The sequence below is a fragment of the Streptomyces sp. NPDC028419 genome, assembly GCF_055565515.1.
On sequence record NZ_JBVHUE010000010.1, the window covers coordinates 184,545 to 237,271 of the forward strand.

The 52,727-nt window shown below is 71.5% G+C and carries 48 protein-coding genes, 2 tRNA genes, 2 pseudogenes and 1 riboswitch (1 of these 53 only partly in view); of the genes and pseudogenes, 32 read left to right on the forward strand and 20 right to left on the reverse strand.

Annotated elements, in window-relative coordinates; all coding sequences use genetic code 11:
* From ACZ4UB_RS14645 to ACZ4UB_RS14655, 3 genes are all read left to right on the forward strand, one after another.
* On the forward strand, positions 1-249 hold the 3' portion of the coding sequence (locus ACZ4UB_RS14645) for a WhiB family transcriptional regulator (RefSeq protein WP_330332501.1). It extends 123 nt beyond the left edge of the window; 249 of the gene's 372 nt are visible here — the last part of the coding sequence; its start codon lies beyond the left edge, outside the window; the stop codon is at positions 247-249.
* Positions 246-575, forward strand: coding sequence for a hypothetical protein (locus ACZ4UB_RS14650; RefSeq protein ID WP_468070417.1), 330 nt, complete (start codon positions 246-248; stop codon positions 573-575). The genes ACZ4UB_RS14645 and ACZ4UB_RS14650 overlap by 4 nt, the downstream gene beginning before the upstream one ends.
* Before the next feature lie 112 nt (positions 576-687).
* On the forward strand, positions 688-894 hold the full coding sequence (locus ACZ4UB_RS14655) for a hypothetical protein (RefSeq protein ID WP_468070418.1): 207 nt from the start codon (positions 688-690) through the stop codon (positions 892-894).
* Between the two features lie 16 nt (positions 895-910).
* Here ACZ4UB_RS14655 and ACZ4UB_RS14660 read toward each other — a convergent pair whose 3' ends face one another.
* Both ACZ4UB_RS14660 and ACZ4UB_RS14665 read right to left on the reverse strand, forming a co-directional pair.
* Positions 911-2,239, reverse strand: coding sequence for an ABC1 kinase family protein (locus ACZ4UB_RS14660; protein ID WP_468070419.1), 1,329 nt, complete (start codon positions 2,237-2,239; stop codon positions 911-913).
* Positions 2,240-2,280: 41 nt separating this feature from the next.
* On the reverse strand, positions 2,281-3,414 hold the full coding sequence (locus ACZ4UB_RS14665; RefSeq protein WP_468070420.1) for a TOMM precursor leader peptide-binding protein: 1,134 nt from the start codon (positions 3,412-3,414) through the stop codon (positions 2,281-2,283).
* A gap of 180 nt (positions 3,415-3,594) precedes the next feature.
* On the opposite strand from ACZ4UB_RS14665, the gene ACZ4UB_RS14670 reads away from it, so the two are divergent.
* The 4 genes from ACZ4UB_RS14670 (at position 3,595) to ACZ4UB_RS14685 (ending at position 7,490) form a co-directional block, all read left to right on the forward strand.
* Positions 3,595-4,191: a M48 metallopeptidase family protein gene (locus ACZ4UB_RS14670; protein WP_354382362.1), complete on the forward strand. Its 597-nt coding sequence runs from the start codon at positions 3,595-3,597 to the stop codon at positions 4,189-4,191.
* Positions 4,192-4,327: 136 nt separating this feature from the next.
* A complete protein-coding gene (locus ACZ4UB_RS14675; RefSeq protein WP_468070421.1) occupies positions 4,328-6,007 on the forward strand; it encodes a TerD family protein in 1,680 nt (559 codons plus the stop codon).
* A 29-nt stretch (positions 6,008-6,036) separates the two neighbouring features.
* Positions 6,037-6,717: an AIM24 family protein gene (locus ACZ4UB_RS14680; protein WP_351043374.1), complete on the forward strand. Its 681-nt coding sequence runs from the start codon at positions 6,037-6,039 to the stop codon at positions 6,715-6,717.
* Positions 6,718-6,734: 17 nt separating this feature from the next.
* On the forward strand, positions 6,735-7,490 hold the full coding sequence (locus ACZ4UB_RS14685; RefSeq protein ID WP_468070422.1) for an AIM24 family protein: 756 nt from the start codon (positions 6,735-6,737) through the stop codon (positions 7,488-7,490).
* Positions 7,491-7,583: 93 nt separating this feature from the next.
* Here the strand turns inward: ACZ4UB_RS14685 and ACZ4UB_RS14690 are convergent, their stop codons facing one another.
* Positions 7,584-8,117: an NUDIX hydrolase gene (locus ACZ4UB_RS14690; RefSeq protein WP_354382365.1), complete on the reverse strand. Its 534-nt coding sequence runs from the start codon at positions 8,115-8,117 to the stop codon at positions 7,584-7,586.
* Positions 8,114-9,520, reverse strand: coding sequence for a zinc-dependent metalloprotease (locus ACZ4UB_RS14695; protein ID WP_354382366.1), 1,407 nt, complete (start codon positions 9,518-9,520; stop codon positions 8,114-8,116). Before ACZ4UB_RS14695 ends, ACZ4UB_RS14690 begins: the two co-directional genes overlap by 4 nt.
* A 192-nt stretch (positions 9,521-9,712) precedes the next feature.
* On the opposite strand from ACZ4UB_RS14695, the gene ACZ4UB_RS14700 reads away from it, so the two are divergent.
* The 4 genes from ACZ4UB_RS14700 to ACZ4UB_RS14715 all read left to right on the forward strand — a co-directional run bounded on the left by ACZ4UB_RS14700 (position 9,713) and on the right by ACZ4UB_RS14715 (position 13,222).
* Positions 9,713-10,867: an SDR family oxidoreductase gene (locus tag ACZ4UB_RS14700; RefSeq protein WP_354382367.1), complete on the forward strand. Its 1,155-nt coding sequence runs from the start codon at positions 9,713-9,715 to the stop codon at positions 10,865-10,867.
* Positions 10,868-11,264: 397 nt separating this feature from the next.
* Positions 11,265-11,726 (forward strand): molybdenum cofactor biosynthesis protein MoaE, encoded by a 462-nt coding sequence (locus ACZ4UB_RS14705; RefSeq protein WP_354382368.1) that lies wholly within the window; start codon positions 11,265-11,267, stop codon positions 11,724-11,726.
* Between the two features lie 128 nt (positions 11,727-11,854).
* Entirely contained in the window at positions 11,855-12,046 is a 192-nt protein-coding gene (locus tag ACZ4UB_RS14710) for a hypothetical protein (protein WP_354382369.1), read from the forward strand.
* An 87-nt stretch (positions 12,047-12,133) separates the two neighbouring features.
* A complete protein-coding gene (locus tag ACZ4UB_RS14715; RefSeq protein ID WP_468070423.1) occupies positions 12,134-13,222 on the forward strand; it encodes a YlbL family protein in 1,089 nt (362 codons plus the stop codon).
* 30 nt (positions 13,223-13,252) lie between these two features.
* On the opposite strand, the gene ACZ4UB_RS14720 is transcribed toward ACZ4UB_RS14715, so the two are convergent.
* On the reverse strand, positions 13,253-13,822 hold the full coding sequence (locus ACZ4UB_RS14720) for a PPA1309 family protein (protein ID WP_467960844.1): 570 nt from the start codon (positions 13,820-13,822) through the stop codon (positions 13,253-13,255).
* A gap of 149 nt (positions 13,823-13,971) precedes the next feature.
* Between ACZ4UB_RS14720 and ACZ4UB_RS14725 the strand changes: the two genes are divergently transcribed.
* The 4 genes from ACZ4UB_RS14725 to ACZ4UB_RS14740 all read left to right on the forward strand — a co-directional run bounded on the left by ACZ4UB_RS14725 (position 13,972) and on the right by ACZ4UB_RS14740 (position 19,263).
* The gene (locus ACZ4UB_RS14725; protein WP_468070445.1) at positions 13,972-16,854 is read left to right on the forward strand and encodes a UPF0182 family membrane protein; all 2,883 of its coding nucleotides are present in this window, start codon (positions 13,972-13,974) and stop codon (positions 16,852-16,854) included.
* A 60-nt stretch (positions 16,855-16,914) separates the two neighbouring features.
* A tRNA-Met gene (locus tag ACZ4UB_RS14730) sits at positions 16,915-16,988 on the forward strand.
* 257 nt (positions 16,989-17,245) lie between these two features.
* On the forward strand, positions 17,246-19,114 hold the full coding sequence (locus ACZ4UB_RS14735) for a tetratricopeptide repeat protein (RefSeq protein WP_468070424.1): 1,869 nt from the start codon (positions 17,246-17,248) through the stop codon (positions 19,112-19,114).
* Positions 19,115-19,189: 75 nt separating this feature from the next.
* Positions 19,190-19,263: transfer RNA gene (locus tag ACZ4UB_RS14740), tRNA-Met, on the forward strand.
* Between the two features lie 150 nt (positions 19,264-19,413).
* Here the strand turns inward: ACZ4UB_RS14740 and ACZ4UB_RS14745 are convergent.
* A complete protein-coding gene (locus ACZ4UB_RS14745) occupies positions 19,414-19,833 on the reverse strand; it encodes a Fur family transcriptional regulator (protein WP_354382373.1) in 420 nt (139 codons plus the stop codon).
* Positions 19,834-19,963: 130 nt separating this feature from the next.
* Between ACZ4UB_RS14745 and ACZ4UB_RS14750 the strand changes: the two genes are divergently transcribed.
* Positions 19,964-21,433 carry a catalase gene (locus tag ACZ4UB_RS14750; RefSeq protein WP_354382374.1) on the forward strand — a complete coding sequence of 490 codons (1,470 nt, stop codon included), beginning with the start codon at positions 19,964-19,966 and terminating at the stop codon, positions 21,431-21,433.
* A gap of 83 nt (positions 21,434-21,516) precedes the next feature.
* On the opposite strand, the gene ACZ4UB_RS14755 is transcribed toward ACZ4UB_RS14750, so the two are convergent.
* Together ACZ4UB_RS14755 and hisN are read right to left on the reverse strand one after the other, a co-directional pair.
* Positions 21,517-21,927, reverse strand: coding sequence for a CBS domain-containing protein (locus tag ACZ4UB_RS14755; protein ID WP_468070446.1), 411 nt, complete (start codon positions 21,925-21,927; stop codon positions 21,517-21,519).
* 109 nt (positions 21,928-22,036) lie between these two features.
* Positions 22,037-22,840, reverse strand: coding sequence for a histidinol-phosphatase (hisN, locus tag ACZ4UB_RS14760; protein ID WP_354382375.1), 804 nt, complete (start codon positions 22,838-22,840; stop codon positions 22,037-22,039).
* Positions 22,841-22,971: 131 nt separating this feature from the next.
* On the opposite strand from hisN, the gene ACZ4UB_RS14765 reads away from it, so the two are divergent.
* Complete coding sequence (locus ACZ4UB_RS14765) at positions 22,972-23,541, forward strand: TetR/AcrR family transcriptional regulator (protein WP_468070425.1); 570 nt, start codon at positions 22,972-22,974, stop codon at positions 23,539-23,541.
* On the opposite strand, the gene ACZ4UB_RS14770 is transcribed toward ACZ4UB_RS14765, so the two are convergent.
* From ACZ4UB_RS14770 to ACZ4UB_RS14785, 4 genes are all read right to left on the reverse strand, one after another.
* On the reverse strand, positions 23,507-23,830 hold the full coding sequence (locus ACZ4UB_RS14770) for a DMT family transporter (protein WP_399260092.1): 324 nt from the start codon (positions 23,828-23,830) through the stop codon (positions 23,507-23,509). The two genes, ACZ4UB_RS14765 and ACZ4UB_RS14770, sit on opposite strands and share 35 nt — an antisense overlap.
* A gap of 128 nt (positions 23,831-23,958) precedes the next feature.
* Complete coding sequence (gene rsgA, locus ACZ4UB_RS14775) at positions 23,959-24,969, reverse strand: ribosome small subunit-dependent GTPase A (RefSeq protein WP_468070426.1); 1,011 nt, start codon at positions 24,967-24,969, stop codon at positions 23,959-23,961.
* Positions 24,970-24,977: 8 nt separating this feature from the next.
* Positions 24,978-26,324 (reverse strand): 3-phosphoshikimate 1-carboxyvinyltransferase, encoded by a 1,347-nt coding sequence (gene aroA, locus ACZ4UB_RS14780; RefSeq protein WP_354382378.1) that lies wholly within the window; start codon positions 26,322-26,324, stop codon positions 24,978-24,980.
* A 45-nt stretch (positions 26,325-26,369) separates the two neighbouring features.
* Positions 26,370-27,092, reverse strand: coding sequence for a M50 family metallopeptidase (locus ACZ4UB_RS14785; RefSeq protein ID WP_468070427.1), 723 nt, complete (start codon positions 27,090-27,092; stop codon positions 26,370-26,372).
* Between the two features lie 53 nt (positions 27,093-27,145).
* On the opposite strand from ACZ4UB_RS14785, the gene ACZ4UB_RS14790 reads away from it, so the two are divergent.
* The 8 genes and pseudogenes from ACZ4UB_RS14790 (at position 27,146) to def (ending at position 34,841) form a co-directional block, all read left to right on the forward strand.
* Positions 27,146-27,961 carry an SOS response-associated peptidase gene (locus ACZ4UB_RS14790; RefSeq protein WP_468070428.1) on the forward strand — a complete coding sequence of 272 codons (816 nt, stop codon included), beginning with the start codon at positions 27,146-27,148 and terminating at the stop codon, positions 27,959-27,961.
* Between the two features lie 37 nt (positions 27,962-27,998).
* Positions 27,999-28,657, forward strand: a pseudogene (locus ACZ4UB_RS14795) (alpha/beta hydrolase family protein).
* A 375-nt stretch (positions 28,658-29,032) separates the two neighbouring features.
* Positions 29,033-29,677 (forward strand): sigma-70 family RNA polymerase sigma factor, encoded by a 645-nt coding sequence (locus ACZ4UB_RS14800; RefSeq protein ID WP_468070447.1) that lies wholly within the window; start codon positions 29,033-29,035, stop codon positions 29,675-29,677.
* Positions 29,674-30,003 carry a mycothiol system anti-sigma-R factor gene (gene rsrA, locus ACZ4UB_RS14805; RefSeq protein WP_399262516.1) on the forward strand — a complete coding sequence of 110 codons (330 nt, stop codon included), beginning with the start codon at positions 29,674-29,676 and terminating at the stop codon, positions 30,001-30,003. The genes ACZ4UB_RS14800 and rsrA overlap by 4 nt, the downstream gene beginning before the upstream one ends.
* A 186-nt stretch (positions 30,004-30,189) precedes the next feature.
* Positions 30,190-31,695 carry an HD-GYP domain-containing protein gene (locus ACZ4UB_RS14810; protein WP_468070429.1) on the forward strand — a complete coding sequence of 502 codons (1,506 nt, stop codon included), beginning with the start codon at positions 30,190-30,192 and terminating at the stop codon, positions 31,693-31,695.
* Positions 31,692-33,059, forward strand: a complete 1,368-nt coding sequence (locus tag ACZ4UB_RS14815) for an HD-GYP domain-containing protein (protein WP_468070430.1) — start codon at positions 31,692-31,694, stop codon at positions 33,057-33,059. The genes ACZ4UB_RS14810 and ACZ4UB_RS14815 overlap by 4 nt, the downstream gene beginning before the upstream one ends.
* A gap of 102 nt (positions 33,060-33,161) precedes the next feature.
* Positions 33,162-34,148 carry a tetratricopeptide repeat protein gene (locus ACZ4UB_RS14820; protein ID WP_354382386.1) on the forward strand — a complete coding sequence of 329 codons (987 nt, stop codon included), beginning with the start codon at positions 33,162-33,164 and terminating at the stop codon, positions 34,146-34,148.
* 57 nt (positions 34,149-34,205) lie between these two features.
* Complete coding sequence (gene def / locus ACZ4UB_RS14825) at positions 34,206-34,841, forward strand: peptide deformylase (protein WP_354382387.1); 636 nt, start codon at positions 34,206-34,208, stop codon at positions 34,839-34,841.
* Between the two features lie 219 nt (positions 34,842-35,060).
* On the opposite strand, the gene ACZ4UB_RS14830 is transcribed toward def, so the two are convergent.
* Positions 35,061-35,183 carry a hypothetical protein gene (locus ACZ4UB_RS14830; protein WP_354382388.1) on the reverse strand — a complete coding sequence of 41 codons (123 nt, stop codon included), beginning with the start codon at positions 35,181-35,183 and terminating at the stop codon, positions 35,061-35,063.
* 236 nt (positions 35,184-35,419) lie between these two features.
* On the opposite strand from ACZ4UB_RS14830, the gene ACZ4UB_RS14835 reads away from it, so the two are divergent.
* Positions 35,420-36,847, forward strand: a complete 1,428-nt coding sequence (locus ACZ4UB_RS14835; protein ID WP_468070431.1) for a recombinase family protein — start codon at positions 35,420-35,422, stop codon at positions 36,845-36,847.
* A 50-nt stretch (positions 36,848-36,897) separates the two neighbouring features.
* Here ACZ4UB_RS14835 and ACZ4UB_RS14840 read toward each other — a convergent pair whose 3' ends face one another.
* From ACZ4UB_RS14840 to ACZ4UB_RS14850, 3 genes are all read right to left on the reverse strand, one after another.
* The gene (locus ACZ4UB_RS14840; protein WP_468070432.1) at positions 36,898-37,914 is read right to left on the reverse strand and encodes a ribonucleotide-diphosphate reductase subunit beta; all 1,017 of its coding nucleotides are present in this window, start codon (positions 37,912-37,914) and stop codon (positions 36,898-36,900) included.
* Positions 37,914-40,316: a ribonucleoside-diphosphate reductase subunit alpha gene (locus ACZ4UB_RS14845; RefSeq protein ID WP_468070433.1), complete on the reverse strand. Its 2,403-nt coding sequence runs from the start codon at positions 40,314-40,316 to the stop codon at positions 37,914-37,916. The genes ACZ4UB_RS14840 and ACZ4UB_RS14845 overlap by 1 nt, the downstream gene beginning before the upstream one ends.
* 166 nt (positions 40,317-40,482) lie before the next feature.
* A riboswitch (cobalamin riboswitch) is annotated at positions 40,483-40,614 on the reverse strand.
* 51 nt (positions 40,615-40,665) lie between these two features.
* Entirely contained in the window at positions 40,666-41,163 is a 498-nt protein-coding gene (locus tag ACZ4UB_RS14850; RefSeq protein ID WP_468070434.1) for a GNAT family N-acetyltransferase, read from the reverse strand.
* A gap of 73 nt (positions 41,164-41,236) precedes the next feature.
* Between ACZ4UB_RS14850 and ACZ4UB_RS14855 the strand changes: the two are divergent.
* Positions 41,237-41,578: pseudogene (locus ACZ4UB_RS14855) on the forward strand (Uma2 family endonuclease); the annotation flags it as partial.
* Positions 41,579-41,629: 51 nt separating this feature from the next.
* Here ACZ4UB_RS14855 and ACZ4UB_RS14860 read toward each other — a convergent pair.
* The 3 genes from ACZ4UB_RS14860 to ACZ4UB_RS14870 all read right to left on the reverse strand — a co-directional run bounded on the left by ACZ4UB_RS14860 (position 41,630) and on the right by ACZ4UB_RS14870 (position 45,055).
* Positions 41,630-41,827, reverse strand: coding sequence for a YbdD/YjiX family protein (locus tag ACZ4UB_RS14860; protein ID WP_354382392.1), 198 nt, complete (start codon positions 41,825-41,827; stop codon positions 41,630-41,632).
* Positions 41,824-44,028, reverse strand: a complete 2,205-nt coding sequence (locus tag ACZ4UB_RS14865; protein ID WP_354382393.1) for a carbon starvation CstA family protein — start codon at positions 44,026-44,028, stop codon at positions 41,824-41,826. Before ACZ4UB_RS14865 ends, ACZ4UB_RS14860 begins: the two co-directional genes overlap by 4 nt.
* 262 nt (positions 44,029-44,290) lie before the next feature.
* On the reverse strand, positions 44,291-45,055 hold the full coding sequence (locus ACZ4UB_RS14870) for a GntR family transcriptional regulator (protein ID WP_354382394.1): 765 nt from the start codon (positions 45,053-45,055) through the stop codon (positions 44,291-44,293).
* 291 nt (positions 45,056-45,346) lie between these two features.
* Between ACZ4UB_RS14870 and ACZ4UB_RS14875 the strand changes: the two genes are divergently transcribed.
* From ACZ4UB_RS14875 to ACZ4UB_RS14890, 4 genes are all read left to right on the forward strand, one after another.
* Complete coding sequence (locus ACZ4UB_RS14875) at positions 45,347-46,636, forward strand: extracellular solute-binding protein (RefSeq protein ID WP_468070435.1); 1,290 nt, start codon at positions 45,347-45,349, stop codon at positions 46,634-46,636.
* A 75-nt stretch (positions 46,637-46,711) separates the two neighbouring features.
* Positions 46,712-47,710, forward strand: a complete 999-nt coding sequence (locus tag ACZ4UB_RS14880) for a carbohydrate ABC transporter permease (RefSeq protein ID WP_467960889.1) — start codon at positions 46,712-46,714, stop codon at positions 47,708-47,710.
* Entirely contained in the window at positions 47,707-48,594 is an 888-nt protein-coding gene (locus ACZ4UB_RS14885) for a carbohydrate ABC transporter permease (RefSeq protein WP_399262553.1), read from the forward strand. The genes ACZ4UB_RS14880 and ACZ4UB_RS14885 overlap by 4 nt, the downstream gene beginning before the upstream one ends.
* A gap of 7 nt (positions 48,595-48,601) precedes the next feature.
* On the forward strand, positions 48,602-50,092 hold the full coding sequence (locus tag ACZ4UB_RS14890) for a glycoside hydrolase family 3 protein (RefSeq protein ID WP_468070436.1): 1,491 nt from the start codon (positions 48,602-48,604) through the stop codon (positions 50,090-50,092).
* A gap of 77 nt (positions 50,093-50,169) precedes the next feature.
* Here the strand turns inward: ACZ4UB_RS14890 and nagB are convergent, their stop codons facing one another.
* Entirely contained in the window at positions 50,170-50,955 is a 786-nt protein-coding gene (gene nagB, locus ACZ4UB_RS14895; RefSeq protein ID WP_468070437.1) for a glucosamine-6-phosphate deaminase, read from the reverse strand.
* A 638-nt stretch (positions 50,956-51,593) separates the two neighbouring features.
* Here nagB and ACZ4UB_RS14900 point away from each other — a divergent pair.
* Entirely contained in the window at positions 51,594-52,640 is a 1,047-nt protein-coding gene (locus tag ACZ4UB_RS14900; RefSeq protein WP_468070438.1) for an SIS domain-containing protein, read from the forward strand.
* The last annotated feature ends 87 nt before the right edge of the window (positions 52,641-52,727 follow it).

Consider the following 52,727-nt stretch of genomic DNA (forward strand, 5'->3'; position numbering starts at 1 on the left):
AACCTCGGCGTACCCGTCGCCTGCCGCACCTACGACCCGGAGGTCTTCTTCGCCGAGTCCCCGGCCGATGTCGAGTACGCCAAGTCGCTCTGCCGCACGTGCCCGCTGGTCGAGGCCTGCCTCGCCGGTGCGGTCGAGCGCCGCGAGCCCTGGGGCGTCTGGGGTGGCGAGCTCTTCGTCCAGGGCGTCGTCGTCGCCCGCAAGCGTCCGCGTGGTCGTCCGCGCAAGAACCCGGTCGTCGCTGCATGAACACCACCGGAACCATCGACCGCCCCCTGACGCGCGATCCCCTGAAGCAGGCCCTCATGACCCCGCAGAACACGAGCGAGCAGCCGTCCGGCTCCGCCACCGAAGACTTCATCACCATGGGCGCGATCACCTCGCGTCAGAACAGGACCCGCGAGATGCAACTCATTCCAGAAGCCCTGGCCCGTGCCCATATGGCCGACCGCATGCGTGAGGCCGACGGCGAACGCCGCGCCCTGCGCGTGGTCGCCGCCCGCCGCATGCAGCGGCGAGCCGAGCGCGTGTCCCTGCGCGCCCGTCGTGCACTGGCCATGGCCGTCATGAACTGACCCAGGCACCGCCTGGAGTGACACCAGCAGACCCCCGGGGGGCCTCTCCGTTCGGAGCGGCCCCCCGGTGCGTTGCGGAACGCCGCGCACCGGGCGGCGGTATCGTCGGGAGGTGGACCAGCCGACTCCCCGCCCCGCGCCCCAGGGACCCGAGGCCCCTCCCGTCACCTGCGCGCGCTGTGGCGCGCGCTCCCCGGAGGGCACGCAGCCCACCTGGACCTGCTCCGTCGAGAACGGCAGCAGACAGTACTTCTGCCACGACTGCGCCCGGGCCAACCTCCGCGCGATCGAGGGCAGGCTCGACTCCTCCTGGTGGTGAGCTGAGGCGCGAGGGATCAGGACTCCGGCAGGAACCCCGGGAGCCAGGCCTCCAGTTCCTCCCGCAGCCGCACCGTCGCACCCAACTGGCACAGCACCCCGATCGTGCTCAGCGTCACGCGGTGGATCAGCAGGTAGGCCGGCGGGAGGTTGATCTGCCGGCCCAACTGGTGCGCGGGGGAGCGCGGGTCGGCGATCCGGGCCGCCTGGCTGCGCATCCACCCCCGGGTGAAGGTGAACTCGTCGACCTTCGCCGGTTCGATGATCGGGCGGAGGTAGTCCAGCACCGCGTCCGGGTCCAGATCGATGGACTCCTTCACGAAGCCCTCGGCGCACAGGTGCCCGTAGACCCCCTCGGCGTCGTCGTCCAGGGTCATCCGCAAGGAGCGGCCCACCGGCTTGGGCAGCCCTCCCGGGAGGCGGTCGACCGTACCGAAGTCCAGCACCCCCAGCCGGAGTCGGCCGTCCGGGCCCTCCATCAAACGGAAGTTGCCCGGATGCGGATCGGCGTGCAGCAGCCCGGTGCGCGCGGGACCGGAGAAGAGGAACCGGGCCAGCAACTGCCCGGCGCGGTCGCGCTCCTCCTGGGTGCCGTCGGCGATGATCTCCGACAGCGGCGTCCCCTCGATCCACTCGGTCACCAGGACCTGGTCGCTCTGGTGCACGACATCCGGCACGACCACATCGGGATCGCCCTCGAAGGCCTCCGCGTGGATCCGCTGGGCCTCCGCCTCCAACTCGTAGTCCAGCTCCTCCGACACCCGGTCGCGCAACTCGGTGATCAGCGGCTTTATCTCCATGCCCGGGATCAGCGGCCCCAACAGCCCCGCGAAGCGGCCGAGCTGCTTGAGGTCCGACAGCAACGCCTCCCCGGCCCCCGGGTACTGCACCTTGACCGCGACCTGTCGCCCGTCGTGCCACACCGCCCGGTGCACCTGACCGATGGACGCGGCCGCCGCGGGCTTGTCCTCGAACTCCGAGAACAACGACCGCCAGTCCTCGCCGAGCCGCTCCGCCAGCACCTGGTGCACCCGCGCGGCGGGCAGCGGCGGGGCGGCCTCCTGGAGCTTGGTCAGCGCGGCCCGGTAGGGCCCGGCGACCTCCTCGGGCAGCGCCGCCTCGAAGACCGACATGGCCTGCCCGAACTTCATCGCACCGCCCTTCAGCTCACCCAGGGTGCGGAAGAGCTGTTCGGCGGTGCGCTGTTGCAGTTCGCGCGCGACGATCTCCGCGGACTTGCCCCCGATCCGCTTCCCCAACCCCCAGGTGGCCCGGCCCGCCATGCCGAGCGGCAGCGCGGCCAGCTTGACGGTACGAGTGACCGCCTTCCGGGGAAGATCAGACATGTGCCCCTCCAGTTCCCAGCCTGCCGCGCCGCACGCGGCGCCTACCCGGCCATTGTGTCCTGTCCCTCTCGGGCGGCGGAGGAGTCCCCCTCCCCGGACCCCGCCGCCCCGCACGCGCACTCCGGATGAGCCCGCACCCGGGCCCGCTCCCAGTGCAGCCCGGGCAGCGCGGCCTCCCAGCGGGCCCCCGTCGACGCGGGCAACTCCCCGTCGAGGAAGGCCAGCGCATGGGCCGCCGCCAGCCCCGCCACCGCGGTGGCCAACCCCAGGTCACAGGCGACCGAGCCACGGCGCCGATGGGCCCCGCGCCACTGCACCAGCATCCGCGCCCACCCCCGGTCCCGCGCCACCCGCGCCCGCTCCATGCACCCCGCGCACCCCGTCGTCCCCGGCAGCACCAGCGGCCCCACCAACCCGGTGCCCTCCAGCACCCCCGCGTACAGATGCGGGATCCCCGCGGCCACCCAGTCCGCGGCGGTGTCCGGATCCGGGGCCCACGCCTGGAGCCCGTCCCGGGGCGCGACCACCACCAGGGCGAGCCCCGGCTCGGGCCCCTCCCGCTCCTGGGCCCGTGGCGCCCGCCCGGGAGCCGACGCCCGCACCAGCGCCCCCGCCGCCTCCGCCCGCAGCCGGCCCACGCTCTCCGGCCCGAGCCCGCCGGGCGCCACGTCCCCCGGCTCCACCCGGCCGCCGTCCAGCACCTCGACCCGGCCCACCCCGGCCCCCGCCAGCACCGCCGCGATCAGCGCGCCCACCCGACCGCTGCCCCGCACCTGCACCCGGACGGTCCGGCGCGCCGCGATCCCCCGCAGATCACCGCCGGGCTCCCGGCGCACCAGGGACAGCGAACCCCGGTCGGGCCCCAGCCGCTCCAGCACCTCCGGGCGACGCAGCAACGACTGGGCCCGCGCTCCGCCCGCCGTGGCGTCGTCGAGCACCCCCGCCGCCGCGAGCCGTCGCACCAGCTCGTCCACCTGCCCGCCCGGCAACCCCAGCGCGGCCCCCTCCTTGCGCAGCAGTTCCATGCCGCGGGTCCCGTCGAGCCGTTCGAGCAGGGTCCCCGTCGCCGTGTCCAGCGGCCCGAACACCACCGCGTGCGCGGGCGTCACCCCGAACTGCACGGTCTGCAGGTCCCGCCAGGCCCGCGCCAACGCGGGCTTCACCTTCGGATACATCGCCCTTCCCCCTTCGCCCTTCGGCCTTCGCCCACCGAGCGGCCCCGACGCCGCTCTCGCAGCATGACCGCACCCCGTCCGCGGCGCGGAAAGTTATCCACAGGCGGACCCGATTCGGCATATGAGACGACCGCCCGGGGGCGTCCGCGGGCGCCGAAGGGAGCGAACCGCGAATCGATCATGTTCGAACCGTCGCGGGGCGGGACTTCGGCCCTGGCCACCCGGTACGGTCGTGCCGTGTCCGCCGATCCACCGCACCGCGCCGTCGAAGTCCGCCGGAGTGCGCGCCGCCGAAGGACCGTCTCCGCCTACCGCGAGGGTGACCGGACGGTCGTGCTCATCCCTGCCCGGATGTCCGAGGCGGAGGAGCAGCGCTGGGTGGGCGTGATGCTCGACAAGCTCGCCGCGCAGGAGAGCAAGCGGACCCTGGGGGACGCGGAACTCACCGAGCGCGCCGCGCGTCTGTCCGAGCAGTACTTCGGCGGCCGCGCGCGCCCCAGCTCGGTCCGCTGGGTCACCAACCAGAACACCCGGTGGGGCTCCTGCACCCCCGCCGAGGCCAGCATCCGGCTGTCCCACCGCCTCCAGGGCATGCCGGAGTACGTGCTGGACTACGTCCTGCTGCACGAGCTGGCCCACCTGCTGGTCCCGGGGCACGGCCCGAGCTTCTGGCAGCTCCTTGAGGCGTACCCCCGTACGGAACGGGCGCGCGGCTACCTCGAAGGCGTGGTCGCGGCGGAGCGCCTGCCCAAGGTCCCGGCCGCGCGCGAGGAATGAGCCGGCCCCGCCGGGCCCCGCTACGTGACCCGGCCGTGATGTGTACCGGGTCGGTACCGGCTTGGTTCGATGTCGGCGGGAGCCGTTAGCCTGACGGGCACGCATTCATCGTCGGGATGGGGGACGGTCGTTACGTATGGCCAGGGAATTCCAGCGCGGCCACAAGGCCAAGATCAGTGATCTCACCGCCGGCACCGATCTGTACGTGGGTGTGCAGATCGCCGGGCCGGGGCTGACCTTCGACATCAGCTGCTTCGGCCTCGACGCGGAAGAGCGGCTGTCGGACGACCGCTACTTCATCTTCTTCAACCAGCCCAAATCGCCCGAGGAGTCCGTCCAGCTCCTCGGTCAGCAGGCCGGTGACAGCGAATCCTTCCGGGTGACCCTGGATCGCATCCCGGCGGGCATCCGCAAGCTCTCCTTCACCGCGACGATCGACGGCGCCGGCCAGATGTCCCAGATCGGTCCGGGCTACATCCGGGTCGTCGCCGGCGGCGAGGAAGTGGTCCGCTACTCCTTCACCGGCGCGGAGTTCAGCACCGAGCGCGCCGTGATGCTGGGCGACTTCTACTTCAAGGACGCGTGGCGCTTCGCCGCCGTCGGCCAGGGCTTCGACGGCGGCCTGGAAGCGCTGCTGAAGAACTTCGGCGGCGAGGTCGTCGAGGAGGAGGCCCCCGCCCCGCAGCAGCAGGCCCCGCAGCAGGGCGCCGCCGCGCCCTCCTTCGCGCCCCCGTCCTTCGCCGCCCCGCCGCAGCAGCCGCAGTACCAGCAGCCGCCCCAGCAGCCCCAGCCGCCGCAGCACACGCCGCCCCCGGCCCCCGCGCCGTACGCCGCGCCGTCGCAGCCCGCCCCCGCGATGCACGCCGCCCCCACGATGGTGGGCCCGCTCGCACCGGCCCCGCCGGCCCCCGGCCCGTACGGCCAGCCCGTGCACCCGCCGCAGCCGCCGCCGAGCCCGTCGTACGGGGGCCAGGTCCCGGGCCAGGCTCCCGGTCAGTACCCGCCGCCGCCCGCCCCGGCCGGTCCCTACGGCCAGCCGCCGCAGCCCTCGTACGGGCACCAGGTCCCCGGCCAGGCCCCCGGCGGCTACCCGCCGCCCGGCGCGCCCGGAGCCCCGTACGGCCAGCAGCCCGGCATGCCGGCGCAGACCGCCGCCCCCGGCCTCACCTCCGCCCTCCAGCTCTACAAGGAGGCCCCCACCGGCGCCCGCTGGACCGCGCAGAACCACCAGCTCATGCGCGTCGACCTGGGCATCGGCGGCCAGCCCGTCCTCGCCCGCCAGGGCAGCATGGTGCTGTACCAGGGCAAGGTGGACTTCAGTTACAAGGGTGCGGGCTTCGCCGGCCGCATCGTCGGCAACGCCACCGGCCAGGAGATGCAGCTCATGCGCTGCACCGGCCGCGGCCAGGTCTTCCTCGCCGAGAACGGCACCCACCTGCACGCCATCGAGCTCCAGGGCGACGGGATCTGCGTCTCCGCCGAGAGCGTGCTCGCCTTCGACGAGTCGCTCCAGCACGAGGTGCGCCGCATCGAGGGCCACGGCATTCCGGGCGGCGCCCTGTTCACCATGCAGTTCCAGGGCTCCGGCACGGTCGTCGTCAAGACGCACGGCACCCCCGTGGTCCTCCCGGTCACCCCGACGACCTTCGCCGACAGCAATGCGATCGTCGCGTGGTCCGCGGGCGCCCAGGTGGTCATTTCCAGCCAGGTCCGGCTGCGCCGCAACGCCTACCCCGGACACAGCGGGGAGACCGTGAACCTCCAGTTCCGGGGAGCCCCCGGAAACTTCATCATCGTCCAGCCCTACGAGGTCTGAGGGAGCCCGCCATGAACGCAATGAACGCCATGAACCCGCAGCTCGCCGGCTACGCCCCGACCCCGGTCGCGGCCCGCATGGAGAACCACGGGCGCGCCATGCTCAAGGTCGCCATGCAGAGCGGCCACGACCTCTTCGCGCGCACCGGCTCGATGGTCGCCTACGAGGGCTTCGTGCAGTACGAGCCCAACCCGCCCGCCGTGCGCCAGATGGCCTCGCAGTGGCTGACGGGCGAGGGCGCACCGCTGATGAAGTGCACCGGCGACGGCCTGCTCTACCTCGCCGACTACGGCGCGGACGTCGTCGTCATCAACCTCAACAACGACGCCCTCTCCGTCAACGGCACCAACCTGCTCGCCTTCGACGCCCACCTCACCTGGGGCGTCGAGCGGGTCAAGGGGCTGGCGAAGTTCGCGGGCCAGGGGCTCTTCAACGTCCAGGTATCCGGCACCGGCTGGGTCGCCCTGACCTCGCGCGGCACGCCGATCGTGGTCGACTGCGGCCGCGGCGAGGACGAGACGTACGTCGACCCGGACGCGCTCGTCGCCTGGTCGCCGAACCTCAAGGTCAAGGGCAAGCGCAGCTTCAAGGCCTCGTCGATGATCGGCCGCGGCAGCGGGGAGGCCTTCCAGATGGCCTTCTCCGGCCAGGGAATCGTCGTCGTACAGCCGAGCGAGGACAGCACCGACCGGCTTCGGGCCCGGGGCTGAGGGGGAGCGGACACATCATGCAAAGCGCACTTTTCGGCCACTCCGAGGCACAGTCCCAGGAGCGGTACGTCGTCCAGAACCCGCAGATGCTGCGGGTCTCCCTCACCGGACAGGACGACGTCCTCGCCCGCAAGGGGTCGATGGTCGCCTACCAGGGGCTGATCGACTTCGACGGCGAGTACCAGAGCGGCAATCAGCGCAACGCCCGCGCCCGCACCGGTGAGGGCCTCGACCTCATGCGCTGCTCGGGGCAGGGGACGGTGTACTTCGCCAACCTCGCCCAGGACGTGCACGTGGTGGACGTCGACCAGGACGGCCTGACCGTGGACAGCAGCTACGTCCTCGCCCTCGACTCCACCCTGCACACCGAGGCGATCGCGGTCGACAGCCAGTACGGCATCTCCGGCTCGGGGAAGTACCAGCTGAACATCACCGGCCGCGGCAAGGTCGCCCTGATGACCTCGGGGCAGCCGCTGATGCTCCAGATCACGCCCGACAAGTACGTCAACGTCGACGCGGACGCCATCGTCGCCTGGTCCACCTCGCTGCGCGTGCAGATGCAGGCCCAGACGCACTCCACCGGCGTGTGGCGGCGCCGCGGGAACACCGGCGAGGGCTGGGAGCTCAGCTTCCTCGGTCAGGGCTTCGCCCTGGTGCAGCCCAGCGAGATGCTCCCGCCGCAGAACGCGCAGCTCGGCCAGGGCCTCGCCGCGCAGTACGGCATGGGCCAGCAGGGCGCCCACGCGCAGAACCAGAACAACGCCTGGAACTGACGCCCGACGCACCCTGGCCCCACGGCGGGCGGGCCCGGACCTCGAATCGAAGGTCCGGGCCCGCACCCCGTGCCGCTGCGCCGGGCGTCGGCGTCAGAGCCGCGCCCGGGTCGCCTCCAGCAGCCTGACCACCGAGGCGTCCGCGACGGCGGCCACCTCGTCGTAGGCGAACCAGCGCAGGTCCAGGGACTCGTCGCTGATCGCCGCCTCCGCGCCGGCCGGGGCCAGCGCGGCGTACTGCACGTCCAGGTGCCAGTTGCAGGGCGCCGGAATGGGGTGCCGGTCCAGCCGCACCGGGCCCCCGGGCAGCAGCGTCAGCCCGGTCTCGATCCCGGACTCCTCGCGGGCCTCGCGCAGCGCGGCGTCCACGAGCGTGCGGTCATCGCTCTCGCAGTGCCCGCCCATCTGCAACCACATGCCGAGCTTCTTGTGCAGCGTCAGCAGCACGCGGCCGCGCACCGGGTCGATCACCAGCGCGCTGGCGGTGACGTGCCCGGCCTCGCACGGCTTCCACATCCCGTCCGCGTGGGCGGCCAGGTGCTCCAGGTACACCTCGCGGAGCGCGGCCTGCTCGCCCTGGCCGTCGTACTCCTTCAGGACGCGGACCGCATCGTCGTACAGGCTCACTTGGTGTCGTCGCCGTCCTGGTCACGCTTCTCAGCGGCCTCGCCGAGCATCTTGTCGATCTCGGAGAAGTCCAGCTGTTCGCGGTGCACGAAACCGTCCGGGTCGTCCAGGTCGGAGGCCGTCGGCAGCATGTCCGGGTGTTCCCACAGGCCGTCGCGGCCGTCCACGCCGCGCGCGTCGGTGAGCGAGGCCCACAGCCGCGAGGCGTCCCGCAGCCGGCGCGGACGCAGCTCCAGACCGATCAGGGTCGCGAAGGTCTGCTCGGCCGGACCGCCCGAGGCGCGGCGCCTGCGCAGCGTCTCGCGCAGCGCGTCGGCCGAGGTCAGGCGGGGCTTGGCGGCCTCGTGCACCACCGCGTCCACCCAGCCCTCGACCAGCGCGAGCGCGGTCTCCAGACGGGCCAGGGCCGCCTTCTGCTCGGGGGTGTCCTGGGGCTGGAACATGCCGCCCTGGAGCGCTTCCTGCAGCTGCTCCGGATTCGACGGGTCGAGCTGTCCGACCACGTCCTCCAGCTTCGAGGTGTCGACCTTGATGCCGCGCGCGTACCCCTCGACGGCGCCGAAGAGGTGGGAGCGCAGCCACGGCACGTGGGCGAAGAGCCGCTGGTGGGCGGCCTCGCGCAGGGCCAGGTAGAGGCGCACCTCGTCCGAGGGGACGCCGAGGTCCTTGCCGAACGCCGCCACGTTCAGCGGCAGCAGGGCCGCCCTGCCCGCCGGGCCCAGCGGCAGCCCGATGTCGGTGGAGCCGACGACCTCGCCCGCGAGCGTGCCCACCGCCTGGCCGATCTGCTGGCCGAACATCGCGCCGCCCATGGAGCGCATCATGCCGAGCAGCGGGCCCGCCATGGCCTGCATCTCCTCGGGCAGTACGTCGCCCATCGCCGCGCCCACCCGCTCGGCGACCGGGTCGACCAGTTCCTTCCACACCGGCAGGGTCGCCTCGACCCACTCGGCGCGGCTCCAGGCCACGGCCGTACCGGCGCCCGACGGCAGGGAGGTGACGGAGTCCAGCCAGAGGTCCGCCAGCCGCACGGCCTCCTCGACGGCCGACTTCTCGGCCGGGCCGACGCTCGCGTCCTTGACGCCGTCCGCGGTGCCCTGCGCGACGGTCTGGCGGGCGATGTCCTTGGCCATGTCCCAGTTCACGGGACCGCCCTCGTAGCTGAGCATCTGGCCCAGCTGCTGGAAGGCGGCGCCCAGGTCGTTCGGGTTCATGGAACCGAACATCGCGGCGAACGGATTGTCCGCGCCACCGGGGCCGCCGGCGCCCGGCAGTCCGGCACCGGGGAACCCGAACGGATTCGCCGGGCCGCCCTGACCGCCCTGATCGCCCTTCTTCTTGCCCTCGTCGCCGTTGTCCGGCTCCTCCGGCGGAAGGCCGAATCCGAATGGGGTGTCGCTCACGGGTTTCCTCGGCTCGTAGGGCCGCCGGCGGGAGCCGACGGGCAATGGTCCGACAACACCACCCAGCGTAGACACCACAGCCGCATCCGGGCTCGGTGCTCCGCCGACTCCTGGGCTGCGGCAGGATGGACATCACCTGGTAGGTACGCGTCAGGACGCTCACCTACTGAAGACAACCGCTGGAGACGCCCGGTGAGTTCCCCAGATCCGCAGGTTCGAGAGCCGCACGGCGACGAGAACCACCCTGACCACGACGAGCGCCCCGAGGGCGTTCGCCAGTCGCGAAACCCGTCGGCACGGGGCCCCGTCGTCGCCGTGACCGGCGCCGCGGCGGGGGTCGGCGCTGCCCTGGTCGCCCGGCTCGCGGCCTGCGACGAGGTCAAGCAGGTCATCGCGATCGACGAGCGGCGCGGTGACTGCGCGAGCGCGCAGTGGCACGTCCTGGACGTACGGGACCCCGCGATCGCCGAGAAGCTGCGCGGCGCCGACGTGGTCGTCCACCTCGCGCTCGACCTCGACCTGGAGACCGACCCGGCGGCCCGCACCGCGTACAACGTGCGCGGGACCCAGACCGTGCTCACGGCCGCCGCGGCGGCCGGGGTGCACCGGGTGGTGCTCTGCACCTCGGCGATGGTCTACGGCGCCCTGCCGGACAACGACATCCCGCTCACGGAGGACTCCGAGCTGCGGGCCACGGCCGAGGCCACCGGCGTCGGCGACCTGCTGGAGATCGAGCGCCTCGGTCGCCGGGCCCCGCGCGCGCACCCGGGCCTCAACGTCACGGTGGTGCGGCCGGCCGTCCTGGTCGGGGGTACGGACACGGCCCTGACCCGCTACTTCGAGTCGCCGCGCCTGCTGGTGGTGGCCGGGTCCCGGCCGACGTGGCAGTTCTGCCACGTCGAGGACCTGGTCAGCGCGCTGGAGTACGCGGCGCTGGAGAAGGTGGAGGGCGAGCTTGCCGTCGGGTGCGAGGGCTGGCTGGAGCAGGAGGAGGTCGAGGAGCTGAGCGGGATCCGTCGGATGGAGCTGCCGTCCGCCGTCGCGCTCGGGGCCGCGGCCCGGCTGCACCGGATCGGGCTCACGCCGTCGCCGGCCGGTGACCTCGCGTACACGATGCATCCCTGGGTGGTCAGCGTCAGCCGGCTGCACGCGGCGGGGTGGCGGCCGCGGTGGACCAATGAGGAGGTGCTGGCCGAGCTGCTCCAGGAGGTGGCCGGGCGGCACACGGTCGTCGGGCGGCGGCTCGGTCGCAAGGACGCGACGGCGGCGGGGGCCGCGGGGGCGACGGTGGCCCTGCTCGGCGCGGCCGCCGTGGTCCGTGCCGCCCGCCGCCGCCGAGGCCTCTGACCCGCCCCAGCCCTCACCCGCCGATCACGCTCGCCGCGACCCCGTTCAGCCCCGCCGGGCTGATGCGGCCTCGTTCAGCCTCGCCGCCGGAGGCTTCGCGGGGGGTTCGCCGGCGTTCGGCCGTTGGCTCTCCGTCGTGTCGGGCCGGCGTTGCCTCCGGCGGGCCCTCAATCGCCGGGCGGGCTGGGTGTGGGGCCCTCGGCCTCGCCGGGCGGGCTGGGTGTGGGCCCCTCGGCCTCGCGGGGCGGGCGGGCTGGGTGTGGGCACTCGGCCTCGTGCCCTCGGCCTTGTTGTGGGGTGAGGGGGCCGGGTTCTGTAGGAGGCTCCATATGTGGGGGATGGGGGCCGGGCGAATGGGGTATTCCGCGATGCGAGAGGCGTGGTGCACGATGAGGGCATGGCTCCGCACTTCGACCACCCCGGCGAGCAGGCCGCCCCGGACCCGATCCGACTGCTCGCGATCCGCGACACCCCGCTCTCGCTCGACGAGGTCTTCCGGGCCGTCGGCGACGACGCGACGGGAGGCACCGCGCTCTTCGTCGGCACCGTGCGCGACCACGACGGCGGGGCGGACGTCGACGCCCTCGGCTACTCCTGCCACCCGACGGCCGAAGCCGAGATGCGCCGCGTCGCCGAGCGCGTCGCGGCCAAGTACCCGGTCCGCGCCCTGGCCGCCGTCCACCGCGTCGGTGACCTCGGGGTCGGCGACCTGGCCGTGGTGGTCGCCGTGTCGTGCCCGCACCGGGGCGAGGCCTTCGAGGCCTGCCGGATGCTGATCGACGACCTCAAGCACGAGGTGCCGATCTGGAAGCACCAGACCTTCTCGGACGGCACCGAGGAGTGGGTCGGCGCCTGCTGAGGCACTCCCCGCGCCCCCCGCGTCCGCACCCGAACGGACGCGCAACACGCCCTCGATTTGCGTAACCCCGCCCCGGGCACGAGCGTTGGACCAACAAACGGCTCGTTCTCGGGGTAGGGAGCACGCACATGGGTTCTTTGGCGTGGTTGCTGATTCCGCTTTTCGCCGCCATCGGCGCAGCGATATGGGGAAGCTGGGCGGCCCGCGACCGCACTTCCGGCGACATATCCGAACTCGCCGGCTACGCACGATTCCGCGAGGTCATGGGTACGGGCCAGGCCGACAAGGCCAAGGCGCATTCCGGTTCCGACGCCGTCTGACGCGTCCCGTGAATCGCGTCCCGTGCACCACCCCGTACGGACCGGCCCCACGGGCCGCCCCACAGGGCCGTCACGTACTGTCGATCCATGCCACGCCGCACTGCGACGATGCTCGCGTCCACCCTCATGCTGTTCGCGCTGCTCTGCGCCGGAGTGTTCATCAAGGTTCCGTACTCCGAGATGAGCCCCGGCCCGACCGTGAACACCCTCGGTGACTCGCGCGGCGAGCCGGTCCTGAACATCTCGGGCCGCAAGACCTACCCGACCAGCGGTCACCTCAACATGACCACGGTCCGGGTGACCGGCGCGGACTACGACATGAACCTGCTGGAAGCGGTCTACGGCTGGGCGGCCCACGACAACATCGTGGTGCCGCACGAGAACCTGTATCCGCACGGCAAGACGGACAAGCAGTCCACGCAGGAGAACGCCGAGGAGTTCAGCCAGTCGCAGGAGAGCGCCAAGGTGGCCGCCCTCAAGCAGCTGGGCATCCCCTTCACCTCCCGCGTGAACGTCGCGACCGTGGTCAAGGGCAGCCCCGCCGAGGGCGTGCTGCACGCCGGTGACGTGATCGTCGCCGTGGACGGCGCCCCGGTGAACGAACCGGCGGACGTCGCCAAGCTGGTGACCAAGCACAAGGCGGGCGAGAAGGTCGAGTTCACCGTCATCGGCGCGGAGGAGGCGGCCGCCGCGAAGAAGGCCGGGCGCGACCCCTCGGGCACCAAGAAGGTGGAGATCACCACCGGGAAGGCGCCGGAGGACGCCCACGCGGTCGTCGGCATCCGGGCCGGGACCGACCACACCTTCCCGTTCCGCATCGACATCAACCTGGCCGACGTCGGCGGCCCCAGCGCCGGCCTGATGTTCTCCCTCGGCATCGTCGACAAGCTGACGCCCCAGGACATGACCGGCGGGAAGTTCGTCGCCGGCACCGGCACCATCGACGACGCCGGTACGGTCGGCCCGATCGGCGGCATCGAGATGAAGACCATCGGCGCCCGCAAGGCCGGCGCCCAGTACTTCCTGACCCCCGCCGAGAACTGCGCGGCGGCCGCCAAGGACGTACCGGACGGCCTCACCCTCGTGAAGGTCTCGACCATCGGCGACGCCGTCAAGGCACTGGAGAAGATCAGCAAGGGGGACGGGGCCGGACTGCCGCGGTGCGGCGCGTCCTGACCCCGTCCCCCCGCCGGGCGCCCACGGGCGTCAGGAGAAGGTGGCGGCCAGCGCCTCGGCCAGCCCCGGCACCAGGGTGGCCCCGGTGAGCACCTCGCTCGCCGCGTCCTTCTCGCGCAGCCGTACGGCCGACTCGCGCGACCCGTCGCGCAGGACGCCCACGGTCAGGCGCACCTCCTGGCGCTCCGGGTGCCCGGCGACCCACTTGGCGAGCTGCTTGTCGTTCAGGTCGGACGGCACGGCGGCCTCCGCGGACGGCGGCAGCATCAGCCGCTCCACCGTCAGCGCGCAGCCGACGACCGAGGCGGGCCAGGCGACCGTGCCCAGGAACTTGTCCAGGGCCATGCCCTTGGGGAGTTCGTCCTGCTCGATCGGGGTCAGCTGGATCTTGCCGGCGTCGTCCTGGTCGAGGCCGAGCTGCGAGGCGAGGCGGGGCTCCTGCTTGCGCAGCCGGGCCGTGTCGACGAGGGCGAAGAGCCGGGCGGGCCGGTCCCAGCCCAGGCCGGCGGCGTATTCGTCGATCTCTAGCACGGCGCGGGTCAGCGGGCTGGCCGCCATCGGAGTGCCGGGGGAGGGGGAAAGGTTGGACATGGACAACATCCTGCCTCCTTTCGACGCGATACCGGGAACTGACTAAAGCCTCAGTAAGTTGCATGAGTGGGCTCTACCATCGGGGGCCCTGCTCTTGAAAATTTTCCAGTAACACACGACACACAGCGACTTTCGAGGTGCGCACCTTGGCTTTCCAGATGCCGGACCGCGGCGGAGGCCCCTCCGGGCCACGGATGAGAGTCGGCCGCCCCTCCCGGCGTGCCCGGACTCTCCTGATGACCCTGGGCGTCCTGGCCGTCCTGGCCATGGCCTTCATCATGTTCGCGGGCTTCTGGACCGACTGGCTCTGGTTCCGCTCCGTCCACTACTCCACCGTCTTCACCACCACGCTCTGGACGAAGGTCGGCCTCTTCGCCGTCTTCGGCCTGATCATGGCCGGCGCCGTCGGCTTCAACATCTGGCTGGCGCACCGGCTCCGGCCGCCGCTCAGCGCGATGTCGATGGAGCAGCAGAGCCTCGACCGCTACCGGATGAGCGTCGCGCCGTTCAAGAAGTGGCTGCTCCTGGGCATCGCGGTGCTCGTCGGGCTGATCGCGGGCGCCTCGGCGGCCGGACAGTGGAAGACCTGGCTCATGTATGTGAACGGGGTGCCCTTCGGGCAGAAGGACCCCCAGTTCCACATGGACGTGTCGTTCTACACCTTCGACCTGCCCTGGTACCGCTTCCTGCTCGGCTTCGGCTTCGCCGCCGCCGTGCTGTCGCTGATCGCCGCGGCCATCGTGCACTACCTGTACGGCGGCCTGCGCGTCACCAGCCCGGGCGCCCGCGCGACCGCCGCGGCCACCGGACACCTGTCGGTGCTGCTCGGCATCTTCGTCTCGCTCAAGGCCGTGGCCTACTGGCTCGACCGGTACGGCCTCGCCGTGAAGTCCAGTGACTTCAAGGCCGCCGACAACTGGACCGGCCTGCGCTACGTCGACGCCAACGCCTACCTGCCGGCCAAGACCATCCTCTTCTGCATCGCCGCGATCTGCGCCGCGCTGTTCTTCGCGACGCTGTGGCGCCGCACCTGGCAGCTGCCCGTGATCGGCTTCGGCCTGATGGTGCTCTCGGCCATCCTGATCGGCGGGCTCTACCCGGCGATCGTGCAGAAGTTCCAGGTCCAGCCGAACGAGCAGGCCAAGGAGTCGCCGTACGTCGAGAAGAACATCAAGGCGACGCGCGACGCCTACGGGATCGCCGATTCCGACGTGAAGGACTACGCGGGCGTGCCCGCCGAGGGCACGGACAAGGCGAAGCTGCGGCAGGCCGCCGACACGACGGCCAGCGTCCGCCTCCTCGACCCCAACATCGTCTCCCCGGCCTTCCAACAGCTCCAGCAGGTCAAGGGCTACTACGCCTTCCCGTCCACGCTCGCCGTCGACCGGTACAACGGCCAGGACACGGTCATCGGTCTGCGCGAGCTGAACATCGGCGGCATCCCGAAGAACAACTGGATCAACGACCACTTCAAGTACACGCACGGCTACGGCGTGGTCGCGGCCAAGGGAACCACCGTCAAGGACGGCGCCCCCGACTTCACCCAGTCCGACCTCCCCTCCAAGGGGATGTTCGGCACGGACTTCGAGCAGCGCATCTACTACGGCGAGCAGACGAAGCAGTACTCGATCGTCGGCGGACCGCAGAAGGAGCTCGACTACTCGGACGACAAGGGCGAGAAGGAGACCAGCTACACGGGCGACAGCGGGGTCAACCTCGACAACCCGATCAACCGGGCCGCCTACGCACTCGCCTTCAGCGAGCCGCAGATCATGTACTCCGGCGCCATCGGCGAGGGCTCGCGGATCCTCTACAACCGCACGCCCAAGGAGCGCGTCGAGGCGGTCGCCCCCTGGCTGACCATCGACGGCGCGCCCTACCCGGCGGTCGTCAAGGGCCGGGTCGTCTGGATCGTCGACGCCTACACGACGACCAACGGCTACCCCTACGCCTCGCGCACCACGCTGGGCGACAGCACCGCGGACTCGCTGACCAACAGCCAGCGCGCGGTGGTGGCCCAGGAGAACCAGGTCAACTACATCCGCAACTCGGTGAAGGCCACCGTCGACGCCTACGACGGCAAGGTCAACCTGTTCCAGTGGGACACCAAGGACCCGGTCCTCAAGACCTGGATGAAGGCGTTCCCGGGCACGGTCAAGGAGAAGAGCGAGATCTCCAAGGACCTGATGGCGCACCTGCGCTACCCGCAGGACCTCTTCAAGGTCCAGCGCGAGCTGCTGACCCGCTACCACGTCACCGACCCGCAGACCTTCCTCAGCGGCAGTGAGGCCTGGGCCGTCCCGGACGACCCCACGACCAAGGGCACGGCGGTCCCGCCGTACTACCTGTCGATGAAGATGCCGGGCCAGACCGAGAAGGACCAGGTCTTCTCGCTCACGACGACCTTCACGCCGAACGAGCGGGACAACCTGAGCGCCTTCATGGCGGTCAACGCAGATCCGGGCACCCCGGACTACGGCAAGATCCGCGTCCTGAAGATGCCGACCAGCAAGCCGGTCGACGGTCCCAAGCAGGTCCAGAGCAAGTTCAACTCCGAACCCAAGATCGCCGAGTCCATCCGCCTGCTGCGCGGTGGCGACTCCGAGGTCGAGTACGGAAACCTGCTCGCGGTCCCGCTGGACGGCGGCATGCTCTACGTCGAGCCGGTGTACGTGCGCAGTTCCGGGCTGAAGTACCCGCTGCTGCGCAAGGTCCTCGTGACCTACGGCAACCAGACGGCCTTCGAGGACACCCTGGACAAGGCGCTCGGCGTGGTCTTCGGCGCGGATACGGCGACGCCGCCGACGACGCCGAACCAGCCGCCGCCGGGCGACGGCACCACCAAGCCGCCCGTCAACCAGGACCCGACGGTCAAGGCGGCCCTCGCGGACGCCTCGAAGGCCTTCGACGACGCCGACAAGGCCATGAAGGCCGGCGACTGGGCGGCGTACGGCAAGGCGCAGGCCGACCTGTCGGCGGCGCTGAAGCGTGCGGTCGAGGCCGAGAACAAGCTGGCCAACCAGCCGAAGCCGGGAGGCTGACCGCCCGGCGATCAAGGATGAGGGGTTCCGTTCCGCGTCGTGCTACTGTGGTTTTACCGACGCGGGGTGGAGCAGCTCGGTAGCTCGCTGGGCTCATAACCCAGAGGTCGCAGGTTCAAATCCTGTCCCCGCTACTGAAGACGAAGGCCCGGATCCATGGGATCCGGGCCTTCGTCGTGCCCGATCCTGGGCCGCGCGGCGGTGACCCGTGCCCACGGCACATGCGGGACACGCCACGCGGTAGCTGAGGTGGGTGAGTTGGGGCGGGAGCGTGTTTGACTTGTCCCACTGGGGGCAAGTCGACAAAGCGCTGTAGTGACCTCACTAGTGACCTCACTGGCTGCGACATACCAGGTGTACGCGGGTAGCAGGTGATGCGACGATGGGATTTATGGGGGACAGGTCAACTCTGCTGGAGACAGGGCGGTTTGTGAGGGCGGAGGCCGAAACGGGCACGGGAGCCGGTGAACCGGCCGCGGCCGTGAGCGCGGAGCCCGTACGGACCGGCGCCGACCAGCGGAACACGTACCGCACCGACGAGGTCTTCGACGGAGCCGAGGCCGACGCGGCGAGCGACGCCGAGTTGGAGGCCCGCCACCGCGGAGCCGCCGACAAGGGCGACCCCGGCGCCATGAGCGTGCTCGGGGCCCTGTTGCTGCGCCGCGGAGACCTGGCCGGGGCCGAGCCGTACCTGCGCGGAGCCACCGCCGCGGGAGACCGTGCCGCCGCCAACAACCTGGGCGTCCTCCTGCACCAGCGCGGCTACCCCGAGGACGCGGCCGGCTGGTGGCGGGTCGCCGCCGTGGCCGGATCCGCACCCGCCGCCCACGCGCTGGGCCGGCACTACCGCGAGCGGGGCGACGAGCCCGCCGCCGAGTACTGGCTGCGCCAGGCGGCGGAATCCGGCCACGCCCTCGGCGCCTTCGGGCTCGCCGACCTGCTGGCGCACCGCGGGGACGGCGGGGCCGAGCGGTGGCTGCGCGCCGCCGCCGAACAGGGCCACCGCGAGGCCGCCTACCGGCTCGCCCGGCACCTGCGCCGCCGCGAGCCCGCCGAGGCCGAGCAGTGGTACCGCCAGTCCGCCGCGCGCGGCCACCGCCGCGCCGCGCTGCACCTGGGCGCGCTGCTGGAGGCGCGCGGGGAGCTCAAGGAGGCCGGCCGCTGGTACCTCAGCTCCGCCAAGCAGGGCGAGGCGCGGGCCGCCTGCGCCCTGGGCTTCCTGCTGCGCGACGCCGGGGACGAGGACAGCGCCGTCACCTGGTGGCTGCGGGCCGCCCAGGACGGCGACGGCAACGCGGCCAACGCGCTGGGCGCGCTGCACGCCGCGCGCGGGGAGACGCAGACCGCCGAGCGCTGGTACCGCAGCGCCATGGACGCGGGCGACCAGAACGGGGCGTACAACCTCGCCCTGCTGTGCGCGGCGCAGGACCGGACCGCGCAGGCCGAGCAGTGGTACCGCCGCGCCGCCTACGCCGGCCACCGCGAGGCGGCCAACGCGCTGGCCATCCTGCTGCTCCAGGGCGGCGACGCGGCCGGCGCCGAGCCGTGGTTCTCCAAGGCGGCCGAGGCGGGCAGCGTGGACGCCGCCTTCAACCTGGGCATCCTCTTCGCCAGCCGCGACGACGACCGTACGGCGCTCAAGTGGTACGAGCGGGCGGCCTCGGCCGGGCACACGGACGCGGCCCTCCAGGTCGGCATCGCACTGGTCCGCGACGGCGAGGAGCGGGCGGCCGAGCGGCACCTGCGCTGCGCGGCGGGCGGCGGCAGCGCGGAGGCCGCGTTCCGGCTGGCCGCGCTGCTGGAGTCGCTGGCCCCGCCGCCGGAGCCGGTGGCGCTGGGCGAGCCGATCGCCGGCGCGCCCAAGTCCGAGAGCGAGGAGTGGTACGAGCGGGCCGCCGAGGAGGGCCACCGCCGGGCCCAGGTCCGGGTGGGCATGATGGCCGCCGGGCGCGGTGACGTGGTCGCGGCGGCCCGCTGGTACCGGGAGGCGGCGGAAGCCGGCTCCCGCAACGGCGCCTTCAACCTCGGGGTGCTGCTGGCCCGCGAGGGCAGCGAGCCCGAGGCCGCCCTGTGGTGGACCCGGGCCGCGGTGGCGGGGCACGGTCGCGCCGCGCTGCGGCTCGGGCTCTTCGCCGCGCGGCACGGGGATCTGGCCGAGGGGCAGAAGTGGTGCGCGCGGGCCATGGAGCTGGGGCCGGCGGAGGTCTCGGAGCGGGCCGCGCGGCTGCGCGAGGCGCTGGCCGAGGAACTGTCGGCCTGAACGGCGGCCCCGCGGGGCCGCCGTTCAATCGATTTGCTCCCGCGGGCGACCTTCGCGTAGAGTCAGGTTTACCGACGCGGGGTGGAGCAGCTCGGTAGCTCGCTGGGCTCATAACCCAGAGGTCGCAGGTTCAAATCCTGTCCCCGCTACTGAATGACCGAAGGCCCGGATCCCCTGGATCCGGGCCTTCGGTCGTTTCCATGTGCGTAGGCTCCCTGGGCGCAGACCGTACGACGGAGGGCCGGGGTGGCGACCCCGGCCCTTCGTCATGCGTCATGCGTCATACGGCGTGCGTGCTGCTACGCGCCCGCGCAGTTCGGGCAGATGCCCCGGTAGGTCACCTCGACCGCGGAGACGGCGAAGCCGAAGCGCTCGCTGTCGGGCAGGTCGGCCAGCGGGTTGCCCGCCGGGAAGACGTCGCGGATCGCCCCGCACTGGGCGCAGACCAGGTGCTGGTGCGGGCGGTGTGCGTTGGGGTCGTAGCGCTTGGCGCGCCGGTGGTCCGTCGACACTTCCAAGATCTCACCCAGAGTGACGAGTTCGCCCAGCGTGTTGTAGACCGTCGCCCGGGAAATCTCCGGGAGCTTGGTCACGGCGCGCGCGTGCACCTCGTCCGCCGTCAGGTGAACGTGGTCACCGTCGAGCACCTCGGCCACGACTCGCCGCTGGGCAGTCATGCGCCAGCCGCGTCCGCGAAGTCTCTCCAGCAGGTCACTCATAGACGCCAGCCTAACAGCGAGGTGACTCGGTGTAGATCCCGAATCAGTGTGGACTTGGATGCTTACTTGACTTAGACAAAGTCCATCGTAGGATCGGTTACGGCAAACGCCAAGGACAGGACTTGCAGGAATGACGCAGGAGGCGCACGTGACGCAGGGACCGCTCACCACGGAGGCCGGGGCTCCGGTCGCCGACAACCAGAACAGCGAGACCGCGGGCGTCGGCGGCCCCGTCCTGGTCCAGGACCAGCTGCTGCTGGAGAAGCTCGCGCACTTCAACCGCGAGCGCATCCCGGAGCGCGTCGTGCACGCCCGTGGCGCGGGTGCCTACGGCACCTTCACCCTCACCCGTGACGTCTCCGAGTGGACCCGGGCGAAGTTCCTCTCCGAGGTCGGCAAGCAGACCGAGACCTTCCTGCGCTTCTCCACCGTCGCCGGCAACCTCGGCAGCGCGGACGCGGTGCGTGACCCCCGCGGCTGGGCGCTGAAGTTCTACACCGAAGAGGGCAACTACGACCTCGTCGGCAACAACACCCCGGTGTTCTTCATCAAGGACGCCATCAAGTTCCCGGACTTCATCCACACCCAGAAGCGCGACCCGTACACGGGCTCGCAGGAGGCCGACAACGTCTGGGACTTCTGGGGCCTGTCGCCCGAGTCGACCCACCAGGTGACCTGGCTCTTCGGTGACCGCGGCATCCCGGCGTCCTACCGCCACATGAACGGCTACGGCTCGCACACGTTCCAGTGGAACAACGAGGCCGGCGAGGTCTTCTGGGTCAAGTACCACTTCAAGACCGACCAGGGCATCAAGAACCTCACCCAGGCCGAGGCCAACGTCCTCGCGGGCGAGGACCCCGACTCGCACCAGCGCGACCTGCGCGAGTCGATCGAGCGCGGCGACTTCCCGTCCTGGACCGTGCAGGTCCAGATCATGCCCGCGGCCGAGGCGGCCCAGTACCGCTTCAACCCCTTCGACCTCACGAAGGTGTGGCCGCACGAGGACTACCCGCCGATCGAGATCGGCAAGCTGGAGCTCAACCGCAACCCGGAGAACGTCTTCGCCGAGGTCGAGCAGAGCATCTTCAGCCCGGCACACTTCGTCCCCGGCATCGGTCCGTCCCCGGACAAGATGCTCCAGGGCCGCCTCTTCGGTTACGGCGACGCCCACCGCTACCGCGTCGGCATCAACGCCGACCACCTGCCGGTGAACCGTCCGCACGCCACCGAGGCGCGCACCAACTCCCGTGACGGCTACCTCTACGACGGTCGCCACGCGGGTGCGAAGAACTACGAGCCGAACAGCTTCGGCGGTCCGAACCAGACGGACCGTCCGCTGTGGCAGCCGCTCCCCCTCACCGGGGGCACCGGCAACCACCCGGCCGCGGTGCACCGCGAGGACAACGACTTCGTCCAGGCCGGCAACCTCTACCGCCTCTACTCGGAGGACGAGAAGTCCCGCCTGATCGAGAACCTGTCGGGCTTCATCGCCAAGGTCTCGCGCGACGACATCGTCGAGCGCGCGATCAACAACTTCCGCCAGGCGGACGGCGACTTCGGCAAGCGGCTCGAGGCCGCGGTCCAGGCCCTTCGCGGCTGATCGGAACGCTTGTCGTAGGCGACGGGCCGGGACCCCCACGGGGGTGCCGGCCCGTCGGCTTTTCCGGGCGCGTGCGGTCGGGCTCAGCGCAAGGGGGACGGGGAGGGCAGGATCGTACGCCGCTGCGGCAGCCAGCACCGGATGATGTCGCGCACGGAGACGATGCCCACCGGCCCGCCGTCCTCCAGCACGATCAGATGCCGGAAGCCGCCGCGGACCATGGCCTCGGCGGCTTCGTTCAACGTGGCGTCGGGAGTGCAGAACACCACGTCGGTGGTGGCGTGCGCGCTCAGGATCTCGCGGTCGGGGTCGTGCCCCGCGCCGATCGAATTGAGGATGTCACGTTCGGTCAGGATGCCGATGCCGCTGTGATCCGGATCGAGCACGACGGCGGCGCCGACGTGCCGGCCGGACATCAGGCACGCGGCCTGCCGGAGGGTGTGGGTGGGACCGAGGGTGAGGATCAGGGTGCTCATGGCGTCACGGACAAGCATCATGAAGACAGCCACCTCCTAGGGGTGAGACCCCCCGCCCGGTTCACAAACCCACAAGCGGAGGAGCCCCAGATTCCCATGGACACGGAGTGTCATCAAGAGGGCGCACTCAGTCGCGTGGGCGCAAGTACCCGAGCAGCTCATCGTGCAATACCCCGTTGGACGCCGCCGCGTTGCCGCCGTGCACGCCGTCGATCCCGTCCAGGCCGGTGAAACGCCCCCCTGCCTCCTGCACGACGATCGCGTTCGCCGCCATGTCCCACAGCGACAGCTCCGGCTCCGCGCAGATGTCCACCGCCCCCTCGGCGACGAGCATGTACGACCAGAAGTCCCCGTACGCCCGGGTCCGCCACACCGCGCGGGTCAGGTCCAGGAAGCCGGGCAGCAGCCCGCGCTCCTCCCAGCCGCCCAGCGAGGCGTACGAGAAGGAGGCGTCGGCCAGGGAACCGACCTTGGAGACCCCGATCCGGGTCCCGTCCGCCGGCCCGCGCCCCGTGTACGCCCCGCCGCCCTCGGCGGCCCACCAGCGACGGCCCAGCGCGGGCGCGGACACCACGCCGACCACCGGCCGCCAGGTGCCGTCGGCGCCCTCCACCATCAGGGAGATCAGCGTGGCCCACACCGGGACCCCGCGCACGTAGTTCTTCGTACCGTCGATGGGGTCGACGACCCAGCGCCGCGGGCCCGTGCCCTCGACCCCGTACTCCTCGCCGAGGATCGCGTCCCCCGGCCGCGCGGCCAGGATGCCCGCGCGGATCAGCTCCTCCGCGGCCTTGTCGGCCTCGCTCACCGGAGTCATGTCGGGCTTGGTCTCGACCTCGAGGTCGAGGGCCTGGAAGCGGGCCATCGTGGCCACGTCGGCGGCGTCGGCGAGCTCGTGGGCAAGGCGAAGGTCATCGTCATACTCGGGCATGGCCGAACAGTATCGACATCGGATCGGCCGGACCAACGGTGTCCACGATCAAGCCGCACACCGGCCGACGGCCGCTCTTGACAGGGTCCGCGCACGCGTCAACCCTGACGGACAGACGAGCGGAGGCGAAGATGCCGGCAGCGCGGGAGTCCTTGCTTGAGGCGGCGGTAGCGGCGCTCGCGGCGCGCCCGTGGCCCGTGGTGCGGATGGTGGAAGTGGCCGCCGCGGCCGGGGTGTCCCGGCAGACCCTCTACAACGAGTTCGGCGGCAAGGACGGCCTGGGCCGGGCCCTGGTCCGTCGCGAGACCGACCGCTACCTCGCCGGAGTGGACCGGGTGCTCGGCGCCGAGCAGGGCGCCCACGAGCGGATGGCCGAGCTGGCGAGCTGGACCGTACGGACGGCCCGCGCGCACCCGTTGTTACGGGCCCTGCTCACCGGATGCTGGGACGCGCGGCTCCCGTTGCTCGTGCCCGGGCCGCGCCCGGAGGAGCTCACCCGGGCGGTCCGGGACCGGGCCGCCGCCGCGCTGGCGCCGGGGGAGTGGACCGCGTACCGCTGCGAGCTGGTCGTGCGCCTCGCCCTGTCCTACGTGGTCGCGCCCGGCGGGGACGCCCCGCTGGGGGACCTCGGCCTCTTCGGGCCGGGCCGCGGGCTCGGTGCGCCGGTCAGTGCGCCGAGCCGGACAGCTGGAGACCGATGACCCCGAGGATGACCAGCGAGATCGAGACCAGCTTGAGGGTGGAGACCAGGTCGCCGAGGAAGATCATCCCGTAGATGGCGGTACCGGCCGCGCCGATGCCGGTCCAGACCGCGTAGGCGGGACCGACGTCGAGCTTCTTCAGCGCCATGGTGAGCAGGCCGAAGCTGCCCAGGGCGAAGCACGCGAAGGCGATGGTCGGCCACAGCCGGGTGAAACCGTGGGACAGCTTGAGGCAGACCGCGAAACCGGTCTCCAGGATTCCCGCGACCACGACGAGCAGCCACGCCATGTCGAATGCCTCCCCGCGCTGGTGCGGCCCGGCTCGCGCCGGCACCACTTGGTGCGATTATGCATTTACCAGACACGGCGCCCGGCAAACCCCGTCGGACGATCAACCACCGTCCGACCCTGGGCCGGTCAGTCCCCCTCGCGGCGCTCACGCGTCTGGAGCAGCCGCCGCAACGAGTACAACCGCGCCGGATCCGCGTGACCGTCCTCCACCCACTGGTCCAACGCGCAGTCCACCTCGTCGTGACTGCACGCGCGCGGGCAGCCCTCGGTCCCCGGCACCAGCTCCGGGAAGGCCAGGATCACCCGGGACGGGTCCACGTGGTGCAGGCCGAAGGAGCGCACGCCCGGGGTGTCGATGACCCAGCCGTCCCCGCCCGGCAGCGGCAGCGCGAGCGCCGAGGTGGTGGTGTGCCGGCCGCGGCCGGTCACCGCGTTCACCACGCCGGTGGCCCGCTTGCGGTCCTCGGCGACCAGCGAGTTCACCAGCGTGGTCTTGCCGACGCCCGAATGGCCGACGAAGGCGGTGATCCGCCCGTGCAGCCGCTCGCGCACCCGCTCGGCCGCGTCCCCGGTCGCCAACTCCTCGCGGTTGGTGACGACGTAGTTCAGGCCGAAGGTCGAGTAGATCTCCAGGATCTTGTCCGCGGAGGTCAGGTCGGACTTCGTGAGCACCAGCAGCGGTTCGAGCCCCGCGTCGTACGCCGCCACCAGACAGCGGTCGATCATCCGGGGCCGCGGCTCCGGATCGGCCAGCGCGGTCACGATGGCCAACTGGTCGGCGTTGGCGACGACCACGCGCTCGTACGGATCGTCGTCGTCGGCGGTGCGCCGCAGCACCGACTTGCGCTCCTCGATCCGCACGATCCGGGCCAGGGTGTCCTTCTTGCCCGTCAGGTCACCGACGATCCAGACCAGGTCGCCGACCACCGCCGCCTTGCGCCCCAGCTCGCGGGACTTCATGGCGTGGATCGTGCGGCCGTCGACCAGGCAGGTCAGCCGGCCCCGGTCCACGGTCAGGACGAAGCCCTCGGCGGCGTCCTCGTGCTTGGGGCGGATGTTGGTCCGCGGCCGGTTGCCCTTGGGGTTGGGCCGCTGGCGGATGTCGTCCTCATCGGTGTTCTTGCCGTACCTGCGCATGACGGTCCCTACGCTCCCGCTCCCGTTCCCGCGAGCATGTCTGCCCACATCCGCGGGAAGTCCGGCAGGGTCTTGGCGGTCGTGGCCACGTTCTCGATCAGCACGCCCGGCACCGCCAGGCCGATCACCGCGCCCGCGGTGGCCATCCGGTGGTCGTCGTAGGTGTGGAAGGTCCCGCCGTGCAGCGGGCGCGGGCGGATGCGCAGGCCGTCCGCGGTCTCGGTGACATCGCCGCCGAGCGCGTTGATCTCCGCGGTCAGGGCCGCCAACCGGTCCGTCTCGTGCATCCGCAGGTGCTGCACCCCGCGCAGGACCGACTCGGAGTCGGCCAGCGCCGCCACCGCCGCGACGCCCGGGGTCAGCTCGCCGACGTCACCGAGGTCCACGTCGATGCCGTGGATCTTGCCGGTGCCGGTGAACACCAGACCCGCGTCGGTCAGCTCGCACGAGCCGCCCATCTCGGTGAAGATCGCGCGCAGCGCGTCGCCGGGCTGCGTGGTGCGCCGCGGCCAGTCGGGAATGGTCACCGTGCCACCGGTGATCAGCGCGGCCGCCATGAAGGGCTGCGCGTTCGACAGGTCCGGCTCGACGACCATGTCGCGGCCGAGCAGCGCGCCGGGCGTCACCCGCCACACGTTCTTCTCGCCGCCCGCCTCGGGGGTGTCCACCTGCGCACCGGCCGCGCGCAGCATCTCCACCGTCATCCGGATGTGCGGCATCGACGGCAGTTTCGTGCCCACGTGCCGGACCTCGACGCCCTGGTTGAAGCGCGGGGCGGAGAGCAGCAGCGCGGAGACGAACTGCGAGGAGTTGGTCGCGTCGATCTCGACCGTGCCGCCCTCCAGGGCGCCGCCGCCGTGGACGGTCAGGGGCAGCGCGCCCCGGCCGTCGTCGTCGATCCGGGCGCCGAGGGCGCGCAGTGCGTTGATGACCTCGCCGAGCGGGCGCTCGTAGGAGCGCGGGTCGCCGTCGAAGCGGATGTCGCCGGCGGCCAGGGTGGCCACGGGCGGCAGGAAGCGCATGACCGTGCCCGCGTTGCCGACGTCCACCGTCGCGGGGCCGTGCAGGGCCGCCGGGATGATCCGCCAGGCCTCGCCCGTCTCGCCGTCGCCCGCGGAGCTGGAGGAGACCGTTTCCTCGATGCCCACGCCCATGGCCCGCAGCGAGTCCGCCATCAGCTGGGAATCCCGCGAGCGCAGCGGCCGGCGCACCCATCCGGGCTCGGCGGAGAGGGCGGCCAGGACCAGGGCCCGGTTGGTGACCGATTTGGACCCGGGGACGGTGACGGAGGCCCGCACGGGCCCGTCGGCTAGGGGGGCGGGCCAGAGGGCGGACGGCGCGGGGGTGTCGGTCATGGCCCTCACTTTAGTTGGTCGGGCCGGACCCAGATCTTGATCGGCTCACAGGTCCAGCAGCCAGCGCCCGCCGCCGATCAGCGAACACAGCGAGACGGCGTGGAAGAGGAAGAGCCACATCACCGGGTGCACGTGCGTGAGCCGCCCGAGCTGGTCCGCGTCGGAGTCGGGTGCCCCGCCGCCGCGCCGCTTGTGCTGGAGCTCGAAGACCGGACGTACGCCGCCCAGCAGCAGGAACCACACCACGCCGTAGGCGAACGCCGCCTGTACCTCGGCCGGGGCCAGCCAGGACACGAGCAGGAACGCCCCGCCGGACAGGAAGACGGTCAGCACGCCGTACGCGTTGCGGATCATCAGCAACATCGCCAGCAGCAGCGCGGTCGCCACCCACAGCAGCAGCGTGATCCGGTGCGCGGCCAGCAGCCAGGCCCCGCCGAGGCCCAGCAGGGAGGGCGCGGTGTAGCCGGCGGCGGCCGTCAGGATCATGCCGATCCCGGTCGGCCGGCCCCGGCTCACCGTGAGCCCGCTCGTGTCCGAATGCAGCCGGATCCCGTCGAGCCTGCGCCCGGTGAGCACCGCGACCAGCCCGTGCCCGCCCTCGTGCGCGATGGTCACGGCGTTGCGCGAGAGCAGCCAGAGCGGCCGGGGCGCGACCACGGCCAGCGCGACGACGGCCGTGACGATCACCAGCCAGAGTTCTGGCGCGGTCTGTATCCCGGTGAGCCGGTCCCACAGGCCGGCGGCGGAGAGGGAGTGCGTGTCGTCCACGGGTGTGCCGACTCCTTGCGGTGGTGATCGGGTGTCATGGCAGTCTGGCAGCCATGTGCGGAAGGTTTGCAGCGAGTCGTGGGCCGGAGGAACTGGCGGGCGTTTTCGGGGTGGAGCGGTGGGAGCCCGCCGAGGCCCTGGCCCCGGACTGGAACGTCGCCCCGACGAAGGAGGTCCTCGTCGTCCTCGACCGTCCACTGAAAGACGCGGCCGAGCGGCGTCCGGTTCGCCAGCTGCGCCGCCTGAAGTGGGGGCTGGTCCCCTCCTGGGCCAAGGACCCCGAGGGCGCCGCCCGGATGATCAACGCCCGGTCCGAGACCCTGCACGAGAAGCCGTCCTTCCGTCGCCCCTTCGCCCGCCAGCGCTGCATCGTCCCGGCCGACGGCTACTACGAGTGGGTCACCGCCCACGACGAGCGGCAGCTGGAGGTCGAGGGCAAGAAGAAGCGGGCCCGCAAACAGCCCTACTTCGTGCTCCCCAGTGACGGCTCCGTCTTCGCGATGGCCGGGATATACGAGTTCTGGCGCGACCGGACCCTGCCCGACGAGCACCCGCTCGCCTGGTGGGCCACCTGCTCGGTGATCACCGCCGAGGCCGAGACCGGTCCGCTCGGGGTGGCGCCCGCCGAGGGGCCGCGCTCGCTCTGCGACATCCACCCCCGGATGCCGCTCATGCTGACCCCGGACCGCTGGGACGCCTGGCTCGACCCGGCGCGCACCGACGAGGCCGAGCTGCGGGCCCTGCTGGCGCCCCCGCCGGGCGGCCGGATGCGGGCCTATCCGGTCTCCACCTCGGTCAGCAACGTCCGCAACAACGGGCCCGAGCTGCTGACGGAGCTGGAGGCGCCCGAGGAAGCCACGCTGTTCTAGAACTCCGATGCCTCGGGCTTCCCGCAGGATGGGGGGCATGAGCACGCCTACGCAGCACGTCCAGAGCGTCGACACCCCGGCGGGCGAGGCCCGGATCACCTGGCACCCGGCGGCGCGGCCGCGGCTGGTGCTGGCCGTCGGCCACGGCGCCGGCGGCGGGATCGAGGCCCGGGACCTGGTCGCGCTGGCGGCGGCCCTGCCGGCCGGGGGATCACCGTCGCCCTGGTGGAGCAGCCCTGGCGGGTGGCCGGGAAGAAGGTCGCGGCCGCGCCGAAGGTGCTGGACACGGGCTGGCGGGCGCTGTGGCCCGCGCTGGGCGGCCCCGGCCTGCCGGTGGTCGCCGGCGGGCGCAGCGCGGGGGCGCGGGTGGCCTGCCGGACCGCCGCCGAGCTCGGGGCGGTCGGGGTGCTGGCCCTGGCCTTCCCGCTGCATCCGCCGGGCCGGCCCGAGAAGACCCGGCTGGCCGAGCTGCTGGGCGCCGGGCGGCCGACGCTGGTGGTACAGGGCGGCCGGGACCCCTTCGGAGGCCCGGCGGAGTTCCCGGCTCCGGGGGCGGGGGACACGTACCGGCTCGTGGAGGTGGCGTACGGCGATCACGGCTTCGCGGTGCCGAAGCGGGCGGCGACCACCCAGGAGGAGGCCCTCGCGGTGATCACGGACGCGGTGGCGGACTGGCTCGTGGACCTGCCCCTCTGAGACCCCGCCGAGCCCCCTCCGAGACCCCTGCCGCGACCCCGGTTCCGGGGCGACCTGACACATTCCCGGAGCATGTGAGCCAGGTCGCATTCGAGCCTTTCCGGAACTCGGGGGAAACTCCGCGGGCGCCGGGGAATGCCGTGCCCCGGCCCCGCTGTTGTGCGGGATGTCGGAACGTACGGAATCTCGCCGGAGGAGAGGGAGCGCATGACCCAGGTCATCAGTCAGAACCGTCCGCAGGCCGCCAGCGGCCTGGAGTGGACGGTGCTGCCCGGGTCCAAGCACGGTGCCCCTCGGGCGGCGGATGGCCGGGAAGGTCGACTATTCTCCGATTCGAGCGGGTCCGCTTTCGGAGCCGCCACGCTGTCGGAGGAGGTGGGTCCTGTCGCTGGGACCGACGAAGGCCACGCGCAGGAGACGACCCCGGAGCGCAACGCGCGCTTCGAGCGGGACGCCCTCGGCTACCTCGACCAGATGTACTCGGCCGCGCTGCGCATGACGCGCAATCCGGCCGACGCCGAGGACCTGGTCCAGGAGACGTATGCGAAGGCGTACGCGTCCTTCCACCAGTTCCGCGAGGGCACCAACCTCAAGGCGTGGCTCTACCGCATTCTGACGAACACCTTCATCAACTCCTACCGCAAGAAGCAGCGCGAACCCCAGCGCAGTGCGGCGGAGGAGATCGAGGACTGGCAGCTGGCGCGCGCCGAGTCGCACATGTCGACCGGTTTGCGTTCCGCCGAATCGCAGGCGCTCGATCACCTGCCCGATTCGGACGTGAAGGAAGCACTCCAGGCCATTCCGGAAGAGTTCCGCATTGCCGTCTATCTCGCGGACGTAGAGGGCTTTGCCTACAAGGAGATCGCGGACATCATGGGTACACCCATCGGTACGGTCATGTCGCGACTCCACCGTGGGCGCCGCCAACTCCGCGGAATGCTGGAGGACTACGCCCGCGAGCGCGGGCTGGTCCCCGCCGGCGCGGGAGAGTCGAACGACGGGAAAGGCTCGGGCTCATGAGCTGCGGAGATCCGCACGAGACGGAGTGCTCTGAGGTCTTGGACCACTTGTACGAGTTCCTGGACCGCGAGATGCCGGACAGCGACTGCACGAAGTTCGAAACGCACTTCGGCGAGTGCAATCCCTGCCTCGAGAAGTACGGCCTGGAACAGGCCGTGAAGAAGCTGGTCAAGCGCTGCTGCGGGTCGGACGACGTACCGCAGGACCTGCGCTCGAAGGTGATGGGCCGGATCGAGCTGATCCGCTCGGGGCAGGCCGTACCCGATCACGACGTGACGGCGGCGCCGCCGAGCCCGGCCACTCCCGCCACTCCGGCGACGGGCTGATCCCTTTCCGAGGGAACGGGTGCCCCCGGAAAGCGACTTCGTTCACCCGAAGGTGCTAATCCAGGGGCCTCCGGACGGCCCAACACGCGAATGTGGCCCGCTCGCCGCGGGCCACACCTATTCTCCCCTTCCGGTACCGGTTGTTTTTCCGTAACCGGCTCGAAGGTTCCGGGGGAGGAGAGCGCCATGCGGGGACTTCCGCCGGCGGCGCGCGCCTACATCCTCTGCGTCGTCCTCGGCGCCCTCGCCTGCGTCCTGCCCGCGCTGCTCGGCCCCGGCACGCCCCGGGCCGCCGTCGCCCTGCTCGCCGTCCTCTACCTCGTCTGCGAGCTGGCCAAGCTCTGCCCACGGCTCGGCGGGCGGGGGCCCGAGGGCATCGGGGCCTTCTTCCCCGTCGTCCTCGCCGCCGTCTTCCTGCTGCCGCCCTCCGCCGCCGCGCTGGTCGCCCTCCCCGGCGCGCTCGCCGGGGCCGCGGCCGAGCCGCCCGTCGCGGTGCGCCGGGCCTGGCACGGGGCGCAGCAGGCGCTGGCGGCCTGGGCCGCGGGAGGCACCTTCGCCCTGCTCGGCGGTCCCGCCGCGCTCGGCGGCGCCGCCCGCTCCGGGGGAGCGGTCGCCGACTTCCCCTACGTGATGCTCCCGGCGGCCCTCGCGGCCGTCGTGTTCTGCCTGGTGCTCACCGCCCTCGAAGCGGGCGTACTGGCCACCGCCGAGCGGCGGCCGGCGGCGACCGCCTGGCGCGCGCCGCTCGCCCTCTCCCTCGCCCCGCACTGCGTGCACGGCCTGGCGGGGCTCATGATGGCCGTCATGTGGCGCAGCCCCTACGGGCCGCCCGCGGCGCTGCTGGTGCTGCTGCCGATGTACATCTCCTGCTGGGTCTTCGCCCAGTACCACCACGAACGGGCCGCCCACCGGGCCACCATCCGCGCCCTCGTGCAGGCCGTGGACCTCAAGGACCGTTACACGCGCGGCCACAGCGAGCGGGTCGGCCAGGCCTCCGCGATGATCGCCCGCGAGCTGGGCATGGCCGAGGACCGCCTGGAGGTGGTCCGGATCGCCGGGATCCTGCACGACGTCGGCAAACTCGGCGTGCCCACCCGGCTGCTGCGCAAGGACGGTCCGTTGACCCCGGAGGAGCGCCGGATCATCGAACTCCACCCCGAGTACGGGCACGAGATGGTCCGCGGCATCGGCTTCCTCGGCGAGGCGCGGTCCGCGATCCTGCACCACCACGAGCGCGTGGACGGCACCGGCTACCCCTACGGCCTGACCGGCGGCCAGATCCCCGTCCTCGCCCGGGTGGTGGCGGTGGCCGACGCCTTCGACGCGATGACCTCGACCCGCTCCTACAGCCGGGCCCGGCCGGTGCCGACGGCGCTGGGCGAGCTGGAGCGCTGCGCCGGGGCCCAGTTCGACCCCGACATGGTGGGCGCGCTGGTGCGGGCGATCGGCCGGCACGGCTGGCACCCGGTGGTCACCTCGGACGAGGAGCTCCAGGTGATCCCCCAGTCCGCACCGGAAGCGGGGCCGGCGGGGTCGGTGGGCCTGACGGGGCCGGCGGGGCTGACAGGGCCGGCGGGGCTGACAGGGCCGGCGGGGCCGGCGGGGTTGCCGGGGATGCCCGCCCAGAACGCCGAGGCCCGGGCGCACACGGACGCCGGCGGAGCCACCACCGGCCCCGGAGGGACCGGATGAGGGACCGGGGCGCCAAAGCCGTCCGCGCGGCCGCCGCCGTGCTCACCGCGACGGCCCTCGGACACACCCTGTGGAACGGCGTGAGCGGCCCCGGCACCGCCCTCGCCTTCGGCCTGCTCATGACCCTCGGCGAACTCGCCCGCCGGGACCCGCCCGCTCCGAGCGGGCACCCGGGAGCCGGTCCGCCGCGGGCCGCACCCTTGCGGGCCGAGGACCGCCAGCCCGCGCCCCTGGGCTCCGCCGCGGCCCTCGCCTACGCCCTGCTCGGGGCGGACGCGGGGCAGCCCACCCACCACGGCGCGCTCCAGGTCGTCGCCGTCGTCGTCGCGGCCGCCCTCGCCGGGATCGCCGCGCAGGTGGCCCGCGGCCGCGGGCCCGCCGTCGACCACGTGGCCCGCCGGGTCCTCACCGTCGGCTTCGCCGCCGCCTGCTTCCAGCCGCTGCACAACTCCGGCCGGCTGGAGGAGCAGGTCGGCCGGGGCCCGTACCTGGTGCTCTTCCTGCTCCTCCTGCTCGGCCTCACCGCCCTGTGCGACGCGGTGCTCGCCGCCGCGCTGGCCGGACTGCGCACCGGTTGGCCGTACGGACCGCTGCTGCGGGACGAGCTGCGCGCCCTGCTCGGCATCGGCTCGGCGATCTGCGCCACCGGAGTGGTGATGGCCCTGGGGGTGGCGGTCGCCGGGCTCTGGGCGCTACCCGTCCTGAGCGTGCCCCTGCTGCTCACCCAGATGTCCTTCCGCCGGATCGACGCCGTCCGCACCACCTACCGGCAGACGATCACCTCGCTGGCCCGCGCCACCGAGATCGCCGGCTACACCCGGCCCGGGCACGCCCGCCGGGTCGCCGCCCTCAGCTGCGCCGTGGGCCGGGAGCTGGGCCTGTCGCAGCGGGAGCTGACCGTCCTGGAGTACGCCGCCCTGATGCACGACATCGGACAGCTCTCCCTGGTCGACCCGGTCCCCGCCGGGGCCACCGCCCCGCTGCCCGCCGCCGAGGCCCGCCGGATCGCCGTGCTGGGCGGTGAGGTGGCCCGCCAGACCGGGGTGTCCGCCGAGGTCGCCGTGATCGTCGAGAGACAGGCCGACCCCTACCGCGACCAGCCGGTCCTGGCCCGCATCGTGCGGACCGCCAACGCCTACGACGACCTGGTGGGCGGCACCCGTCACCCGGGCGGCTCACTGGCCGCGCTGGAGCAGCTGCGCCTCGGCACGGCCCACGACCACCATCCCGACGTCGTCGAGTGCCTCGCGTACGTTTTGCGGCGGAACAGTTCGAGGCGGGATGGTGCCCGCCTGGAGCGGCCGAAACGGGATGCGCGGGGGCGCGGCGGACGTGCCAGAGTTGTACCTGGCCGACCTGGGTAACCCATGGGTAATGAGCGGCCGTATCCGTGGGCATGGTTGGATGCGAAGTGAGAGTGTCCGCAAGGCTGCACTGTTGCATCGTTGGACCGGCAGGCGGGAATCGTGAGGATCTTCGGGAAGGTACGGCATCGGCCCTCCGCCTCGTGGCGGCAGGCCACCGACCGCGCGTTCACGCTGATCGGCGACGGGCGGTACGAGGACGCGGGCGCGCTGCTGACGAGAGCGGCGGACCTGGAACCCTGGCTGTCCGAGTCCTGGTTCAACCTGGCCCTGCTGCACAAGTTCCGGCACGACTGGGAGCAGGCGCGGGCCGCGGGGCTGCGCGCCGTGGCCCTGCTGGACCGCGAGTCGGGCGCCCCCGACTGGTGGAACGTGGGCATCGCCGCCACCGCCCTGCAGGACTGGCCGCTGGCCCGCCGCGCCTGGCAGGCGTACGGGCTCAAGGTGCCCGGCGAGGCCAACGGATCCGGTGAGCCCGTCGGCATGGAGCTGGGCAGCGCGGCGGTCCGGCTCTCGCCCGAGGGCGAGGCCGAGGTGGTCTGGGGCCGCCGGCTGGACCCGGCCCGGATGGAGGTCCTCTCCATCCCGCTGCCCTCCTCCGGGCGGCGCTGGGGCGAGGTCGTCCTGCACGACGGGGTCCCGCACGGCGAGCGCGTGACCTCCGCGGGCCCCTCCTACCCGGTGTTCGACGAGATCGAGCTGTGGGCGCCCTCGCCGGTGCCGACCTGGGTGGTGCTGCTGGAGGCGGCCACCGAGGCCGACCGCGACGCCCTGGAGCAGCTGGCCTCCGACGCGGGCTTCGCCGCCGAGGACTGGTCCTCTTCGGTGCGGCTGCTGTGCCGGACCTGCTCGGAGAGCGAGATGCCGAGCGGCGAGGGCGACGGTGACCAGCTGGATCCGCACGATCACAGCGAGCCCGGTCACCCCGGACCGCTCGGCCACCGCACGGCCGGATCCGGCTCCCTGTGGGTGCCCGAGCGCGAATGCGGGATCGCGGCCCCGCCCGGACTGGTGCGCGGACTGCTCGACGGATGGGTCGCCGACAGCCCCGACAGCCGGGAGTGGCGGGATCTCGAAGAAGTCTGCTGACCGGGGGCCGTAGGCTGTACCGGCACATCGGTGACCTAGGGAAGGCGTACGGCGGACATGGCGCAGCAGGAGAACGAGGTCGTCGAGACCGTGAACGACGGATACGTCGTGGACACCGAGGACTGTGCGGAGCGTGAGCTGGCCCACCGCGAGCGCGGCACCGCCCGCCCGATCACGGTGGTCGGCAACCCCGTCCTGCACCGCGAGTGCAAGGACGTCACCGAGTTCGGCGACGAGCTGGCGCAGCTGATCGACGACATGTTCGCCAGCCAGAAGGCCGCCGAGGGCGTGGGCCTGGCCGCGAACCAGATCGGCGTGGACGCCAAGGTCTTCGTCTACGACTGCCCGGACGACGACGGCAACCGGCACACCGGTGTGGTGGTCAACCCGAAGCTGGTCGAGCTGCCCGCCGCCGCGCGGGTGCTGGACGACTCGAACGAGGGCTGCCTCTCGGTCCCGACCGCCTACGCCGCCCTGGCCCGCCCGGACTACGCCGAGGTCGAGGGCCAGGACGCCCAGGGCAACCCGATCAAGGTGCGGGGCACCGGCTACTTCGCGCGCTGCCTCCAGCACGAGACGGACCACCTGTACGGCTACCTGTACATCGACCGCCTCTCCAAGCGCGACCGCAAGGACGCCCTGCGCCAGATGGAAGAGGGCACCCCGCGCTACGAGACGGTCCCGAACGCCTGACCCCAGGCGCCCCGACCCCGCTCCAGCCCCGACCGGGTGAACCCGGGCCGGGGCTGATCGCGTGCGTGGCGCGGGCGCCGGAGCCGATCGGGCCGCAGCCGCCCGGTCAGTTGGCTCCGGGCAGCCATTGGCGAGGAGCGCTGAGTCCGAAGGCGCACGAGAGCCGTACGAGAGGCCCCGCTCCGGGAACAGGAGCGGGGCCTCTGGTCGTGGGCCGGGTCACGGGCGCGCGTGACCGATGATCGTCCAGCCGGTGTCCGTGGCGGAGGCGGTGGCCGCCGTACCGCCGAGCATCAGGGCGGCGAAGGCGAGGGCCGTGAGCGTGCGGAGCGTACGAGACATGGGAACCCCTGTGGGTCGGCTGCGGGACCCGGGGGCCGGGCGCTGCGCGGCGGGTCCGGGCCGGGTGGCCCCCACCGTACGTCAGCCCGTGTTGACGGGTCGCGGCGGATCAGGCCAAACGGACGGCAGATTCCGGTCAGGTGGCGGCGTACGGGCCCACGGGGAAGCCGTAACGCAATCGTGCGACTCTCGTTCAAATGAATGACCGATAACTGATCAATGTGCAAGGGGGCGTCGTGTCGGCATTCAGGTGGGAGACGGCCACGGATCTCACCCAGTGTCTGGCGGGGGGAGGCGACTTCGCCCAGTGGCTGGGCGATCGCATACCCGTTGTTTCTTACGCGCGGATCAGCCGCTCTCACGAAGGTGCTGCCAGGCGCCAGCACCTCAACAATCTGGCCGAAGCGCGCAGACTCGGTTTGGCCGTGGTCTGTCTGTACACCGACGACGGAATCTCGGCGGCCAATCCCGATATCGTGCGCCCGGCATTCGAGCGCATGGTGAGGGATCTCCTTGCACGCAGGACGGTGGCGGGATTCCCTATCAGCGGTGTCATTGCGGTGGAGCAGGAGCGTCTGGCCCGAACGGCACGCGACTATATCGGTCTGCTCAGGGCACTCGCGGTCCGAAGTGATGGCTGTCTCTACCTGGTGGACTCCCGTGAACTCGTGGAGATTCCCACGGTGCTGAAGGACATCGAAGGCGGGGCCGAGCCGCAGGGACAGGTGGAGACGGACCGGATCGGGCGACGTCGGCGACGCTCCATCAGGGATCGGGCCGGGGAAGGGCTGGGGTCGGGCGGGCAGCGGCGGTTCGGGTGGCTCGGGTCGGAGGCGGCCGAGGGGCGTTCCACGAACGCCGTGCTTGATCCTTTCGAATCGGCCTACTTGAGAGAGGCCATCGACCGGGCGCTCTCCGGGGCGACATGGATGTCGATCGCCGACTGGCTGACGGCCGATATGGTGCCCACCGTGCGCGGAGGTAGATGGACGATTCCCACCGTGCAAGCGATGCTCACGAACCCCGCCATCTGCGGTTATCGCCTTCTCGACGGGACTCTTGTGTGCGACAGAGAAAGCGGAGCCCCCACGGTCGGAGCCTGGCAAGCGATCGCCACCCCTGAGGAGTGGTGGAAGCTGGTCGGCCGTTGTGACCGCTGGTATTCGCCGAACGGCGAGCGGAGGGGTTACAAAGACCGGTACGCGTCACGGTCCAGGGGGAGTGGCGCCAGCCCTGGGCGGCAGGCGCGGCTCGAGGAGTCCGAACGGACGCGCAAGTACCTTCTCTCCGGCTTCCTGAGATGCGGCTACAGGGACGGGGCAGGCATGAGGTGTGGCGCCAAGATGGGCGGACATCCTGCACACGGCACCAATCGGCATGCCTCCTACCGCTGTTCTTCGTCGGGGTGCCGCAAAGTCGGGCGTCGTGCCGACCTGCTAGAGCGTCATGTCGAGGAGTTCGTGCAAGGGAGGGCAGGACTCAGTGCCGAGAGCTGGCAGCTGCTGGACAGGAAGGGCCAGCGGGAGGTGATCGCGTCGGTCGTCAGCTCGGTCGTGGTACAGCCGCTCCCCAAGGGGCGCACTCGGAACGCCCCGTTCGATCCTGCTCTCATCGAGGTGATCGTGAAGGCGCCCGCCTCGGGGGATGCTCCGCGCCGAACGTGACGGTGCCCCTCCCGGACCGGCGGGATCCGGGAGGGGCACCGTTGACGTGACTAGAAGTCCTCGTCCAGATCGACGGTGCCCTCGACCGCGACCTGGTAGGCCGACGGGCGGCGCTCGAAGAAGTTGGTCAGCTCCTGCACGCCCTGCAGCTCCATGAAGGAGAACGGGTTCTGCGAGCCGTAGACCGGCGCGAAGCCGAGCCGGACCAGGCGCTGGTCCGCGACGCACTCCAGGTACTCGCGCATCGACTCGGTGTTCATGCCCGGCAGGCCGTCACCGCACAGGTCGCGGCCGAACTGCAGCTCCGCGTCGACGGCTTCCTTCAGCATGTCGACGACCTGCTGCTGGAGCTCGTCGTCGAAGAGCTCCGGCTCCTCGCTGCGGACCGTGTCCACGACCTGGAACGCGAAGTTCATGTGGCATGTTTCGTCCCGGAAGACCCAGTTCGTCCCGGTCGCCAGGCCGTGCAGCAGGCCGCGCGAGCGGAACCAGTAGACGTAGGCGAAGGCGCCGTAGAAGAACAGGCCCTCGATGCACGCCGCGAAGCAGATCAGGTTCAGCAGGAAGCGACGGCGGTCGGCCTGCGTCTCCAGCCGCTCCAGCTTCTCGACCTCGTTGATCCACTTGAAGCAGAACTGCGCCTTCTCGCGGATCGAGGGGATCTCCTCGACCGCGTCGAAGGCCGCCGCGCGGTCGTCCGGGTCGGGGAGGTAGGTGTCGAGCAGCGTCAAGTAGAACTGGACGTGCACGGCCTCCTCGAAGAGCTGGCGCGAGAGGTACAGGCGCGCCTCGGGCGAGTTGATGTGCTTGTACAGCGTCAGCACGAGGTTGTTCGAGACGATCGAGTCGCCCGTCGCGAAGAACGCGACCAGGCGGCCGATCATGTGCTGCTCGCCCGGGGTCAGCTTCGCCAGGTCGGCGACGTCCGAGTGGAGGTCGACCTCCTCGACGGTCCAGGTGTTCTTGATCGCGTCCCGGTAGCGCTCGTAGAAGTCCGGGTAGCGCATGGGACGCAGGGTCAGTTCGAAGCCCGGGTCGAGCAGGTTCTTCTTGGCGGTGGAGCTCATTACTGGCAGGCCTCGCAGGACTCGGGGTTCTCAAGGGAGCAGGCGAGCGCCTCGGCGTCGGCGTCGGCCTGCGGGAGCGCCACCGGGGTGGCGGCCTGCGCGGCCCGGGCGATCTTCGTCGCCGGGCGCGAGCGCAGGTAGTACGTGGTCTTCAGACCCTGCTTCCAGGCGTACGCGTACATCGAGGAGAGCTTCCCGATGGTCGGCGTCTCCAGGAAGAGGTTCAGCGACTGCGACTGGTCGAGGTACGGCGTACGGGCCGCCGCCATGTCGATCAGACCGCGCTGCGGGATCTCCCACGCGGTGCGGTACAGCGCGCGCACGTCGGCCGGGATCCAGCCGAAGCCCTGGACCGAACCGCTGGACTCGCGCAGCGCCTCGCGGGTCTGCGCGTCCCAGACGCCGAGCTTCTTCAGCTCGTCCACCAGGTAGGCGTTGACCTGGAGGAACTCACCGCTGAGGGTCTCGCGCTTGAAGAGGTTCGAGACCTGCGGCTCGATGCACTCGTACACGCCGGCGATCGAGGCGATGGTGGCGGTCGGGGCGATGGCGAGGAGCAGCGAGTTGCGCATGCCGGTCTCGGCGATCCGGGCGCGCAGCGCGTTCCAGCGCTCCGGCCAGTACTGCGTGGCGTCCGCGTAGTGGTCCGGGTGCAGCACGCCGCGCGCGGTACGGGTCTGCGACCAGGCCGGCACCGGGCCGTGGCGCTCGGCCAGGTCCGCGGAGGCCTCGTAGGCGGCGAGCATGATGCGCTCGGCGATCTTCGTCGACAGGGCCTTGGCCTCGGCGGAGTCGAAGGGCAGGCGCAGCTGGAAGAAGACGTCCTGCAGGCCCATCGCGCCCAGACCCACCGGACGCCAGCGGGCGTTGGAGTTCCCCGCCTGCTCGGTCGGGTAGAAGTTGATGTCGACCACGCGGTCGAGGAAGGTCACGGCGGTGCGGACGGTCTCGTCCAGCCGCTCCCAGTCCATTTCGCCCGTCTCCGCGAGGACGAAGGCGCCGAGGTTGACCGAGCCGAGGTTGCAGACGGCGGTCTCGCCGTCGTTGGTGACCTCGAGGATCTCGGTGCACAGGTTCGAGGAGTGGACGACCTGGCCCGGCTCCGCGGTCTGGTTCGCCGTGCGGTTGGAGGCGTCCTTGAAGGTCATCCAGCCCTGGCCGGTCTGCGCGAGGGTGCGCATCATCCGGCCGTACAGGTCGCGGGCGGGCATGGTCTTGCGGGCCAGGCCCGCGGCCTCGGCCTTGTGGTAGGCGGCGTCGAACTCGTCGCCCCACAGGTCGACCAGCTCGGGCACGTCGGCCGGGGAGAAGAGCGACCACTCGGCGTCCGCGTTCACGCGGCGCATGAACTCGTCCGGCACCCAGTGGGCGAGGTTCAGGTTGTGCGTGCGGCGCTGGTCCTCGCCGGTGTTGTCGCGCAGCTCCAGGAACTCCTCGATGTCCGCGTGCCAGGTCTCCAGGTAGACGGCGGCGGCGCCCTTGCGGCGGCCGCCCTGGTTCACGGCGGCGACGGAGGCGTCGAGGGTCTTGAGGAACGGCACGATGCCGTTGGAGTGCCCGTTGGTGCCGCGGATCAGCGAACCGCGGGCGCGGATGCGGGAGTACGACAGGCCGATGCCGCCCGCGTGCTTGGAGAGGCGCGCGACCTGGTGGTAGCGGTCGTAGATCGAGTCCAGCTCGTCGAGCGGGGAGTCCAGCAGGTAGCACGAGGACATCTGGGGGTGCCGGGTGCCGGAGTTGAAGAGCGTGGGGGAGGACGGCAGGTAGTCGAGGCGGCTCATCAGCCGGTAGAGCGAGGCCACTTCCTCGACGGCCTGGACGCTCGTTCCATTGGGCGCGGTGTTGTCGGCCAGGCCGCAGGCCACGCGCAGCATGAAGTGCTGCGGGGTCTCGACGACCTGACGGGTGATCGGGTGGCGCAGCAGGTAACGGCTGTGCAGGGTGCGCAGGCCGAAGAAGCCGAAGCGGTCGTCGGCGCCCTCGGCGATCGCGTGCTCGACCAGCGCGTTCAGGCGGGCGGCGTGCGCCTCGACGAACTCGGCGGTGCGATCGGCGATCAGGCCCTCGCGGTGACCGACGGCGACGGACGCCGAGAAGGAGGTGGCCCCCTGGCCCGCGGCCTCTTCGGCGATGGCCAGCGTCAACAGACGGGCGGCCAGCCGGGAGTACTGCGGGTCCTCCGAGATCAGGCCCGCGGCGGCCTCGGTCGCCAGCCCGCGCAGCTCGGCCTCGTCGGCCACGGCGCTGCGGCCCCGCAGCGCGGCGGCGGCGACCCGGCCGGGGTCGGTGTCGACCAGGTCGACGGTGAGGTCGGTGAGGGTGCGCAACAGCGCGGCGCCAGGCCCCTCGGTGGCCTCGGGCTGGGCGGACTCGGCGCGCGGTGCGGCAGGCGCGATGGTCACGTGGGGGGCTCTCCCTCGCTCGGCTCCGGAAGGCTCGGAGGCGGGAAGCGGAGGGCGGCCATGCGCGCGTTCGGACGCGCGGATCCGGGCAGGCCGGTCGCGCGTCAGCACATGACGTCCACCGGCCCAACCACGAGGCCCGGACGTGTCGGCGTCCGGACCGGTCGGTCCGGGCGCGCTGTCGGCAGGTCCTCGGACTTGCGGCAGCCCCAATGGGTGATTGGGTGCGTTTCATACCGTTGCGGGACAGTTCCGGATTCGCACCGGATTCCCCTGCGGCGACAGCGAGCACGAGCATACATGTGGGGGCCGCCCCGTGCGCGACCCCCCACATGTTGTGTCGGCGTGGCTACAACTCCACGCGGTACGTCAGGAGGGGGACGCTCGGGACCGGCGCCCAGTCCCGTTCCGGGGTCCGGGTGAAGCCCAGGCGCTCGTAGATCCTGTGGGCCCCCAGCATGGCCGCTTTGGTGGACAGGACCAGGTGGGTGACGCCCTCCAGCTCGCGTGCGCGGGCCATGCAGGCGCGCACCAGGGCCTCGCCCGCGCCGCGCCCGCGGGCCTCCGACGCGACCGCCAGCATCCGGAATTCCGCCTCGCGGGGACCGGCGATCTCGGCAAGTGGACTGCCGGGTGCGGCGAAGGTCACTCCGCCGAGCAGCCGACCGTCGTGCACGGCGACGAGCACCTCGGCCCCGGCGGCCCGCGCCGCGACGTCCCGCAGCACGGCGAGGTAGAACGCGCCGCTCTCGGGCCCCAGCAAGCCGTCGTCCAGATAGGCCCGCGCGGTGATCTCGCCCAACTCTTCGTACTCGGCGGGCAGCGCCGCCCGGATGGTGATGTCCATGGCGTCGAGTGTGCGGGACGTGTGTCGGTGGGCGGCGCTACCGTCGTAAAGGAGCACCGTCGAGGAAGGCAACGGCCGCGCCATCCCGGGCGTGGTGCTCGCGCACGAGGGCGCGTTCGTCGGACAGGGTGACTGGGCGGATCCGAGCCCGATCCTGATGGCCGTCGAGGTGACCTCTTGGGACTCCGATACGGAACGGCGCGATCGGATCGAGGAGCCCCTCGCCTATGCGCAGACGGGCATCCCCGTCTACCTGCTGATCGACCGCTCCAAGGGCCTGGTCCTCGTCCACAGCGACCCGGACGGTGCCGGCTACGAGACCGTGCGCACCGCTGCCTTCGGGCGAGAGGCCAAGCTCCCCGACCCCGTCAGCATCACCCTGGACACCGAGCCCCTCAAGGACTGGGTGCGTTGAGTACGCCGCAGGGCCCCCGTCCGGGAGGGACGGGGGCCCTGCGCGCACCTCTCAGCAGCAGCGGAAGCCCTCGCGGGGGTCCGCCTCGCGGGAGTCGGTGCGGGCCCGCTCGAACTCCCGGCGGGTCGGCACCTCGGCGTGCGGGTCGTGGCCGCGCGCGTGGGCGACGTAGCGCTCGTAGGCGGACTCGCCCGAGAACTCGCGGACGTAGAACCGGATCCGGCCCAGCGCCGCCCGGAGCGTGCTCACGACACCGGTTCCTTGACCCGGCCACCGCCCGTGTCCAGGCCCGCGGCGGCCAGCTCCGCCTTCTCGGCGGCCGTCGGGATCAGACCGGCCGGCGCGATGATCTTCGACTCGGTCCACGGGACCTCCGAGAGCGTCGTGCCCTGCGGGTCGCGGACGGCCTTCAGGCAGGTCCGGGCCGCGTCCAGCAGGACGATGACGATCAGGATCGCGAAGACGGCGGAGAGGACTCCGTCGACCGTGGCGTTGGTGACCACGGTGTGCATCTGGTCCATGGTCTTGGCGGGCTTGAGGACCTTGCCCGCGTCGATGCCGGCGAGGTACTTGTCGCGCTGGGCGAAGAAGCCGATGGTCGCGTCGTCCGAGAAGATCTTCTGGTAGCTGGCGGTGAGCGTCACGGCCACGTCCCAGGCGAGCGGGACGGCGGTCACCCAGGCCCACTTGAGCCGCCCCGACTTCACCAGCAGCGTGGTGCAGACGGCGAGCGCGACGGCGGCCAGCAGCTGGTTGGCGATGCCGAAGAGCGGGAAGAGCTGGTTGATGCCGCCCAGCGGGTCCTTCACGCCGACCCACAGGAAGTAGCCCCAGCCGCCGACGACGATCGCGCTCGCGAACCAGACGCCCGGCTTCCAGCTGACGTCCTTGAAGGACTTGTGCACATTGCCCAGGGTGTCCTGGAGCATGAAGCGGCCGACCCGGGTGCCCGCGTCGACCGTGGTCAGGATGAACAGGGCCTCGAACATGATGGCGAAGTGGTACCAGAACGCCTTCATCGCGGTGCCGCCCACGACGGACGAGAAGATCTCCGACATCCCGAGTGCGAAGGTCGGCGCGCCACCCGTGCGGGAGAGCAGGCTGGTCTCGCCGATGTCCTTGGCGGCCTGGGTCAGGGCGTCCGGGGTGATCGAGAAGCCGAGGCCGCCGATGGCCTGGGAGGCCTCCAGGGCCGTGGTGCCGATCCGGCCGCTGGGGGCGTTCACCGCGAAGAAGAGGCCCGGCTCGATGATGCAGGCCGCGATGACCGCCATGATCGCGACGAAGGACTCGGTCAGCATGGCGCCGTATCCGATGACCCGGACCTGGGTCTCCTTCTGGATCATCTTCGGGGTGGTGCCCGAGGACACCAGGGCGTGGAAGCCGGACAGGGCCCCGCACGCGATGGTGATGAAGACGAAGGGGAACATCGAACCGGCGAAGACCGGTCCGTCGCCGCGGGAGGCGAAGTCGGTCACGGCGGGCATCTTGAGCGTCGGCATGGCGATGACCACGCCCACGGCCAGCAGGCCGATGGTGCCGACCTTCATGAAGGTGGAGAGGTAGTCGCGCGGGGCGAGCAGCATCCACACCGGCAGCACCGAGGCCAGGAAGCCGTAGCCGACCATCCAGATGACCAGCGTCTCCTTGTCGAGCGTGAAGACGTCGGCGAAGGAGGACTCGGCGACCCAACCGCCCGCGATGATGGCGAGCAGCAGGAGGGCGACGCCGATGAGCGAGACCTCGGTGATCCGACCCGGGCGCAGCACCCGCAGGTAGAAGCCCATGAAGAGGGCGATCGGGATGGTCATGCCGATGGAGAAGACGCCCCAGGGGGAGTCCGCCAGCGCGTTGACGATGACCAGGGCGAGGACCGCCAGCAGGATGATCATGATCATGAAGACGGCGACCAGGGCGGCCGCGCCGCCGACGGGGCCGATCTCGTCCCGGGCCATCTGGCCGAGCGAACGCCCGTTGCGCCGGGTGGAGAAGAACAGGGTCACCATGTCCTGGACGGCGCCCGCGAAGATCACTCCCGCGACGATCCAGATGGTGCCCGGCAGGTAGCCCATCTGCGAGGCCAGCACCGGGCCGACCAGCGGGCCCGCGCCGGCGACGGCCGCGAAGTGGTGGCCGAAGAGCACCCGACGGTCGGTCGGGTGGAAGTCGACACCGTTGTCGAGGCGTTCGGCCGGGGTGGCCCGGGTCTTGTCCACCTTGAGCACGCGCTCCGCGATGAAACGCGCGTAGAAGCGGTAGCCGATGGCGTACGAGCCCAGGGCGGCGGCGAGCAGCCAGGCGGCGGAGATCTCCTCGCCGCGGGAGAGGGCGAGCACGCCCCAGCCGACGGCGCCGACGAGGGCGACCGCGACCCAGATGGCGATGGATTTCGGGGTGAGCGCCCCGCCTCCCGACCGCCCGGTTGTTGCTTGGGGTCCAGCTTCCGGCATGATCCTCGTCCCCTCGTTGATCATCTGCGTGAGCGCAGGGAATCTACGGGGACCGCCCGATGAACGAAAGCCCCCGTCCGCATAGCGGTACGTGAGTCAACTACGGTTCGCGGGGCGGGTCGACGCCGCGGGGCCTCGAACGTATAACGATGGAGCGGTTACGGCCAGGGGGTGCGGGCCGGGAACGCGGGGGCGGGCGCGTCCCCGGCCGAAAACGTGCGGTGGTGCGGGAGCTCGGGCGGTGGAACTCGGGCGGCGGAGCTCAGACCGCCGGTCGCTTCAGGCGGGCCACGAACTTGTAGCGGTCGCCGCGGTACACCGAGCGCACCCACTCCACGGGTTCGCCGTCGGCATCCAGGGAGTGCCGGGACAGCATCAGCATGGGCAGGCCGACGTCGGTGCCCAGCAGTCCCGCCTCGCGCGGGGTGGCCAGCGAGGTCTCGATGGTCTCCTCGGCCTCGGCGAGCCGGACGTCGTACACCTCCGCCAGCGCGGTGTAGAGCGAGGTGTACTTGACCAGCGAGCGGCGCAGCGCGGGGAAGCGCTTGGCCGAAAGGTGCGTGGTCTCGATGGCCATCGGCTCGCCGCTCGCCAGGCGCAGCCGCTCGATGCGCAGCACCCGTCCACCGGTGGTGATCTTGAGCAGTCCGGCGAGGGTGTCGTCGGCCGTCACGTACCCGATGTCGAGCAGCTGGGAGGCGGGCTCCAGGCCCTGCGCCCGCATGTCCTCCGTGTAGGAGGACAGTTGGAGCGGCTGGGAGACCTTGGGCTTGGCCACGAAGGTGCCCTTGCCCTGGATGCGCTCCAGTCGTCCCTCGACCACCAGCTCCTGGAGGGCCTGGCGGACGGTGGTCCTGGAGGTGTCGAACTCGGCCGCCAGGGTGCGCTCCGGCGGTACCGGGGTGCCGGGCGGCAGGGTCTCGGTCATGTCGAGCAAGTGCCGCTTGAGTCGGTAGTACTTGGGCACACGTGCGGTGCGAGTGGCTGCCCCGCCTTCCGGCTCCGTGGTCGCCCCTTCGGTGGCCATCGCCGCCCGCCTTCCCGACTCCAGTTTCGCTGCCGTCACCGGCTCCTCCGATATGTGCGGTCACATCGTGACACGGGCCGCGGGGCGGGCCTCGCCCGCACCTCAGGTGTCGGTCCGGTAACGGACCGATCACCCGCTCATTAGACCCTTGACACCCCTAAAGGTCTAGGCCAAGCTCCGACTACTGGTCTAAACCAATATGGATCAGATCCCGGCCCCACGTCAGGTACTTCGCGTATGTCACCGCGGCGGGCAAGGGAAGTGCAGGCAGGCATCCCTGAGGAGGGTGGCGTGAAGCGCAAGCTCATCGCGGCGGTTGGAGTCGCGGGCATGGTTATCGGCCTGGCGGCGTGCGGTGGCTCCGACAGCAAGGGGGGCTCCGAGACCGAGAAGGCTTCGGGTGCCAAGGAGCTGACCGTCTGGTTGACGGTTGACGCCCAGAACAACTGGCCGGACCTGGTGAAGGCGGCCGACGACGCGATTGTCGCGAAGCACCCGGGTCTCACGATCAAGCACGAGTACTACGGCTGGCCGGACAAGAACGCCAAGCTGGACGCCGTGCTCGCCACGGACAAGGCCCCGGACGTTGTCGAGATGGGCAACTCCGAGATGATCGGCTACATGTCGACCGGCGCCTTCGCCGATCTCGACGCGTCGAAGTTCGAGAACTCCGGCACCTGGCTGGACGCCCTGAAGGAATCCGTCACCTACGACGGCAAGACCTACGGCGTCCCCTACTACGCCGGTGGCCGTGTGGGCACCTGGCGCAAGGACCTCGCCACCGAGGCCGGCGTCACCGCCGCCCCGAAGAGCTGGGCCGACCTGACCGGCGCGCTGGACAAGATCCAGACGGCGAAGGGCGACAAGTTCAGCGCCCTCTACCAGCCCTCCCCGGACTGGTACGCCGCGATGTCCTTCGTCTACGACGCGAGCGGCAGCATCGCCAAGAAGGACGGCGACAAGTGGAAGGCGAACCTGTCCTCCCCCGAGTCGCTGAAGGGGCTCAAGCAGTACAAGGAGCTCCTCGACAAGTACATGCACGCGGACAAGACCAAGGACGAGTCGGACCGTCCGGTCGTCTTCGGCCAGGGCAACGCCGCGGCGATCTTCTCCGCCGGCTGGGAGGGCGCTGACGCGGCCACCCCGAAGAACGACAAGGTCGGTGGCCTGAAGGACAAGGTCGAGACCTTCGTGATGCCCGGCCCGAACGGCAAGGCCCTGCCGGTCTTCCTCGGCGGCTCGGACCTCGCGGTCCCGTCGAAGTCCAAGGCCAAGGACGTCGCGGCCGAGTGGATCAACGTCTTCACCGGCGCGCAGGGCCAGAAGGGCCTGATCGCCAAGGGCAACCTGCCCAACAACAAGACGGACCTCGCTCCGCTGAAGGCCGACCCGAAGACCCAGGTTTCGGCCACCGCGGCCGAGTCCTCCTGGTTCGTCCCGACCGCGCCCGGCTGGGGCCAGGTCGAGAAGGGCAAGCTCCTCCAGACCATGCTCGTGGAGATCGGCACCGGCAAGAAGACGGTCGAGGCCGCGGCGAAGGACGCCGACGCCGCGATCGACAAGGTCATCAACACCAAGTGACCTGAGTGAGCAGGGCCCCGCCGGACCGGCGGGGCCCTGCTGCCCGTCAAGAGAGGGACCCCCGAGGAGCACGCGATGAGTGCCGCACAGACAACCACCGCCGATCTGCCGCCGGCGGACCAGAAGCCTTCCACCGCAGCGAAGACAGGGAACGCGGGCAAGCCGGGAGGAACGGGCCCCCGCAAGGGCTCGGGTTCCACTCCCTGGCTGCTGCTCGCGCCGTGCCTGCTGGTCATCGCGCTCGTCATGGGATACCCGCTCTTCAGACTGGTGTCCCTCTCCTTCCAGAGCTTCGGCAAGTCCGAACTCTGGGGTTTCAAGGAAGCCCAGTTCGTCGGCTTCGACAACTTCTCCAAGGTCCTCGGCGACGGGGTCTTCTGGGCCGTGGTGCTGCGCACGGTGATCTTCGCGGTCGGTGCGGTCGTCCTGACCATGGTCATCGGCATGCTGATCGCACTGCTGCTGCAGAAGGTCTCCGGCTGGGTCAAGGCCCTCATCAACATCGCGTTGGTGGCGAGCTGGGGCATGCCGATCATCGTCGCCACGGCCGTCTTCAAGTGGCTCTTCGACACCAACTACGGCGTCCTCAACTACATCCTGAGCAAGCTGCCCGGCGTGGACATGATCGGCCACAACTGGTTCGCCAACGGCCCCCAGGGCCTCGCGGTGATCATGCTCCTCGTGGTCTGGGGCGCGGTGCCCTTCGTGGTCATCACCCTGAGCGCGGGTCTGACGCAGGTGCCCAAGGAGCTGGAGGAGGCCGCGCGCCTCGACGGCGCCGGCGCCTGGGGCGTCTTCCGGCACGTCACCCTCCCCATCCTGAAGCCGATCATCGTCATGCTGACGACCCTCTCGGTGATCTGGGACATGGGTGTCTTCCCGCAGGTCTTCGTGATGCGCAACGGCAACCCCGAGGCCGAGTTCCAGCTGCTGACGACCTACTCGTACCAGCAGGCCTTCGTGGTCAACGACTACTCGGGCGGCTCCGCCATCGCCCTGGTGACCGTCCTGCTGCTGCTCGGTGTGGTCGCCGTCTACATGCGCCAGATGCTCAAGATCGGAGAGGTGGAATGACCGCCACCACCGCGACCCCGCCCACCGCGACCTCTTCCGCCGCGCGCCCCGCGCCGAAGGCGAGCCGGAAGAAGTCCAAGCTCGGCTGGAACCTGGGCGGCCTGCTCGTCTTCGCCGTCGTCGGCTTCCCGGTCTACTGGATGCTCAACACGGCCTTCAAGCCGGAGAAGGATGCGATCGACCCGCATCCGAAGTTCTTCCCCACCACGTTCACGCTGGGGAACTTCAAGCGCGCGCTGGAGATCGCCGACTTCTGGGGCCCGGTCGGCCGCAGCCTGATCGTCTCCTCCGTCGTGGTCGTCATCGGCATCGCGGTCGGCATGCTGGCGGCGCTCGCCATCTCCCGCTTCGCCTTCCGCGGCCGCAAGGTCGTCATCGTCGGCATCCTCGCCGTCCAGATGATCCCGCTGGTCGCGATGATCATCCCGGTCTTCCTGCTGCTGAACGACCTCGGTCAGTACGACAAGCTCACCGGCCTGATCATCACCTACCTGACCTTCATCCTCCCCTTCACCGTCTGGACGTTGCGCGGCTTCATCGTCAACATCCCGAAGGAACTGGAGGAAGCGGCCATGGTCGACGGCTGCACGCCGACCGGCGCCTTCATCCGGGTGGTCTTCCCGCTGCTGGCCCCCGGCATGGTCGCCACCTCCGTCTACGCCTTCATCCAGGCGTGGAACGAGTACCTCTACGCCCTGATGCTGATGAGCCAGCAGAACCAGACCGCGACCGTCTGGCTCGGCAACTTCACCACCAAGCACGGCACCGAGTTCGCCCCGATGATGGCCGGCTCCACCATGATGGCGCTGCCGATCGTCGTGCTGTTCCTCCTCGTCCAGCGGAAGATGGCCGCGGGTCTCACCGCCGGCGCTGTGAAGGGATAACGGACCCATGACTGTCCTCGCAGAACGCACCGACACGATCACCCGTGACGCCCTCGCGGTCCTCCAGCCCGGCTTCGAAGGCACCGTCGCCCCCGCCTGGGTACTGCGCCTGGTCGGCGAGGGCCTCGCCTCCGTGGGCCTGTTCGGCCGCAACATCGTCTCGGCCGAGCAGCTCAGCGCGCTCACCGCCCAACTGCGGGCCGAGCGGGACGACGTACTCGTCGCGATCGACGAAGAGGGCGGTGACGTCACGCGCCTGGAGGTGCGGGGCGGTTCCTCCTTCCCCGGGAACCTGGCCCTCGGCGCGGTCGACGACACCGGGCTCACCCGCGACGTCGCCCGCGAGCTGGGCCGGCGCCTGGCCGAGTGCGGGGTCAACCTCAACTGGGCGCCGTCCGCGGACGTCAACTCCAATCCGGACAACCCGGTCATCGGCGTACGCTCCTTCGGCGCCGAGACCGAGCTCGCGGCCCGGCACACCGCTGCCTACGTCGAGGGGCTCCAGGCCGCCGGAGTCGCCGCCTGCACCAAGCACTTCCCGGGGCACGGCGACACCAACGTGGACTCCCACCACGCGATGCCCCGCATCGACGCGGACCTCGACACCCTCTACGCCCGCGAACTGGTGCCCTTCAAGGCCGCCATCGCCGCCGGGACCAAGGCCGTGATGAGCGCGCACATCCTGGTGCCCGCGCTCGACCCGACCCGGCCCGCCACCCTGAGCCCGCAGATCCTCACCGGCCTGCTGCGCAAGGAACTCGGCTACGAGGGCCTGATCATCACCGACGGCATGGAGATGCAGGCCATCGCCGCCACCTACGGCATCGAGCGGGGCACCGTCCTCGCCATCGCGGCGGGCGCCGACGCGATCTGCGTCGGCGGCGGCCTCTGCGACGAGGCCACCGTGCTCGGCCTGCGCGACGCGCTGGTCGAGGCCGTCCGCGAGGGCGCCCTCCCGCAGGAGCGGCTCGCCGACGCCGCCGCCCGGGTGCGCGCCCTCGCCGCCTGGACCCGACAGGTCCGCGAAGCCGGGGCGCCGGGCGCGCAGCAGGAGGGGAGCGCGCCCGGCATCGGTCTCGCGGCGGCCCGCCGCGCCCTGCGGGTCAGCGGCACCCGGTCGCCCGTGACCGCGCCGTACGTCGCCACGCTCGCGCCCGCGCCGAACATGGCGGTGGGCGACGAGACCCCGTGGGGCGTGGCGGCGGCCCTGGCCGAGCTGCTCCCCGACACCGCCTCGGGCGAGTTCGGGCAGGACGCGCCGGTGGAGGAGATCCTGGCGGCGGCGGGCGCCCGTACGGTCGTCGCCGTGGTCCGCGACGCGCACCGGCACGGGTGGATGGCCACGGCCCTGGACGCGCTGGTCGCGGCCCGGCCCGACACGGTCGTCGTCGAGATGGGGCTGCCGCGGGAGCGGGCGCGCGGCGCGCTGTACATCGAGACGCACGGGGCCTCGCGGGTCTGCGGACAGGCAGCGGCGGAGGTCATCGCGGGGGCCTGACCAGCCCCCGCGTACGCGGAAGGCCGGGCACCCGTCACGGGGGCGCCCGGCCTTTCGCGCGTTCACCCGCCGACGGGCTACAGGCCCTGCCAGGCGGGCTTGGCGGCGAAGGTGTGGCGGAAGTAGTCGGCCAGCTTCAGCTTCGAGGCGGCGGCCTCGTCGACGACGACGGTCGCGTGCCGGTGCAGCTGCAGCGCGGAGGCCGGGACCAGGGCCGACAGGGGGCCCTCGACGGTCTGCGCGACCGCTTCGGCCTTGCCCTCGCCGGTGGCCAGCAGGACCAGGTGGCGGGCGTCCAGGATGGTGCCGATGCCCTGGGTGATGACGTGGTGGGGGACCTGGTCTATGTCGTTGTCGAAGAAGCGCGCGTTGTCGACGCGGGTCTGCTCCGTCAGCGTCTTGATCCGGGTGCGGGAGGCGAGGGAGGAGCAGGGCTCGTTGAAGCCGATGTGCCCGTCCGTGCCGATGCCGAGCAGCTGGAGGTCCACGCCGCCGGCCTCGGCGAGGGCGCGGTCGTACGCCTCGCAGGCGCCCACGATGTCCTCGGCCGAGCCGTCGGGGCCCATGAAGGAGTCCTCGGACAGGCCGAGCGGCTCGACGACCTCGCGCAGCACGACGGCGCGGTAGGACTCGGGGTGCCCGGCGGGGAGGCCGACGTACTCGTCGAGCTGGCAGATCCGGGCGCGGGAGGCGTCGACCTCGCCGGCCTTGACCTTGGCCGCGAGGGCCTCGTAGATGGGCAGCGGGGTAGAGCCGGTCGCCACGCCGAGCAGTGCGTCGGCCTTGCGGCGGACGAGGGCCGCCATGGCCTCCGCGATGAGCTCTCCGCCTGCCGTGGCGTTCGGGACGATGACAACTTCCACGCTTTGCCTGCCGATCTGAGAAGGTACGTGTGGTATAGACCAATCTAGCAGAACCGTGCCCTTCTGCCGCCTCCCATGGTGAGCCGTTTCCCCCCACCCGTCCTGCGCAACGGCCCCCCGGGGCCCGTCGCCCGCTCGGCCTGCCCACTCCAGCCCCGCCGGCGTCTCCGGCACGGGGCCAGCCCATCCAGCTCCGCTGGTCCTTGAGGCACGGCCCTGCCCATTCAGCTCCGCCGGCGTTTGAGGCACGGGGCCAGCCCACTCCAGCTCCGCTGGTCTTTGAGGCACGGGCCTGCCCATTCAGCTCCGCTGGTCTTTGAGGCACGGGGCCAGCCCACTCCAGCCTCGCCGGCGTTTGAGGCGCCGCCGGAGGCAGCGGGAGCCGCGCGGCGATTGAGCGCGGGCGATTGGGCACGTCCCGGCCGGTGGTGCCTCCGGCGGCGCCTCAAACGCCGGCGAGGCTGGAATGGCGGGGTCTCGAAGGCCGGCGGGGCTGGATGTGGCGGGGTCTCGAACGCCGGCGGGGCTGGATGTGGCGGCGCCTCACGCGTCGGCGGGGATGGATGTGGCGGCGCCTCACGCGTCGGCGGGGATGGATGCGGCGGGCGGGGCCGGGGGTGGCGGGGGAGACTGGGGGGATGGAACGACCCGGGACGATGATGGCCGCCGAGATCGGCCAGCAGCCCGCGACCTGGCAGCGCATCCTGACCGACGCCGCCACCCCGATCCGCGAGACCGCCAGGGCCATCGCCGCGCAGCACCCCCGCTTCGTGCTGCTCGCCGCCCGCGGCAGCTCCGACCACGCCGCGCTCTACGCGAAGTACCTCCTGGAGGTGGACCACGGCCTGCCGTGCGGGCTGAGCTCGATGTCCACCGTCACCGCCTACGGCTCCCGCCCCCGCCTCGACGGGGTACTGGTCATCGCCATCAGCCAGTCCGGCGGCTCGCCGGACCTGATCGCCTCCGCCCGCGCCGCCCGCGCGGCCGGCGCCGTGACCCTGGCCGTCACCAACAACCCCGACTCCGGGCTCGCCGCCGTCTGCGAGCACCGCATCGACGTACTGGCCGGCCCGGAGAAGGCGCTGCCCGCGACCAAGTCGTACACCGCCTCCCTCCTCGCCCTGTACCTCTTCAGCGAGGCCCTGCGCGAGGCGGACGGCGTCCCCGCGGCCCGCGGGCTGCCCGCGCTCGCCGAGGAGGTGCTGGCCCGGCGCGACGAGGTGCGCACCCTGGCCGCCCGGTACCGCTTCGCCGAGCGGATGGTCGTCACCTCGCGCGGATTCGGCTACCCGACCGCGCGGGAGGCCGCCTTCAAGCTGATGGAGACGACGTACATCGCCGCCCTCGCCTACTCCGGCGCCGACCTGCTGCACGGCCCGCTCGCCATGGTCGACAACATCTTCCCGGTGATCGCGGTGGTCCCCGACGGGCGCGGCGGCGATGCCCTGCAGCCGGTCCTGGACCGGCTGCGCGGGCGCGGCGCCGACCTGTGCGTGATCGGCTCCCCGGCCCGCGTCGCCGCCGCCACCAGCGGATTCGCACTGCCCGGCGACGGCGTCCCGGAGGCCCTCCAGCCGCTGCTGGAGATCCTGCCGCTCCAGCTGCTGGCCCATGAGGTGACCATCGCCCGGGGTCAGGACCCGGACGCCCCGCGCGCCCTGGCGAAGGTCACCGAGACGCACTAGGTGTATTGATCACGAGCGTTGTTGACACTCGGTAGGTCTTGAACATGACGAAGACCTCCGGTGTGGTGGGAGCTGTCTAGGAACCCA

Bases quoted from the DNA above. Each gene is read 5' to 3' on its own strand.
- ACZ4UB_RS14650 (WP_468070417.1), top strand. From the start codon at position 246: ATGAACACCACCGGAACCATCGACCGCCCCCTGACGCGCGATCCCCTG.
- ACZ4UB_RS14660 (WP_468070419.1), bottom strand. From the start codon at position 2,239: ATGTCTGATCTTCCCCGGAAGGCGGTCACTCGTACCGTCAAGCTGGCC.
- ACZ4UB_RS14665 (WP_468070420.1), bottom strand. From the start codon at position 3,414: ATGTATCCGAAGGTGAAGCCCGCGTTGGCGCGGGCCTGGCGGGACCTG.
- ACZ4UB_RS14670 (WP_354382362.1), top strand. From the start codon at position 3,595: ATGTTCGAACCGTCGCGGGGCGGGACTTCGGCCCTGGCCACCCGGTAC.
- ACZ4UB_RS14675 (WP_468070421.1), top strand. From the start codon at position 4,328: ATGGCCAGGGAATTCCAGCGCGGCCACAAGGCCAAGATCAGTGATCTC.
- ACZ4UB_RS14680 (WP_351043374.1), top strand. From the start codon at position 6,037: ATGAACCCGCAGCTCGCCGGCTACGCCCCGACCCCGGTCGCGGCCCGC.
- ACZ4UB_RS14685 (WP_468070422.1), top strand. From the start codon at position 6,735: ATGCAAAGCGCACTTTTCGGCCACTCCGAGGCACAGTCCCAGGAGCGG.
- ACZ4UB_RS14705 (WP_354382368.1), top strand. From the start codon at position 11,265: ATGGCTCCGCACTTCGACCACCCCGGCGAGCAGGCCGCCCCGGACCCG.
- ACZ4UB_RS14710 (WP_354382369.1), top strand. From the start codon at position 11,855: ATGGGTTCTTTGGCGTGGTTGCTGATTCCGCTTTTCGCCGCCATCGGC.
- ACZ4UB_RS14715 (WP_468070423.1), top strand. From the start codon at position 12,134: ATGCCACGCCGCACTGCGACGATGCTCGCGTCCACCCTCATGCTGTTC.
- ACZ4UB_RS14720 (WP_467960844.1), bottom strand. From the start codon at position 13,822: ATGTTGTCCATGTCCAACCTTTCCCCCTCCCCCGGCACTCCGATGGCG.
- ACZ4UB_RS14725 (WP_468070445.1), top strand. From the start codon at position 13,972: ATGCCGGACCGCGGCGGAGGCCCCTCCGGGCCACGGATGAGAGTCGGC.
- ACZ4UB_RS14735 (WP_468070424.1), top strand. From the start codon at position 17,246: ATGGGGGACAGGTCAACTCTGCTGGAGACAGGGCGGTTTGTGAGGGCG.
- ACZ4UB_RS14745 (WP_354382373.1), bottom strand. From the start codon at position 19,833: ATGAGTGACCTGCTGGAGAGACTTCGCGGACGCGGCTGGCGCATGACT.
- ACZ4UB_RS14750 (WP_354382374.1), top strand. From the start codon at position 19,964: ATGACGCAGGAGGCGCACGTGACGCAGGGACCGCTCACCACGGAGGCC.
- ACZ4UB_RS14755 (WP_468070446.1), bottom strand. From the start codon at position 21,927: ATGCTTGTCCGTGACGCCATGAGCACCCTGATCCTCACCCTCGGTCCC.
- hisN (WP_354382375.1), bottom strand. From the start codon at position 22,840: ATGCCCGAGTATGACGATGACCTTCGCCTTGCCCACGAGCTCGCCGAC.
- ACZ4UB_RS14765 (WP_468070425.1), top strand. From the start codon at position 22,972: ATGCCGGCAGCGCGGGAGTCCTTGCTTGAGGCGGCGGTAGCGGCGCTC.
- ACZ4UB_RS14770 (WP_399260092.1), bottom strand. From the start codon at position 23,830: ATGGCGTGGCTGCTCGTCGTGGTCGCGGGAATCCTGGAGACCGGTTTC.
- rsgA (WP_468070426.1), bottom strand. From the start codon at position 24,969: ATGCGCAGGTACGGCAAGAACACCGATGAGGACGACATCCGCCAGCGG.
- aroA (WP_354382378.1), bottom strand. From the start codon at position 26,324: ATGACCGACACCCCCGCGCCGTCCGCCCTCTGGCCCGCCCCCCTAGCC.
- ACZ4UB_RS14790 (WP_468070428.1), top strand. From the start codon at position 27,146: ATGTGCGGAAGGTTTGCAGCGAGTCGTGGGCCGGAGGAACTGGCGGGC.
- rsrA (WP_399262516.1), top strand. From the start codon at position 29,674: ATGAGCTGCGGAGATCCGCACGAGACGGAGTGCTCTGAGGTCTTGGAC.
- ACZ4UB_RS14810 (WP_468070429.1), top strand. From the start codon at position 30,190: ATGCGGGGACTTCCGCCGGCGGCGCGCGCCTACATCCTCTGCGTCGTC.
- ACZ4UB_RS14815 (WP_468070430.1), top strand. From the start codon at position 31,692: ATGAGGGACCGGGGCGCCAAAGCCGTCCGCGCGGCCGCCGCCGTGCTC.
- def (WP_354382387.1), top strand. From the start codon at position 34,206: ATGGCGCAGCAGGAGAACGAGGTCGTCGAGACCGTGAACGACGGATAC.
- ACZ4UB_RS14830 (WP_354382388.1), bottom strand. From the start codon at position 35,183: ATGTCTCGTACGCTCCGCACGCTCACGGCCCTCGCCTTCGCCGCCCTG.
- ACZ4UB_RS14840 (WP_468070432.1), bottom strand. From the start codon at position 37,914: ATGAGCTCCACCGCCAAGAAGAACCTGCTCGACCCGGGCTTCGAACTG.
- ACZ4UB_RS14850 (WP_468070434.1), bottom strand. From the start codon at position 41,163: ATGGACATCACCATCCGGGCGGCGCTGCCCGCCGAGTACGAAGAGTTG.
- ACZ4UB_RS14865 (WP_354382393.1), bottom strand. From the start codon at position 44,028: ATGCCGGAAGCTGGACCCCAAGCAACAACCGGGCGGTCGGGAGGCGGG.
- ACZ4UB_RS14870 (WP_354382394.1), bottom strand. From the start codon at position 45,055: ATGGCCACCGAAGGGGCGACCACGGAGCCGGAAGGCGGGGCAGCCACT.
- ACZ4UB_RS14880 (WP_467960889.1), top strand. From the start codon at position 46,712: ATGAGTGCCGCACAGACAACCACCGCCGATCTGCCGCCGGCGGACCAG.
- ACZ4UB_RS14885 (WP_399262553.1), top strand. From the start codon at position 47,707: ATGACCGCCACCACCGCGACCCCGCCCACCGCGACCTCTTCCGCCGCG.
- ACZ4UB_RS14890 (WP_468070436.1), top strand. From the start codon at position 48,602: ATGACTGTCCTCGCAGAACGCACCGACACGATCACCCGTGACGCCCTC.
- ACZ4UB_RS14900 (WP_468070438.1), top strand. From the start codon at position 51,594: ATGGAACGACCCGGGACGATGATGGCCGCCGAGATCGGCCAGCAGCCC.